This window comes from Longicatena sp. 210702-DFI.1.196 (assembly GCF_020563125.1).
Taxonomy (GTDB): domain Bacteria; phylum Bacillota_I; class Bacilli_A; order Erysipelotrichales; family Erysipelotrichaceae; genus Longicatena; species Longicatena caecimuris.
In genome coordinates this window covers 57,672-115,342 of the sequence record NZ_JAJCPX010000005.1, presented here as the reverse complement: position 1 = coordinate 115,342, position 57,671 = coordinate 57,672, and the positions used below count along the sequence as shown (strand labels likewise).

The window sequence follows — 57,671 nt, the reverse complement described above, 5'->3', positions numbered from 1 at the left end:
AAGCTGAAACAACAACAATATGAAAAAGAGAAGCAACAAGAAGGGCAAATGAAGCAACAAAAAGAGCAGGTACTGCGTTGGAAGCAGATGCAGCAACTGCGGCATATGTATCAGGAAATGCAGCGCTTGCAAAAAGCGAAGGAATTACGTGAAGCACAATATATACAGGCAAAGGACAGAAAACAGAAAGCTAGCCAGCAATATGCTTGTTTGGATGAGCAAAATAAAAGCATTCAGGGCTATGAAGAGCAAATACAGACTGCAAGAGAACAATTGCTACAGTGCGAAGAGCAACTGCGGTTGTTAAAAACCTTTGATAAGCAAAAACAACAAAGTGAACAGCTGGCAACAGCATACCAGGCAATACATAAACAGAATATCGAATGGAAGCAAAAGAATATGGCATTACAAAAGACACAGCAGTTGTTGCAGCAAGAAATACAAGCGTTTGAACAAGAAGCAAAGCAACATGAACAACTCAAAGCAGATTGGCAGTATTACGTGCTAGCAGAAAAACGTTATCAAAAACAAACAGCGTTACAAGAACAGATGAACAAGCAGAAACAGGCATGGATGAATGCGCAATCTGCGTATCAGCAACAACAGGAAACTTTAAAAAAACGGCAGCAGCAACATGATGCATTGTATCAGCAGTTTTTAGAACACAGTGCTTTACAGTTGGCAGAAAGTTTGCAGGAAGGAAAGCCATGTCCTGTCTGTGGTTCTTTTCATCATCCAAAACCATATGTAGCACAAAAAGCCGCCGTTGATTTGCTTACGCTTCGCTCTTTGAAACAACAGTTGGAAGAAGGAAAGCAAAAGGAAGAACAACTGTATCGTTTAGAAGAAAAGCAACAAGCTGCCTATGCCTTGTTAAAGAAACAGCTTAAGGATATTCAAACGCAAATACAGGAATTATTACAAAAACCGTTCCTTTTGGAAGAATATCACCAGATCAAAAAGCAGTATAAAGAGCTAATTAAAGCAGAAGAAAGGCAGAGCCAAAGGCGGCAAAAGTTACAAGTATTACAATCCAGTGCTTTGCAAAGACAAGAACAATTGGAAGCTTCCCTTTTACAAGAGCAGACAAAGCAACAAAACTATCTAATGGCCAAAGCAGAAGTAGCTGCCTTACAAAAGCGACTTCCACAACAAGATTTAAAGCAGTTACAGACGCAATATGAACAACAGCAAAAGAGTCTGAAATACTTACAAGAGCAAAAGAATCTACAGCTTCAGCAAAGGGAAGCAAGCATCATTGAATACAATAAGGCTATTGAACATTATCAGACCAGCGAACAGGAATATAGACAGGCGCAGCAACAGTTACAGCAACAACAAGAACAACTGGAAGAAGAAGTTGTCAAACAACAGGTCAAGATAGTGGAACTGGAAACAATGCCATCTGATACGGATATTGAAAACAGTGCAAGTGAGGTTGAACGTTACTTTTTGAACCTTGCTCATTTAGAAGAAGAAATACGAAAACAAGAAGAATACTTGGCCAAGATCGTATGGCTTGATCTAGATAAACTTGTTGCACAAGATGCTAAACTTAAGGAAGAACTGTTGCAAATACAGGAATGCTTAGCGCAAAGACAAAGTGAACAAAAGATCTATGCGCGCACTTTGTCTGCATTACAAAATCAAATGAAAGAATTAGCAATTGTTGAACCAGATTATCTTCGCATGCAGCACTTTGTAAAAGCAATGCGCGGAGATCAAGGCATTGGCATAGAACGCTATGTCTTAGGGGTATTATTAGATAACATCACCACCCAAGCCAATAAGCTGTTAGCCCATATCCATGAAGGTCGCTATCAGATTTTTCGCAATGATGATACAACTGGAAGAAGTCGCAAATATGGCTTAGAGCTATCTATTTTTGACACCTATTCCATGGAACCACGAAATGTGGTATCCTTAAGTGGAGGAGAAAAATTCTTAGTATCCTTAGCCATGTCCTTAGCACTATCCATGGTCGTACAAGCAAGGAATGGCGGAATCCGTTTTGATTGTATGTTTATTGATGAAGGTTTCGGTACTCTGGATGAGCATAGCATAGCGGACGCATTGGCTATCTTGCAGACAATGACACAAGGCAAAGGCATGATTGGTATCATTTCCCATGTGGAAATTTTAAAGGAAAATATTCAGGCAGGTATCGCTGTTGTTAAAACCAGAGAAGGCAGTTATATCCAAATACGAAAGGGAGCATAAATATGTATGATAAATTAAAAAGGGTTATAGAAGAAAATAAACATATCGTCTTTTTTGGTGGAGCTGGTGTATCCACAGAAAGTAATATCCCCGATTTCCGTTCACAAAGTGGTATATATAGCAAAAAAACATATCCTTATCCTGCGGAAACAATGATATCTCATGATTTCTTTTATGAGCATACAGAAGCTTTTTATGATTTTTACTTTCATGAGATGGTCTATCCGAATGCGCAGCCAAATCCAGCACATCTCGCTTTAGCAAAATTAGAAGCATTGGGGAAATTAGATGCTGTGATTACCCAAAATATTGATGGACTTCATCAAAAAGCAGGCAGTAAAAAAGTGTTAGAACTTCATGGCAGCATACATCGTAATCGCTGTCAGAGTTGTCATAGTTTTTTTACATTGGAGGATATGCTGAAGCAAAAAGATGGCATTCCTAAATGCCCGAACTGTCATCATACCATCAAACCAGAAGTAGTGTTGTATGGTGAATCACTAGATATGCAAGTAATGGAGGAAGCTGTGACAGCGATTGCCAATGCAGATGTGATGATTATCGGTGGTACCTCTTTAGTTGTCTATCCGGCTGCGGGGTTATTGCGTTATTTTCGAGGTAAGACCTTGGTGCTGTTAAATAAAGCGGTAACAGCAATGGATGATCAAGCAGATATCGTAATTCATGATCCAATTGGCGAGGTGTTGCAGGAAGTAGTGCTCCATAATACGAAGCTTGTTGATTGATGCAAATGGATCGAAGAGAAAAGAAAAACCTCTTTATGGTAGAATCAAATAGGAAGCATTTCACAATAGGACATGACATTGCGCTTGTCCTTTTTTCTTAAACGCATCGATTTCCTTGTACAAATTGTAAAAGTATACAACAGTATCCGCAATTTTCAGAATTATTAATAGCTTTCTTGCAATCAGCTATTGAGAAACGTTTGTACATCCTTTATAATAAATAAGATTCCTGTCTTATTCAAAAGAATTATCTATATGAGACAAACAGGATACTGGAAGATAACGCATGAAATAGCGTAAAGAGGTGTTAACAATGTGTGGATTTACGGGTTATTACGGTTTTGGTAATTACGATCGAAAACAGATATTAGATGCGATGGGTGAATGTATTGCTCATCGTGGCCCTGATAGTGATGGAACATTTTTAGATGATCATGTAGCATTGGGATTTCGTCGTTTAAGTATTATCGATTTAGAAGGAGGCTCTCAGCCTATTCACAGTGAGGATGGCAGACATGTCATCGTATTCAATGGAGAAATTTACAATTATCAGGATATTCGCAAAGAACTGATTGAAAAACATGGCTGTACATTCGCGACACATAGCGATACAGAGGTTATCTTACAGGCATATAAAACCTATGGTGAAGATGCCGTAAAGATGTTAAGAGGTATGTTCGCCTTTGTGATTTATGATAAGGAAACACATACGATGTTTGGCGCACGCGATCAATTTGGCATTAAACCATTTTACTATGCTAAGATGAACGACACCTTATTATTTGGTTCAGAAATTAAATCTTTCTTACCTCATCCAGCTTTTCACAAAGCGGTGAATAAAGATGCTTTAAAAATGTATTTGATTTTTCAATACAATCCATTAGAAGAAACAATGTTCAAAGATGTCTATAAATTAGAACCAGGTACATGTTTTACCTATGATGGCAGTGACTTTAAGGTGAAACGCTATTTTACCTTTGCCTTTGAGGAAACGTCAAGATCATTAGAAGAAACGGTAGAGTGCATTCATCAAAGTGTCAAGGATTCTGTTGCTTATCATAAGATAGCTGATGTTGAGGTAGGTTCTTTCTTATCCGGCGGTGTAGATTCTAGCTATATTGCATCTGTTTTACGTCCGGATAAAACATATTCTGTTGGTTTTGAAGTACAAGGGTTTGATGAAACGACCCATGCTAGAGATTTATGTGAGACACTACATCTGAAAAACAAGAAAAAAACATTAACTTCAAAAGATTTCTTCGATGCTTTACCAAAGGTGCAATATTATTCAGATGAACCTCATGCCAATTTATCGGCTGTACCTTTATTCTATTTATCTGAAATGGCTGTGGAGGATCTGAAAGTTGTACAAAGTGGTGAAGGTGCCGATGAGTTGTTTGGCGGATATGATGCTTATAAAGAAAACAAAAATGATGAACTTTATAAAAAAATCGTACCTGCTGCATTACGCAAAAAGTTAGGGCATTGGGCAAAAGGCAGAGCTGAAAAACGAGGTATGGGCTTTTTACAACGCAATGCTACTTCTTTGGAGGATTCTTATATCGGGCAGGCATTTATTATGGATAATGAAGATGCGGATGAGGTCATGGCAGATGGTTATAAAACAGCTTTATGCTATCAGGATGTTACACGACCTTACTTTGAACGTGTAAAAGAACAAGATGACCTACATAAGAAAATGTATTTAGATATGCACTTATGGTTGCCTCATGACATCTTATTAAAAGCCGATAAGATGACGATGGCACATTCCTTGGAACTGCGTGTTCCTTTCTTAGATAAAGAAGTTTGGAACTTAGCAAAATCGCTGGAAAGTGAATATTGTATAAAAGGCGAAGAAAGCAAACGTGCGTTCCGTATGGCGGCTATGAAAAATATACCAAGTGATTGGGGCAAACGTAAAAAGATGGGCTTTCCTGTTCCATTGCGTGTATGGCTGCGAGAAGAAGCGTATTATGCAAAAGTGAAAACGATGTTTGAAAAACCATATGCGGCAGAGTTCTTCAACCAGAAGTTAATCTTACAATGGCTTGAAGATCATAAAAATAATTTAGGAAATTATCAGCGTAAGATTTATACAGTCTATTCTTTCTTATTATGGTATGAGCAGTATTTTGTTTTACATTAAGGCGCAGTGAAGACCGGTTTAACCGGTCTTTTGTGATGCAACTCAAGGTTGATAACTTGGATGAAAAAGTAAGGTGTAAGCGAAGATCCCAACCGTTTTAAAGAAAACACCAGGAATGGACTTTACGATTCCATTCCTGTCTTTATAAAAAAATTAAAAAAACTATTTACAAATAAAAAGGGATAAGATATAATATAACTCGCCTGATGAAAGAAATCATGGCGGATGTGGTGAAGTGGTTAACACAGCGGGTTGTGGTCCCGTCATGCGTGGGTTCGATCCCCATCGTCCGCCCCATATAAGAACAGGTAACCGGCATCGCCGGTTTTTTTATGCGCGGACGATGGGGATAAACGGTACGTGTCGTAAAAATAAGAAAGAAGAAATGACGTAGCTCAAAGAGGCTGCCCTTGAAAACATTGTAATTCTTAATTCTGTATTGTGATTTTAAAGTAAAATTGCTATAATTGCACGTAAGGAGTGATTCCATGAAAAAGATAGCATTAATGTGTGATTCCAGCGCAGATATCACCAAAGAACAAGCAAAAGAGCTGGATATTCATGTCATCCGCATGCCGATCAGCATGAACGGAAAAGAATTTATTGAAGAAGAGACAATATTTGACAAAGATATCATTCAGGCATTAAAGAATGGTGATCAGGTAAAAACAGCACAGCCCATCATCGGAGATCTTACGCGGATGTGGGATGACTTATTGCAAACATACGATGAAGTATTTTATTTACCTTTATCAAAAGCACTAAGCGGAACTTGCCATGTTGCTATCGGACTGGCTGATGCATATGAAGGAAGAGTCATAGTAGTAGATAGTGAATATGTTTGTTATCCTGTTGTCAAAATGTTGCAAACGGCCCGTAAGATGTTTGAAAAGGGATATACAAGCTTACAAGTAAAAGAAAAACTGGAGAAGGAAGGCAGCCTATTTGCCGTTTTGATCCCAGAAAATTTGACGACATTAAAGAATGGCGGCCGAATTTCGCCAGCTGCTGCAGCGTTAGCAGGTTTATTAAAAATTCAACCATTGCTAAAGGTTGAACATGGGGCAATTGATTTAGTAGATAAAGTACGTACCTTGAAAAAAGCATACAAAGAGGGAATTGCTTATGTTATAAAGGACATTGATCCGGCAGAATATGATTGGATGATCATTGATGCTGATAATCGTGAGGTAAGCAATGAATTAAAGCTTCAATTGGAAGAGGTAATTCATCAACCGGTAGAACAGCAAGTGTTTAAAGCGGTTATTATGTCTCATGCCGGACCTGGCACGATTGGTTTTGGACGCATTAAAAAGATACGGTATTAGCATATGATAGATGCACATGTATCTTTACAGGGATCCTACAGCAAAGCGTTGTTGATGGAATATAGCAAGGTAGCACAAAAGAAACACATTGATGAGCTTTATGTGTTAGAGCCAACCTATAAGTTTCAAGAATGTGAATTGTTGTATCAGGAAATACGGGCAACTTATCCATGTCAGAATCAATGGTATAATAATATAACCAAATGCTCTATTTGTGAATATCAAAATTTTATTGATGAAATGAAGCAAGAGGAGTTCCCAATAGCAATAAAATTCGGTCTATGTGTCAGTTATCTGCCGCAACACGAACGTTTTCTTGAGCAGTTGAAGCAAGCGTATCCATATGATGTTTTTGTCGGCAATATTGAATTTATTGATAATGTTGCTTTTTCATGGAATGAATCTTATGAGATGATGTGGAATAAGTATAATGCTAATTTCTTATATCGTCGCTATTATGAAACTATGAACGCCTTGTTAACAAGTCAATTATTTGATGGGGTTGCAGGGTTTGATGCGATTAAGATTTGTCAGATAAAACCAAGTTTTTCTATGGATCATACATTTCATAAATTAGCGAAAATATTAAAAGAGAAAGCTATTTATGTTGAACATGATACAATCATGGCTTATCGGTATCAACATGGGGATGATGGCTTGCAAGCGGACTTTTTACAAGTGTGCAAGGCGCTGGGAGTTAGAGTTTTACGGGCAAGTAATGCCAGCGTTCCTGAAGAGGTAGGAATGGGATTTTAAGATAATATGAAGGCTGTGATAACGGATGTTCTCCGCTGTCACAGCCTTTTGTTTTATTGAATCAATTGAATCAGTTCTTCACCGTTAGCTAATAATGCTTTTTCCAACTCTTGATTTTCCTTTTTCACGATCCATACACCATCATTTTGTTGTAAGGAAATAGTAACAGTTTGCTCTTTTTCTTCTTTACTATCACGAATATAAGTATATAACGTGGTAAGTATTTCTTGTTGGGCTTTTTGATCAGAAAAGTTCTTATCTTTACTGAGCTTTTCCACTTTCTTCTCTGCTTCTTTCATCCCTTTTTTTACAGCATTACGAATATCTTTTGTTTTTAAGATTATAGCGACTTGTGCATTTTTATCCTTTATGGTTTCCTTTTTTATCGTGAATTGAAATCCATACATCGTATCATGTGCAGCTTTTTGCAATTCGTGATCAATGCCATCTATATAATCCTCATCTTGCATCTGTAAAGATTTCATGCTTGCCAGATTCCATTGAGAAGATGTTTTTAAAGCTGTTTCATCCTGCTTTTGGATTGCTGTCAGAAATTGTTTGGTTACATCAGTTGGTGTCGGTTGTTTTTCTTTTTCACTGCAGCCTGCGCATACCATAAGCATAGCTACGATGATTGCCATCCATCGAAATCGTTTCAAATTATCGCCTCCAATGCAGCTTATTTTAACATTGAATGAAAGAAAAGACAAATTATGTTAATTTGCTTGTCACATTTTTGAGATCTTCTTCCAATTTTTCATACTCACCCGCATAATTATGCCCAATCAAAAATAATTTATAATATGCTTTATATTGCTCGAAATAACGTTTTAGATAAGATGGCTGTTTCACGATGCGTACCTCGTTATAAGCAATATGTGCATGATCAAGAAATTTTATGAAAGAAACATATTTCCTCATGTTCATCACCAGTTTCATTTTAACGAAAAGATAGGGAAAAGTCTACTATTTCTAAGGCTTTGTTGAAAAGATGGAACATATCATACGGAAAGCAGATCATTCAGAAGGAAAAAAGTATTTCCTTTGTGCCGAAGCATAGAAAACGTGGTAAAATAAAAGTAATAAAAAATATCCAAAGGAGATGTATTACTATGTTGAATTTTAGTGATGATGTAAAGAAAGTATTTCTTGCCGGAATCGGTGCAGCTGCTACAACAGCAGAAAAAGCAAAAGAATTAGTAGATCAGCTAGTTAAAAAAGGTGAATTGACTGTAGAGCAGGGAAAAGTGTTAAATGAAGAACTAAAACATGCGGTCAAAGAAAAGCTAAGTACTCCTGTAGATGCAGAAGGTATTAAGAAAGATCTGGAAAAGGTGAGCAAGGAAGAACTTGCGGCAATTAAAGAAAAGATTGAAGAATTGCAAGCAAAGAGTGATGAAGAAGACAAATAATAAGAGTCTAAGCAGTAAACGCCGACTTGCTCAAATCATTAGTATCCTAAAAAAGCATCAGATTACGAAAGGTGTCGATCCAATAAAATTTCGTGAAATTTTAGAAGATCTAGGCCCTACCTTTGTCAAAATCGGACAGATCATGTCAGCAAGGCAGGATATGTTTTCAGAGCGATATTGCGTAGAACTTATCAAACTACGAGATAATGTTGCTCCCATGGATATGGAAACGGTACGTAATGTCATCGAAGAAGAATATGGGATGGATCTAGAAGATGTTTTTATAGACTTTGATGTACAGCCTTTAGGTAGTGCTTCAATCGCTCAGGTTCATAAAGCCAAACTGAAGGATGGACGAGACATTGTTGCTAAGATACAGCGCCCCAACATCTATGCGACCATGGAACGTGATATTTCATTAGTGCGAAGAGCTAGTAAACTTTTACATCTCAATGAAATATTAGGCAGTGTAGTAGACATTAATATCGTTTTAGATGAATTTTGGCATACTGCCAAAGAGGAGATGGATTTTCTTAACGAAGCTAAATTTGCCAAACGTTTTACTGCCCTTAATGAGGACATTCAATATATTGGTGCTCCTAAGATAGAAGAGGAATACAGCACGAGCCGTGTTTTAGTCATGGAATATATTAATGGCTTACAAATCGATGAATTTGAGGTTTTGGAAAAAGAAGGCTATGACCGTAAAGAAATCGCGATTAAGTTAGCAGAAAACTATATCAAACAGATTGTAGATGATGGATTTTTTCATGCTGATCCACATCCGGGCAATTTGCGTATTCGGGATGGTAAGATTGTCTGGATTGATTTTGGCATGATGGGCATGCTTAGCAAGCAAGATAAAGATTTAATGAAAAACGCCGTCATGGCGATTGGCAATAATGATACCCAGAAACTAGTGGATGTCGTTTTGGCTTTAGGTATCCATGATGCTAAAATTGATCATGCCTTGTTTTATGATGATATGGAAAGCTTTATGCGCCGTTATCTACAAATGGAATTGGCAGAAATCAATCTTGGTGTAGCGATACAGGAAATCTTTACGATTGCACATAAGCATAAAATATCGATGCCAAAAGGTATTAGCATGCTCGCAAGAGGGCTAGTCACGATAGAAAGCACTATGGTAATCGTAGATCCAAGTATTAACATTATTTCTATAGCGGCAAATCATGTGGCAGGAAAGATGGTAAAAAAGTGGGACCTAAAAAAAGAACTGACCAAAAATGGCAAACAATTGTATGATGCAACTACTTATGGCATGCGATTGCCGATTCAGTTATATGAAGTCATGCAAATGGTTATGAAAGGACGTTTAAAAATTAATCTAGATGTCATGGGCAGTGATGTACCAATGACTGCTATTAATCATATGGTGAATAAGCTGACTGTTGGTATTGTCAGTGCTGGGTTGTTAATGGCTAGTTCATTACTGTGTACTACACAGATGACCCCAAAAGTATTTGGCATTCCGGCATTAGGTTTCATCGGATATATTACAGCTATTGGTTTAGGCTGTTGGCTGTTATTTGCGGTGATGAAAGAGCATCGTAAACGAAAACGCTGAAGTAAAAAAAGCCCCTATTACCTTACGGTAGTAGGGGCTGATAATTTCCATGGCGGAGCGCATGAGATTCGAACTCACGGTAGCTTTCACTACGCCACCTTTCCAAGATGGTGCCTTAAACCACTCGGCCAACGCTCCAAGGTTACTTTTATTATTTTACTTATTTTCAAATAAATGTCAATAAGAATTTACTACTTTCTACGATATGTCTTGTAAGGAATAACCTTTATAAAAAATTGTTGGTGAAATATGTGCGCAATTTTTACGTTTTTTGCATGATTGCGTCGTATATGTATACGGAAGGGATTCTTTGTCTGTTTCTGTCGTATCGGCATTTTCTCATGCACAAAACACATATACAAGGGTAGGAGGGTAAGGCATATGGAGAATAAACGATTAATTGTGTTTTTTGCAGTATTGTTTTCAATAGTATTTTCCATCGTATACTATGCACTGTTTACAACACTGTCCGATGCAGAAGCACAAAAACGGACATTATATATGGTGCAGGTGGGGTTATACAAACAGCAAGACAGTATTGACGATATGCAACAAAAGCTGAAAAAGGAAGGCATATCATCTTATGTTTGGAAACAAGGAAAGACAACGGCGGTTGTTTGTGGTGTTGATGTTGATGAGAAACAAACAAAGAAGGTAGAGTCTGTGTTGAAAAAGAAGAAGTACAACTATATTCAAAAAAGTGTAACCATTACGGATGCGAAGTTGGCTACCCTAATTGATAAAAAAGAATATGGTGAAGTACTGGAAAGGATCAAAGATGAAAGTTAAAGAATTAAAAGAAGAAGAGCGGCCACGTGAAAAGGCGATTCAGTATGGAGTAAACGCTTTGAGTAACCGAGAATTAATAGCATTATTGCTCAGAAGCGGTACGCAATCGCTAAGTGCTTTAGAATTGGCAGATAAGGTGTTAGCATTAAAAGCAACACTTGGAGAACTGGGAAATGCCAGTATACAAGAGCTTATGTGTATCAAAGGCATTAAAAAAGCAAAAGCCATTGAATTGAATGCCGCTTTTGAATTGTGCCGACGCATTGCTTTTGATAAAGTGATGCATAAGGAACAAATTGAAGAACCACAGGATATTTTGGAATGGTTGAATCAGGAAATCGGCTATGCTAAACAAGAACATTTTTTAGTGTTGTTTCTTGATCAGAGAAATCATGTCTTATGTTATCGTACTATGTTTATGGGCACATTAACTTCTGCAAGTGTCCATCCACGAGAAATCTTTAAAGAGGCGATGCAACAAGGCTGTGCAAAGATTATTTGCGTTCACAATCATCCATCTGGCGATGCAACACCAAGTGATGCTGATATCACATTAACAAAGGCTATTCAAGAGGCTGGGAAAATGGTAGCGATTCCATTGATTGATCATATTATCGTTGCACGGAATACGTACATAAGTTTTCGACAAAAACGACTTATGGATTGAACTATTTCATTTTACCCTTTATAATGGAGAGGTACGAAATAGGTGATAAGATGTCAAAATTTAATCGACTTCAGAAAATAGTAATCGGAATCATCCTGGCCTTTGTGGCATTGGGTGTTCTTTTGAAAAGCATGAGTGGTACGCTAACAAGCAATTTAGGCTATGATGGCATCAGTATGCTGAAATATGCGCTGATCGATCATCCGGTAATGACCGCAAAAGATTGGCTGCAAGATTTGGCAAATTTGTGGAGCGTGAAGGAAGAAAATGATTTACTACGCTATGAACTTAGCCAAAATCCTTCTTACAAGGCAAAATATGATGACGAACGCCGTAAGAACACAGAACTAGAAGCGGCTTTGAAACTGCAAAAGAGCGAAGATAAATATACCATGACATGGGCACATGTGATTTCCCGTGATCAGGCAAGTTGGAATAATCTTATTACCATCGATATTGGAAAAAGAGATGGTGTTAAGGAAGGCATGGCAGTCGAATCGGTAAATGGTATGATCGGCAAGGTTGCCAGTGTGTCAAATCATACCAGTGTCGTGAAGTTGTTAACGAGTGAAGACAAGACGACGACAGCTTCCATTAAGATCAATATTGATAAGAAGACAAGTGTTGATGGCGTATTGCAAAGTTATGATATCAAGCGTGGCATGTATGTCATATATTTATATGATGATACGGATAAAGTGAAGGAAGGCATGCAGGTCATTACAAGTGGCATGGGTGGAGGATATCCTAGCGGCTTGTTGATTGGTAATGTCGATTCTATTCAAGCTTTAAGTAATCAAAGTGGACAGACTATTTATGTACGTCCGGTTGATGATTTTCAAGAATTCACGTTGGTGCGTGTAATTACAGGCGCAAAGGGGGAGAAGTGATATGACACATCTTCTCTTTGTTGTTTTCTGTTTTCTAATCGATGAAGTTTTGATGATTTTATTTCCCAACTCTTATTTGGTAGATACATTGATGTTTATTCCAAACTTGGGTTTTTGTGCAATGATTCTCACTGTTCGCAAGTTTAATCTGATAGACACCTGTTTGTTTGCCTTTGGCTGTGGAATGATCTATGATTTCTGTTTTGCGAATACATTTCTGATTTATGCAATTGTTTATACTCTGGTTGCCTGCCTGCTACATCTTTGGAGCAAGCATATGACCGATACCTTAATAGAATCGTTAATTCTAGCAATTGTGACAATTTTCGTCAAAGACCTTTTGATATACTTCTACATGAGCTTTCAGCGAATGACAGAAATGTCTTTGACACTTTGGGCAGAACGCTATGAATTATTGACCCTACTTGCGAATGCTATCTTAGCGATGGTCATTGTTTATTTGATCAAAATCAAAGACGATTATCTGGAAATGAAAGCCCGTCGGATACGAAAAGGGGAAAAGGTCGAATGGTTCAGATTAAAATCAAAGGAATAAATAAGGATTATCATGTGTTTGTCGAATTTGACGATTTTGATGCATGCTTACAAGAATTACATCATAGACTGCTGCAATGTAGTATTTTCCATACATCTGCGCTTGCAGTCTTTTTTCATTTGCCAAAGATCAATGATGCGCAATTTCTTGCTATTTTGCAAGTTTGTGAACAATGTCATATCATCATGAAAGGCTGCAATGTAGAAACAGAAAAACCGCGAATCAAGATTTTGCAGAAAACGTTAGGGAATGGAGAGCATTATCACTTTCATGAGCCAATCCTTTTATTAGGCACCATTGAACAGCAGGCTTATGTTGTGAGCGAAGCTTCTTTGTATGTGTTAGGAAATATGTATGGGAGTGTGGACCTTTTGCATGCCCATTGTCAATTATACGTTTCAGCTATGCAAGGGAATGTGCGCATCTGTGACAGTCGCTTTCAAAATCTGACATCTTTTTCACCAGCAGAGGTTTATTATGAGCATTGCACAGTGAAACTGAAACAACTAAAGGAGGAGAGAATGTGGGAGAGGCAATTGCAATAACTTCCGGAAAAGGCGGTGTAGGGAAAAGTAGTACCGTCATAAACATCGCAACATTATTAGCTCAAAGAGGCTTTACGGTTTGTATGATTGATATGGATCTGGGATTGAAAAATCTAGATATCATGCTTGGTTTAGAACATCGGGTCATTTTTGATTTAAAGGATGTGTTAGATGGGCGCTGTACGTTGGCAAAAGCCATCATCAAGGATAAACGGGAAGAGAATTTATATTTGTTGCCTGCCTGTAAGACTATCCATATTGATCAATTTCCAAAACATGAGTTGCCTCATATCGTTGAGGCGTTGAAGCAGAAATTTGATTTTGTGCTCTTAGATGCTCCGGCTGGAATTGAAAGTGGCTTTTTACAGGCCATTGCCTGTGTCAAAAAGACAATTGTTGTCACAACATTAGATGTCACAGCATTGCAGGATGCTGATCGTGTCATTGGTATTCTAATGAAAGAAGGAATGGAAGAAATTTCTTTTATCGTGAATCGCATGCAGCCAAGACTTATTGAAAAAGGCATCTGTATAACATTAGAAGAAGCAAAGTCATGGCTAGCAGTGGATTTTTTAGGATATGTGTTTGAAGATGAGGAAATGATACGTGCAAACAATCATGGAACACCTTTAACAAGACGAAAGGATAGCCAATTATACAGTTGTTTTCACTGTATCGTAAAGCGTTTGTTAGGCGAAACCAGCGCTTTGCCAAAATATCGTTCCAAAACAATATTGGCAAAACTGTTTGGATAATGGCGAACTTCCTAGTTTTTTTACGATGTTCATGATAAAATAACAAATAGAAAGCTAGGTGTTCAAATGCTGAAAAAAATATTAAGGAAAATAGATGAGCGGTTCTCTTTATATGCGATGGCGAAGATCATCGGAGTCTTGATCATTTTGTTTCTGCTCATGCAGACACAGCGCATTTGGGGAAATTGGATGAGTATTGCTTATAGTGTTTTACAGCCATTCTTATATGGCTTTGCTTTGGCGTACATCATGAATCCGCTTGTTTTATATATGAAGGCAAAAGGGTTAAATAAAAATTTCAGTATCTTACTGCTATGGATCATCATTTTGGTGATTTTGGTGATATTGATTGTCTTATTGCTGCCTATGCTATATGCGAAAATCAATGAATTCATTTCTTCCTTGATTCAAGGTGTGCAATGGATCAGCTTTAAGATTAAAGAAATTGGTAATCTAAAAGATTTCTCACTTGTGAATAGTCTAACCGACAATATCATTAAATTGCTGGAAGCTTATGATGATTGGATGCCGGGACTTGTATCAAGCCTGCCATCTTGGATGAGTACGATTTTGGATTATGTGACAAATATTTTATTTACGATCATCATTGCCATTTATATGCTGTTTGATTTTGACCGTATGAAAGGTTATGTGAAAAAAGCTTTTCATTTGTTTATTCCAAACAGTGATATTTATTTACATGAGATTGATGAAAATGTTACGGTTTATTTAAAAAGCATGGCCTTATTGATTTTGATTCGTTTTGTTGAATATTGTGCCTTTTATTACTGTGTCGGTCATCATGACTGGCTGATTATTGGAATCATTTCAGCACTTGGCGCGGTAATCCCTTATATTGGCGGTACTGTGGCAAATGCTATCGGTATTTTGACCGGGCTGACACTTCCATCAAGCAATTTGGCAGCCTTGATCATTGGTATTATCGTATTAAGCAACGTGGATAACTATGTCATTTCGCCAATTGTTCATGAGAAACGAAGTGCATTAGGACCGTTAATTACGTTATTTGCGGTATTTGCCGGAGGAGTTATTGGCAATGTCGTCGGCATCATGGTATCTGTACCACTTGTGATTGCTATTAAAACAACGAGTGAATTGTATCAACAACGTCATGAACATAGCACCTTTAATCAGGCGATGAAAACAGAAATAGACGATACACCATCTACATAACACCAAGAAGAGGATGCATTTCCTCTTTTTTTTATCCTGTTACCCTGTTCTAGTTGGTTATGTTTTTGCATATGCTGTATTGTAGGAGGGATGATATGAGCGATCTGAATGATGTAAGAAAACGTATACGTAAACGAAGAGGAACACAAGCAACAGAAAAGGAACACTCATTCTCCCTATTTCGCCTGTTTTATCATACGGTGATGCTGGCAATGGGGATTTGTGTGGTCGTGTTGGCGTTAATGTTAAATGCCAAGCTGAAGCTGATCGAGATGCCGGCATATATTCAAAATTTCAAATTGGATTCACTGACACAATGGATACCTTTTGATAATTGGTTTTCTTTAAAAGAAGAAGCTGTCAGTGCTGCACCTGCCTATACGCCAATCAAGGATAATCAATATCAAAATGGCACAAATAGTGCATATGCGGTTTTTAATGGTGTAGTACTTCATGTACAACGGAGTGATTCTGGAGAATGCAGTGTATCTTTAAAACAGGATAATGGTGTTGTGACAACCTATGGACATTTAAAAGAAGTCAATGTAAAGGCTGATGAACGTATTCTGAAAGGGAAGATGCTAGGCACGTATGAAAATCATATAACGATTGATTTTCTAAAAGATAATAAGGAGATTTCCTATGAAAAAGGTCTTGCGGAAAATTCCGTTTAGTATATCCATTTTATGGTTGCCATATCTGTTCCTATTACGGATCGTACCTATGCAAAAAATCGTTCTGTATATTTTTATGATGTTGACCATTCATGAGCTGGCGCATATTTTGATTGCCCGGCTTTTTCATTATCCAATTCGAAAAATTATCATATATCCTTTTGGTTTGGCCGCTCAGATATCTTATATTGGCTATGGCAGCTTAATCAAGGAAACACTTATATTAGCAGCCGGTCCATTCACTCATATGCTACAGCCATTGCTTCTTTCCTTTCTGTATCAACAAGGTGTTTTATCACTGGCATTTTATACGTATCTGTTACAGATCAATGCCGCATTGCTTGTATTTAATTTATTGCCGATTTATCCTTTGGACGGAGCACGTCTGTTACAAAATTTTTTGCATTGCTTTTTTCCATTTCAAACTGCGAATCGTATTTGTTATTTCGGCAGCTTTTTGCTGTTGCTTTTCTTTATGTGTTCTTCTTTTTGTAAGGGTATTTCGATGTGGTTATTGTGCATCTGTTTACTATGTGAACAATATGTCGCTTGGAAAAATTTGCCTTGTGATACTCTGCGTTTCTATCATTATCGTTTGCTGCACCCAATCCCTTATCCGCCTCTTTTCCATGAGCATCATGACTTATATCGGGGACGCTATAATATCTTAAAATGTTCGCGCGGATGGATGAAAGAGGAAGAGTGGCTGAAGTCGTATTTCTTTGAAAACAGGAGTAGGCGATAGTTGCGAATTATGTTATAATTTGAGGCAAGGAGGCATAGACCTTATGAAAAAGAAATTACTATTTGTTTCCTTGCTGAGCATTCTTTTAGTAAGCGGTTGTGAAGAAAAAACGCCAAGTGTTGCAACCACTGTATATCCAGTACAGTATTTAGTAGAACGCATTGGCGCTGATAATGTAAAAAGTCAGGATATAAGCGAAAATACAATGATCCAACGAGCACAGATCAAAGCGAATTATAAGGATATTCTAGCATCTGCAGATGCATTGTTTTACATTGGCTCCTTAGAGCCTTATATGCAGATGTATGCGGATGATATTCGTAAAGAGACGGATATGGTAGATTTGGCTACTAAAAGTGCCATCTATAAATTTCAACGATATACAACGACCTATGTAAATGATGTCAGTGCTATCGTAGAGTCGCCTTATTATGAAGGAGAAAGTTTTGACAGTGTAGAAACTTATGATAATGACCCTATGTTGTGGATGGATCCGGTTGCCATGACCAGCATGGCGAGTGATATACGCGATTATCTGGTTGATAAATATCCGGTATATCAGAAGATCTTTGATGAAAATTATGATCAATTGGAAATGGATCTTGCTCGTTTAGATGCCGATTTTCAAAGTATTCACGATCAGCATAAAAATATTGCTTTTGTATCCATGACGCCAAGTTTTGGAAATTGGCAGAAGTCTTATGGTATAGAAGTATATCCGGTCATTTTATCAAAATATGGTGCCTTGCCAACCAAGGATCAGTTAGAAATCATAAAAAAGCGTATTCGAAATGATCATGTGCGTTATATGGCAATGGAATCTAATTTGCCAGAAGATATGGTAAGGCTCAGAGAAAAATTAATCCAGGAGCTTGGTTTAATTCCCGTTGAGTTAAATAATGTATCCAGTTTAAAAGAAAGTGATCAAAAGGCTGGAAAAGACTATATGTCGATCATGTATAAAAATTTGGAAACCTTAGAATCCATTGCATCGTAAAAGGTCAACACGACCTTTTTCTTGCGTTTGCTGTAATACTATGCAAATTAAGCATGTTCCATTCGCTCTCATGGATAAGGATATAAAGAAGAAGATGTAAAGGCATTGCAACATGTTTTGTTTAGAAATGCATCATGAAATCATAAAAGAAAGATTCATTAAGAAGCAAAGATGTAGTGGATTGTCATATAAAAAAGAGCAATCAGCAGTGTTATAGCAGGATAAAGTTTTCTTACTTTCCAAGTAGAAAGCGTGCTAGAAGTGCTATGACGTGGTAAAATAATCAAGAAAAGATAAAAATGCATGCTATCGAAAGCAATGTAAATAAATATGGAGGAGCTTATGAAAAAACTATTATTAATTGATGGAAATTCCATGCTGTTTCGTGCCTATTATGCAACCGTATATGGACGCATGATGAAAACCAGCAATGGAATACCGACAAATGCAGTATATGGCTTTATCACAATGATTAATAAAGCCTTTGATATGATACATCCGGATATGGTGTTAGTGGCTTGGGATAGTGGAAAACCAACCTTTCGCCATGAAACTTATACGGAGTATAAAGGGACACGTAAAGAATTAGATCAAGAATTGATCGTGCAGTTTCCAATTGCTCGTGAATATTTGGATGCGTATGGTTTACAGCGTTATGAATGCGATGGTATTGAGGCAGATGATATCATAGGCTGCATGGCACGACAGCATCCTGAATTAGAGATTCATATTTTATCAAGTGATCGAGATTTATTACAATTGATTGATCCTACGACCGATGTCTATCTAATGAAAAAAGGTATCAGTGAAATTGAGGTCATGAATGAAGAAAAATTGATGGAGACAATGGGGATTAAGCCTTCACAGATTATCGATTTGAAAGCATTGATGGGAGATAGTGCAGACAATATCCCAGGGGTAAAAGGTATTGGCGAAAAGACAGCATTAAAACTGTTAAAGGAATATGATACCGTTGATAATGTTTATGCTCACATTGAGGAAATCAAAGGAAAACTGAAAGAAAAATTGGAAACAGATAGGGAAAAAGCCTTTTTATCAAAATATCTGGCAACAATTAAAACCGATGAAACCTTGCCTATTGATATTACAGCGTTGATGCTGCAGCCTCCCAAAGAAGAACTGCATGATTTTTATATAAAATATGAAATGAATAGTTTTGCAAAAAATACACGTAAAAAAGAAGAGGTAACGCGTGATGGAACCTATGCAGTAGTGCAAAAGATATCAGAAGCATTTTATGATGGACATAGTGTTGTTTATGCAGATATCGATAATGAAAATTATTATGATGCTACATTATATGGTTTTGCATTAAGCAAAGAAAATAAAAATGAATACATCACTTTAGAAGATGCAAGAAAAGATCCGGCGTTTTTACAGTATCTAGCTACAAAAAATGACAAGGCGGTTTATGATGCGAAAAACTTCTATCATGCTTGTCATAAAAATAACCTAATCGCAGCAGATGTGAACTTTGATATTATGCTGGCAGCCTTTTTAGTTGATCAAACCATTTCTGATTATGAGAAGTTGGCAGAAAAATATCACTTTGATCAAAGTATTCATAAAGAGGATATCTATGGCAAAAAAGGGAAGCCAAAACTCATCGATTTTGCGCAACAAAGCAAATATGCTATGTTGCAGGCAGAAAATTTATATAGTATTGTAGCTTTATTAGATGAAACCTTGCAAGAAATGGAAATGAAGGATTTGTTTGATACAATTGAGATGCCATTAACGCGCGTATTGTATGCCATGGAAAAAGAAGGCGTATATTGTGATAAGGCAGTTTTACAAAAAATTGCCGATGAAACAGAAGCTAAGATCAACGCGTTAAGTTTGCAGATTTATGAAATAGCAGGGATGGAGTTCAATATCAATTCACCTAAGCAGTTGGCATCTGTATTGTATGATGAATTAGGTTTAAAGGCAGGCAAGAAACGTAGTACAGCAGCCGATGTCTTAGAAAAACTTGTGCATGTACATCCAATCATTCCTCTGTTGTTGGAGCATCGCAAATATCAGAAGATTTATAGTACATATGCAATCGGTTTGGCAAAACATATTTTGGCAGATGGGAAAATACATACGCTTTTCAATCAGATTCAGACACAGACGGGACGATTATCGTCTTCAGAACCTAATTTACAAAATATATCCGTACGTAATGAAGAAGGAAAAGGTATCCGCAAAGCCTTTGTGGCAAGTGAGGGACATGTTCTGTTATCTGCTGATTATTCACAGATTGAATTGCGGATGTTGGCACATATGGCAGATGAGGAACAGATGATCGATGCGTTTAACCATGATATCGATATTCATACCAAAACAGCCATGCAAATATTTGATGTTTCACATGATGAAGTAGATGCCAATATGCGTCGCAGTGCGAAAACCGTGAATTTTGGTATTGTCTATGGACAAAGTGATTTCGGTCTAAGTGAGCAATTGGGCATTTCACGGAAAGAAGCTCATACCTTTATTGAAAAATACTTTGCTTCCTATCCGAAGATCAAAACCTTTATGGATGCGACTATTGCTTACTGTGAAGAACATGGCTATGTGAAAACATTATATAATCGACGTCGTTACATAAAAGAGATAGCAGATAAAAATTATATGATGCGTGAATTTGGAAAACGGGCGGCTATGAATGCACCAATACAAGGAAGCGCTGCAGATCTGATTAAAATGGCGATGATACACATCTATCAAAAAATGCAGGAAGAAAAGGTGAAATCGCGTATGATTTTACAGATTCATGATGAGCTTATCTTTGATGTATGTGAAGATGAAATTGATAAGATGACACAAATTGTAGAAGAAGGCATGCAAAATGTTATGAAATTAAAAGTACCGCTCATTGCACAAGCAAATATCGGCAAGAGTTGGTATGATGCAAAGTAGGTGAAGATATGCCAGAATTACCTGAGGTAGAAACTGTAGTCAGGACCTTAGAACATCAACTGGGCAATGTGACGATCAAGGATTGTCATGTATTATGGGATAACATTATTGCTTATCCTACACCCCAAACGTTCTGTGCACAGATCAAAGGCAAAACGATTCAGCATTATGAACGTTATGGTAAGTATTTATTATTTGATTTAGGTTCCATGATGTGGATTGCCCATATGCGCATGGAAGGGAAGTTTTATATTCAAAAAAGTGATGAGCCTTATGATAAGCATGTGCATGTGCTGTTTGATTTACAGGATGGCAGACAATTGCGCTATCATGATACTCGCAAATTCGGCAAAATGTATTTATATGAGAAACGTAAGGATATCCATCAGTATCCATGCTTTCAAAATATTGGCTTAGATGCCTTTGATGAACGTTTAACACCCACTTATTTATATCATGCATTACATAAACGAAAGATCGTATTAAAAGCTGCTCTACTGGATCAAAGCGTAATTGCAGGAATTGGTAATATTTATGCTGATGAAATTTGCTTTGCACTAGGTATGCATCCAGAAACTAAGATTTATCATTTACGAAAAAAAGATTTTGAACGGCTGTTGCAGGAAACGAGAAGAATCTTACAGGGGGCTATTCGTTATGGAGGTACGACAATACGTTCTTACACCTCAAGTCTTGGCGTGGATGGAAGGTTTCAATTGAAATTAAAAGTACATGCGAAAAAAGGAGAGAAATGCCCGGTATGTCAAGGAGAAATCAAAAAAATAACAGTAGCGACCAGAGGTACCTGTTATTGTCCGACATGCCAGCGAAAACGATGAAAAAAATAGGTTTGACCGGAGTGATGGGAGCTGGTAAATCCAGTGTGATCGCAATATTAAAAGAAAAAGGTATTACCGTTTTAGATTGTGATGCTATCAATGCGAAGCTCCTTGAAAAAGGAGAAGAAGGTTATCTTAAGCTAATAGCGACTTTTGGTAATCAATTGCTAGATGAGCATGAAGAGCTTGATAAACAGCTCATGAGTGATTTAATTTTTAAAGATCCTTTACATAAACAACAGGCTGAAGCCATCTTGCATCCCTTGATCAAAGCCAAAATTGAGCAGGAACTCTTATTACATGCGGATGAGAAAATCGTTGTTGTTGAAGTACCATTGCTATTTGAAGTAGGTTGGGAAGCCTTTTTTGATGCTGTATGGGTCGTGGCTTGTGAAAACTCGCTTTTATTAGAACGTTTGATGAAGTATCGTCATATATCACAAGCAGAGGCGAAGCGACGCTTAGCACATCAAATGTCGCAAGAAGCTAAGATAGCGAAAGCGGATGTTGTTTTGTATAATAATTCGAATAAAGAAAATCTGGAAAGGCAGATTTGTGATATACTGAAAGTAATTAGGAGGTGATGCTGTGGGGGCTATGACGAAATGCCGCATTGAAGTCATCGGCGAAATGACACAGGAACGCCATGCTGCGTTTGTCATGCTGTATTATCCTTTGATTGGTCAAGATGCAGCGATACTTTATAGCACCATGGTTGCCATTGGCACAAGAAACCAAAAAATACGCAATCATCTCTTGATAGAAAAAATCAGTGGTCTCAGCAAAGAGGTCATTGAGAAAAATCGCCATATTTTGGAACAATATCTGTTAGTAAAAACGTATTATCGTGCTGTTGATGATCAATATGTTTATCAGGTATTCATGCCAAAAGAAGGTAATACATTCTTACGACATGAGGTGTTTGGCCGTTTATATCTTAAACAAATGGGAAAACAGGTATATGAATTCAATAAACTGTGCTTTGCTCATGATTTGGAAGATAAGGAAGAATATCAGGAAATCACCATGCCTTTTGAAAATATCATTAAAGATCAGTGGAAAGACAGTGAAGAAGAGAATTTTCAGAAATTAAAGCCAGATGAGGATGATATGCAGCGGATGAGCGATATTCCATTAAGTTTCAATTATGATCGCTTTTTAACAGGATATTCAAAAACACTGTTTCCGCTTACCTGTCGCAATCAAAAAAATCTTCGCTTAATTGGAGAATTGGCCACTATTCATGGTATTTCAGAAATGGATATGCGAAAATATGTATCGCAAAGTATGAATTTAAAAGATAATACATTAAATGCCGAACTATTGAAACGTAAGGTGCGCAATGCCAAACGCAGTGTTATGGTTGATCTTGATGTGAAAAATCCATATGCTTTACCACCGGTGCGCTTTTTACAAAGTAAGCAGCATGGGATTGAAGTTAGCCGCAGTGATGCCTATTTGATAGAAACGCTAATCACTGATTTTAAGATGAAACCAGAAGTTGTAAATGTATTGATTGAATATGTATTGGAAAAAACAAATCAGCGTTTCAGTAAGTCATATGTTGAAAAAATCGCTAGTGTTTGGGTACGTTTAAACATTGATACGAGTGAAAAAGCATTAGCACATATTAAGGAAGAAGAACAAAAACCAATTAAAACAAAGAAGAAGGAACTGCCGGAATGGTTTCAACAAGAGGATGAAGGCAGTGAAAAGGCTAACAAGACGGTAGATGATAAAGAATTAGAAGAGATGATGGAGCGACTGCGAGGTGAATAATGATGGAACCTGTGGAGTTTTCCTTCACATTAAGTGAAGAACAAAAAAAAGCAAAACAAAAGCGTGTGGCTGCTCTTATAAAGCAACCACAGATTAAACAATGGCTGAAACAGTATGATCAAACTGCTGCTTTTGTCGAAGCACATAGTGGAAGATTTCAAGATTATTGCGATGTAATGAAGAAATGTGAGCATTGCCAGGGCATAAGCTTTTGTCGTCAACCGATGACAGGAACACGTATGGAGTTACGCTATGATGGTATCTTACAAAATGTACTGGTGCCTTGTCATTATCAAATCGAACAACAAAAGTTATATGCGCATGAAAAACAATATCGCCAATGTGATATGCCACAATCCTATTTATGTGTGGATCTGGCAAAACTGGATCTAAAAGAAGAAAGCGGTGAATATAAAGGCGTTGTCATGCAGGTATTGCAGACCATCATGGATGAAGATAGCTCAAAAGGGTTATACTTATGGGGGAAACCGGGAGCAGGGAAAAGCTATTTAGCCGCCGGTATGTGTAATTATTTTGCGAAAAAAAAGCGTAGTGTATCTTTTGTCAATGTACCAAAGCTCATATCTGATTTAAAAATGATGTTTCAAGAACCGCTAGCTATGGAAGCAAAACTGGCTAGTATACGGCATGTAGATGTTTTAGTTTTGGATGATATTGGTGGAGAAAGTGTTACCTCATGGAGTCGTGATGATATCCTATTGCCTATCTTAGATGGGCGTATGGAAGGTAAGAAATTAACAATTTTTACAAGTAATTATCGGATGCAGGAATTAAAGGAAAAATGGGCACTGGGTAATGGAAAACAGATGGAGCCAATGGCTGCAGAACGGCTTTTAGAGCGAATTTCTACATTATCAACTGAAATTTTTGTAAAAGGTAATTCAAGAAGGAAATAAATGCTAGTAAAAATTGTAAGAAAATGGTATCATAATAACCGTGAATGGAGGAATTTTTATGGTAAAACGCATAGGTGTTTTAACTTCTGGTGGAGATGCACCGGGAATGAACGCAGCAATTCGCGCCGTCACAAGAGTTGCACTGAACAGTGGAATCGAAGTCTTTGGTATCTATGATGGATACAAGGGTATGGTAGAGGGATATATTGAACCTTTAACAAAAGCCAGTGTCGGTGAGATCATCGATCGCGGCGGAACGATTCTAGGCTCTGCTAGATTGCCGGAATTTAAAGATCCGGATGTACGCGAAAAAGCAGTGCAGCAGCTGAAAAAACGTGGAATAGAAGCAATCGTTGTTATCGGTGGTGATGGTTCCTATCGTGGTGCTTTAGCACTGACTGAAATGGGTATTAATTGTATCGGTTTACCTGGCACAATTGATAATGACATCACTTGTACGGACTTTACGATTGGTTTTGATACAGCCTTAACGACAATAGTTGAAGCAGTCGATAAATTGCGAGACACATCAAGCTCTCATCATCGATGCTCCATTGTTGAAGTCATGGGAAACCGCTGTGGTGATTTGGCCATTTGGTCAGGCATTGCGTGCGGTGCTGAAATCGTTATTACATCTTCAACCGGCTTTGAGGAAGGCGAAGTGCTGGAGAGATTGCGTGATTTAGATTTGATCAAAAAGAAACGTCATGCAATTGTTGTGATTTCAGAAAAAATTACCGATGTTCACCAATTTGCCAAGAAGGTAAGTTTAAATACCGGGTTTTCCGGCAGAGCCACCGTGTTAGGCCACGTACAGCGTGGAGGATCACCAACACCGACGGATCGTGTGTTAGCGAGCCGTATGGGTGAAAAAGCAGTTGATTTGCTGATGCAGGGTATTGGAGGACAATGTGTCAGCATTAAAGACAATCAGATTATTGCAGTTCCTATTGAAGAGGCATTGAATACGCCAAGAGAATCACGTAAGAAGTTGCAGAATCTGTTTGAGCGTCTGGTATAGCATATAAAAGGTAAATAGGTTATTAGGAAAGGAAACAGTTTATGATTGAAAACAGAAAAACTAAAATTATTTGTACGATCGGGCCAGCATCCGAAAGCAAAGAAATGATGACGAAGCTGGTTGAAAACGGTATGAATATCATCCGTTTGAACTTCTCTCACGGGGATTATGAAGAACATGGTAACCGTATCAAAAACATTCGCGAAGTTGTTAAAGAAACAGGAAAGAATGTTGCAATCTTATTAGATACAAAAGGACCAGAGGTTCGTTTAGGTGACTTTGAAAATGGATCTGAAACGTATGAAACAGGAGAAATTATTACCATCGTACGTGAAAAAATGTTGGGAACACATGAAAAATTCCACATTCAATGTCCAGAAGTATTTAACGATGTAGAAGTGAATGGAACGATTTTAATTGATGATGGTAAATGCCGTCTGACAATTCTTGAAAAAAGAGAAGGCGAATTAAAATGCCGTATCGAGAATCCACATACATTGAAAAGCAGAAAAGGCTGTAACTTGCCAGGAGTGCGTTTAAGCATGCCGTTTATTTCTGCAAAAGATGATGCTGATATCCGTTTCGGATGTAAAATGGGTGTTGACTATATCGCTGCATCTTTTACTAGACGTAAAGAAGATGTGTTGGCAATCCGTAAAATTCTTCGTGAAGAAGGAAAACCAGATATTCAGATTATTCCAAAAATCGAGAATCAAGAAGGTTTCGATAATTTAAGAGAAATCTTAGATGTTGCGGATGGTGTTATGGTTGCCAGAGGTGACTTAGGTGTTGATGTTTCATTGGAATTAGTACCAATTTATCAGAAACAGATTATTAAAACGGCAAATGAAATGGGAAAACCAGTTGTTACAGCAACACATATGTTAGAAAGTATGCAAGGAAATCCACGCCCTACACGTGCAGAAGCAAGTGATGTTGCCAATGCTGTGTTAGATGGAACAGATGCAATTATGCTGAGTGGTGAATCAGCTGCCGGCGCTTATCCAATTGAAGCTGTACAGACGATGGATCGCATTGCTAAGGTGATGGAACCAACGTTACCATATCGTGAACGTTTAAAAGCAAGTATTAAAACTTCACAGCGTACAAAAAATGATGCAATCGCTATTTCTGTAGCAGATACAGCTATGGCATTGGATGTTGCTGCGGTAATTGCTTTTACACAGAGTGGTACAACGGCACGCCGTATTTCTAAATTCCGTCCGGAGGCACCAGTAATTGCTGTTACTTTCGATGAAAAGACACAACGTTCATTAGCTATGAACTGGGGTGTTACAACTGTTCTTTCTGAAATTGCAAATAATCAGAACAATGAATGTGAACTGGCACGTGCAATTGCTAAAGAACATGGAATCAAAGTTGGCGAAACAATTATTATAGTTGCGGGATATCCTGTTGGAAATGGTGCAACAAATACCATGAAGATTATTGAAGTAAAATAAATTGACTTCTAGACATGCATAATTCGTGTGTGTCTTTTTTTTGCGAGTTTTTTGCCAGTGAATTGCAAGTTTTCTGCACATCTTTCCATGTTACAATGATAATGTCAAAAAGTGTTCAGGCTGAGTCATGAAGATTTTATAAGAATTTTATTATGGAAATTATATTATAGAAAAGTAAGGAAATATGATATAGTGATGGTATAGGAGGGAGAATATGAAAAAGTTGAGATATCTTTTCATTTTATGTGTGTTCTGTATTGGCTGTACACCAGAGCTTGATGTAACGATAAATGACAACATCGTTATTGAGTATGGTCATGCGATTCATAAGAATGTTTTGATTGATGCTAAGAAATCGAACAAGAATGTGAGCGTTTCTAAGATTGAGGATCTAGATATTAATAAAATAGGACGACAAGAAGTGAAAGTTACATTTACAGATGGAAGCAGAACTCTTGAAAAACAAATGGTGATAGATGTTGAGGATACCGCATATCCAATCATAAAGTTTAAGAAAAAAGTTGTTACTCTAAATGCAGGCGAGAAATACGATGTTAGAAATAATATAAAAACTGTAAAAGATCCTGTAGATGGTGATTTAGCATATAGTGATAAGAAAACTGAAAAGAATGGTTATTATATAGATAGCGGCAAACTGAACACAAAAAAAGCAGGAACCTATGAAGTGATGGTATTTGCAAAAGATGTAAATGGTAATGAAGCAAAAGAAAGCTTCAAAGTTGTGGTAAAGAAAAAGAAGGTTGTGAGACCTGTAAGTGAACCTACAAATAATGGAGTTAGCAATTCTAATACATCGAATGTTTCGGGACAGTCTAATAACAACAACACCAATATTACAAACAATACGAATAAATCTAATGAATCAAATAGCACAAATAAGGCACCTGCTAAGAATGATACGTCTTCTTCAGGAAATAAAACGGATAAACCTTCCGGTAATAAGAAAGATGATGGGAAATTATGTCCGTTAGGAAAAGATCCTTACAAACCTTGTAATGCGATTTTGAATTATAAAGGAGGTTATGGTGTTTATCCAACGATAGAAGCTGCAATGGATGATGGCGAAAGACTGGCATTAGATAGGAAAAGTCCATACTGGATGAAGGGTTTTACTGCCGGTCCTTTATTTAATAATATAAATCATGTCCAAGCTTATACAATCTTTTGGGATATGGAACATTAAACTTAGAAAAATAAATTAAAATATTATGTATATGTAAAGAGAGCAATCGCTCTCTTTTTCTATTGCTGCAAGGAGGAAAATAAATAACATGTACTATTTTAGGATGAAACCACCATAGCCCGGCATTGCTGGGCTTTTTGAATGAAAGAGGGTTACAGAGATAAGCAATAAAGGAGGAAATGTGAAATGGGCTTATTAGACAAATTAAAAAAATTGCCAAAACTAGCCTTGGCAGGAACGGTGTGTTTGACAACGATGTTAAATAATAGTGCCCCTATACATGCTGCAGGAAATACATCATTAAAGTATATGGATGGTTGGAGTATGGCTGGTGAAGCGTATGGACAAGGTGCTATGCTATATCGTGATGGTGAACATGTGTACTGTATTGAACCAGGGGTAGGATATCCAGAAGGAGTATCTTATGGGATACACGATATAGATAAAACTTTATCTCAAACATTAATTAAAAAGCTATCCCATATCTCTTATTATGGTTATGGCTATAGTGGTAGAACCGATAAGAAGTGGGCAGCCGCTACACAGAATTTGATTTGGGAAAAGGTCTTAGGTTATCGCCGTGACTATATTCAGGTTAGTGGTGAGAGTATGACTTCTCTTGAAAATCAGATCATGGATGATGTTAATGATTATTACACAAAACCATCATTTGATAGTAATTCTTATACTTTAGATATTGGTGAATCAATTACCTTGACTGATACAAAAGGAATTTTATCTAAATATAACGTAAAATCAAGTGATGGATTGAGCGTGACTAAGAGTGGCAACAAATTAACCATTACTGCAACTGCATCTGCGAAAGATAATTCAGAAATTATCTTATCAAATGTACCATCATCAAAACAAGGAGATTCCATTATGTATTGGGATGGTGTTGCAGGTCATCAAAAGACGGCAGTATTTTTGGTGAATGACCCTACTTTTGCATATATTGATGTAAAGGTGAATAAATATGGCTCTCTTAAACTTGCTAAAATAGATGAAGATGGGAATAAAGTAGCAGGTACCAGTTTTAAGGTATCTAAAAATGAAGATATGAGTTCTTCTGTAGGTACTTATACAACCGGAGAAGATGGAACAGTTACTGCTAATGAATTACTTCCAGGCAAATACTACATTCAAGAAACAAAAGTTCCTAATCATCTGATTTTAGATAATACAATCCATTCAGTTACTATTGAAGCTAATAAAACAGCTACTTATACAGCTACAAACAAATGGAAACAAGGCAAATTAAAATTACGGAAATTTGATAGTAAGAATGGAAAACAAATCGAAGGTGCTACTTACGGTATCTATAATGAACAAAACCAAGAATTACAGCGTTTAGTTACCAGAGCTACAGGATATGCAGAATCTGGCTATCTACGCTTTGGTAATTATTATGTGAAAGAGATTGCTTCTCCTGAAGGATATGTCTTAAATTCAACAAAATATCCTGTGACGGTTTCAGAAAATGAAGAAGTTATCACCATTAATGCAGAAGATAAACCAATTGAAGGCTATATCGAAATTAAGAAGAAAGATAGCTTGAATGGTGCATCTATCGGTGGAGCAATCTATGGCATTTATGATGCTGACGGAAAAGAAGTGCAACAATTAACGACAAAAGCTGGTACTTATGTAAGATCTAAAGCATTAACTTATGGAAGTTATACCATAAAAGAAATCGTAGCTCCAGAAGGATATGTATTGAGTACACGTATTTATAATGCCACAATCAAAACTGAAGATCAAAATAGCCAAGTCACAGTTGAAGATAAGCCGATTGAAGGATATATTCAGGTAGTGAAGAAAGATAGTAAGTCAGGTAAGACAATCGTAAAAGCACATACCGTGTTTGAAGTATATAGGGCATCTGATGACTCTTTCATTGATACCATCACTACAAATAGCGCTGGTAAGGCTAAAACGGATCTATTGCGTTATGGTGATTATTATTTGAAAGAAAAAACAGCACCTTATGGTTATGCGTACTCAGAAACCAAAATTAAGTATCAGATACGTGAAGAAGGAAAAACTTATACAGCGGAATTTGCTAATGTACGAACACCTGGAAAGATAATGATAAGTAAGGAAGATAGTAAGACAGGGAAGCAGCCATTGGGTGATGCTACTCTTGCGAATGCGATTTATGGTATCTATGCAAAAGACAATATCTTGGATCCAGCAGATGGTGAGATTCTTTATAAGCCAGATGATAAAGTGGCTACTATGACGACGGATGCAGATGGTAATGCATCAAAAGATGGTTTATATCTAGGTGCTTATTACATTAAAGAAATTACTCCAAGTAAAGGCTATACTTTAGATACTACAACATACAATGTTATTCTTGACTATGTAAATCAAAGTGAAGCAATCATTACCAAGAAACAGACTGTTTTAGAAAGAGTGAAAGCACAAGCATTTGAACTTATTAAAATATCAGATCATGGGTCTGGGGAGACTGATCTATTAGAATGTGCGGAATTTACAATCAAATTAAAAGCAGATGTAAATAAAGCTGGTTCATGGGATAAAGCACCAATTGCGAAAAATGCAGAAGGTAAAACCGTAGCTATCATGAAAACTGATCAGAAAGGCTATGCATTAAGTGATGAATTACCTTATGGAGAATATATCGTAAGAGAAACAAAGGTACCTGATGAGCATTACAGGATTGACGACTTTACGGTTATCATAAAAGAAGATAAGCGAGAACCACAAACGTGGCGTATTTTCAATGATAAGAAATTCCATGCTGTGATATCTATCATCAAACAAGATGCGCAGACACAAAAAACCATTGCTGTTTCTGGCGCAACCTTTAAGATAAAAAACTTGGATACTAATTCATATTTTGGTTATTGGGAATGGAACCCTTTCCCTCATTATGTTGATAGTTGGACAAGTGATGAAAGTGGTACGGTAATGACTGGAGATGTTTTAGAACCAGGGAATTATCAATTAGAAGAAACTAATGCTCCAAAACCTTATTTGGTAAACACGACACCCGTAAAATTTAAAGTCAGTTCCAATGTGGCGTATGAAACATTGCCAGATGGTACAACTCCTGTTATTTGCATCATCATGAAAGATATCTCGGTTAAAGGGAAAATAAGCGTAGAAAAACAAGGAGAAGTTTTGACTGATGTAAAAAAAGATGGTAAAGGAAATGTACAATTTGTATATGAAACTAGAAAGTTGCCAAATGCTCAATTTGCAATATTTGCTAAAGAAGATATTTTTGCTCCAGATAACAGCGGGACACTTTTGTATAAGAAAAACCAATTAGTGGAAAGCATTAAAACCGATAAAAACGGTATGGCGCATTCTAACTTGTTACCACTTGGAAACTACATGGTGAAAGAACAGCAGGCGCCAGAAGGATTCATACAAACCAATGAAGTACATGATGTTTCTCTACAATATGAAACCCAAGAGGTGCCTATTGTGTTTGCTTTGGCGGGTATGTTTGAGAATAAACGGCAGAAAGTTCATCTTGATGTACAAAAACTTGATAAAGATACGAAACAACCTTTAGCAAATGCAGAATTTAAACTGTATGCCATGCAAGATATCGTATCGGTAGATGGCAAAATGTTAATTCGCAAGGATGAATGTATTGAAACTGCGACGTCATCAAAAGATGGAAAAGTACCAATAATAAGTGATTTGCCGCTTTCAATGTATAAATTGAAAGAAACAAAAGCACCAATAGGGTATGTTTCTACAAATTTTGAAGAACAGATTGATGCGCATTACCAAGGACAGGATATTCCTTCGATAACATATAAAGCATTTATAGAAAATGAAATCACGGAAGTAGAAGTTGCCAAAAAAGATATTACCAATGACGAAGAAATCGAAGGTGCACAAATGATGATTTACCCAAAAGATGAACCTGGGGCAGTTTTTGCAACATGGATTTCTGGACAAGATGGTAAGGATGATAAAGGCAAGATCAAGCCACATATCGTAAAAGGATTACAACCAAATACCACCTATATTCACCATGAAATTTCTAGTCCACATGGGTATGCTTTAGCACAAGATGTTGAATTCGAAATAAAAGATAGTGGAGATTTGCAATTCGTAGAAATGAAAGATGAACTTGTCTTAGGACAATTGGTCTGGGAAAAAACGGGTGAAATCTTTATGTCAACTGTAACTGGCCAGTGTGAATTTGGTAAGACGGAAAGTCCGGTATGGGAAACATCAAACCTATTGCATGCAGAAATTACGATATATGCTGCAGAAGACATTAAAATTGGAAATACTTTGTATTACCATAAAGATGAAAAAGTTGAAAGCTTAGAATCAGATTGGGACGAAGTTGCTAGTAAGCATTTGGTGTGTGGAGCATATTATTACATGGAAACGAAAACACCACATGGTTATGTAAAAGATGTTAGAAAGCATTATTTCATGATTGAAGACGCACAAACAACAAAGCTTCAGATTCATACATCTTCCCTATATAACGAACGTCCGCATTTTACCTTAAATATGACGAAACTTTTGGAACAACAGGAAGTTTTTAAGAATGAAGATGCTTATCTAGATGTTCTTTATGGTATATATGCTAGAGAAGATATTTATGATTACATGGGAAAGGTTGCGATACCTAATGGGACGTTATTACATACAAGTGGCATTGATAAAACAGGAAAATTAGAAAACATGATCGATTTACCTAACGGTGTTTATTATGTAAAGGAACTTAAGACCAATGCCCAATATGTACTGGATGAAAAAGAATATGATTTTGAAATCGGCTGGCATGGTGAAGATGTGGTGAATTATGTTGTACATCTGCAAGCAGAAAGCACATTAGAAAATAAACTTGCCAGAGGCAGTCTTTTGATCCATAAAGTAGATAGTGAAAATAAAAACCAAAGGATGAAAAATGTGACGTTTAGGTTATCGGATAAAAAAGATATGTCACATATCTTGAAAGAACAGGAAACAGATGAAAACGGTTATGCACATTTTGCTAATTTAGAATTAGGTATGTATTATGTACAGGAAAAAGAGCAAGTCGCCGGTTATACTTTAAACGATCATATTTATCAGGCAAAGGTTGCGAAACATGGGGATGTTTTAGAAATCCGTATTGAAAATGTACCAGTAAAGATGCGCTTTGATAAGATTGATGAGAAAGATAAAAAGCACTTAAAAGGCGCTATTTTACAAATACTAGATAAGCAAAATGGGCAAGTGATAGCGGAATGGACAAGTGATGGAACCCCTTATACTGTCATGTATCTGGAAGAAGGCAAAAACTATGTATTTCATGAGGTATATGCGCCAAAGAATTATCAAAAAGCAGACGATATCACATTTACGGCTAAACATAATAAAACAATCGTGATGAAAGATGAAAAGATAAAAGTAAAGCATAATGTTGTTACCATGGATGCTAGTTTGCGCAGGGATTTCTTGATGCTTTGCTCTATTACATCTTTATGCGTGCTCTGTATGTTGAGAAAGCGTAAGAGAAATTTAGATTAATTAGAGAAAAACCCTTTCATTTATGCTAAAATAGAACTAGCAAATGTGAAGGAGGAGTTTTATGAAAACTTATATTGGTGTCGATTTAGGAGGCACAAATGTACGAGTTGCCAAAGTCGATGAAGAAGGTAATGTTTTACAAATCGTAAAAGATTCTACAGAAATTGGTAAAGGCACAGAACATGTAATCGCGAAAATTATTTCTTTGATTGAAAGCATTGATGGTTATGATGATTGTGTCGGTATCGGTATGGGAGTGCCTGGCCCTGTAGATACAGTGAACGGTAAAATGGTATTGGCTACAAATTTGCCTGGCTTTGAAGGCTATCCAATTGCTAAACGTATTGAAGATCATTTCCATAAGCCAACCTTTGTTGATAATGATGTTAATGTTGCCGGTATGGGTGAAGCGGTTTTAGGTGCTGGTAAGGGCAAAGGAATTGTATATTATGTTACTATTTCGACAGGTATAGGTGGAGCCTTGGTTGTCGATCAGCATGTAGTTGCTGGCAAGAATGGGCATGCTGGTGAAATTGCAAATATCATCATAGATCGCAATCGTGAAAAAGTGAATTATTTGAATGTTGGTGCTGTAGAAAACGAAGCGAGCGGTACAGCGATGACAAGAAAAGGAAAAGCTGTATTCGGAATAGATGCGATTGCACATGCTGGGGATGTTTTTGATCTGGCAAGAAAAGGCAATGCAGAGGCATTAAAGTTGTGTGATGACATGGCATATGATTTAGCTATCATGTTCTCCGTGATTGCACATGTTGTGGATCCAGAAGTATTTGTTGTTGGTGGTGGCGTAATGAAAGGGAAAGATGTTTTCTTTGAAAAAATGGAAAACTATTTCCGTAATATGATCCACAAAGGGATGCAGATTGTAGAATTTAAAGAAGCCGAGTTAGAAGAGCCAGGTATCATAGGTGCTGCGATGTTGCCAAAAGCCTATGTAAAGGATTAAATATATGAACAAAGCAATCATTAAAAAATATGCAAATCTTGCAATTCGCAAAGGAGTTAATTTACAAAAAGGACAAACATTGCTTATTCAAGCAGATGTGGATGCAGTAGAAATGACACGAGCTTGTGTTGAAGAAGCATATGCAGCTGGAGCCAAAGAAGTTGTTGTATTTTATCAGGATGATATGAATCGTCGTCAGACTTATTTGCATGCTGATGAAGAAACTTTGTGCAATGTTCGAGAATGGCAAGTACATTCAAAACTGGATTATTTAAAAGAGGGTGCTTGCATCCTTCATATCATAAGTGAACTTCCTGGAGTCTTTAAGGATGTGGACGCTGCCAAAGTTGCGAAAGCACGTTTAGCTGGTGCAAAAGCTAATAAAGAAGCGCAGGCTTATACGATGATGAATAAAACGCAATGGAGTATTATCGCAGTGCCAAATAAAGCGTGGGCTATGGAAGTATTCCCGGAATTTGAAGATGCTGAAAATGAGGCAGTTGAAGAGTTATGGGAGCGTATTCTCCATGCCGTACACGTACGAGAAGATAATGATCCAATTGCAGAATGGGATGAGATGCAAAACAATTTCGTACGACGTATACAAGCACTTAATGAACATAAGTTTAAAGCGTTACATTTCACCAATTGTTTAGGAACGGACTTGACAGTTGAACTTGTGGATCATCATATTTGGGCAGGGGGAAGTGAAAAGACAGTTGCTGGTGTGATTTTTAATCCGAATATGCCTACAGAAGAAATTTTTACAATGCCCAAAAAGACAGGAGTACAGGGTAAGGTCGTAGCTAGCAAACCATTAAACTATAATGGTAATATGATTAACGGCTTCTGGATGGAATTTAAAGATGGCAAAGTAGTTGATTTTGATGCTGAAGAAGGGAAAGATACACTATCTGAGCTGATTCATTTTGATGAAGGCAGCTGTTATTTAGGTGAAGTGGCTCTCGTTCCAGATGCGTCGCCAATCTCACAAAGCGGTATATTATTCTTTAATACCTTATTTGATGAGAATGCATCGTGCCATCTCGCTCTTGGCGATGCCTATCCTATGAATGTTGAGGGAGGCATTGATATGAATGAAGAAGAATTGAATAAAGCAGGTGCGAATCATTCTATGACACATGTAGACTTCATGTTTGGTAATGATGATATGAGCATTGATGGTATAAAAGATGATGGATCTTGTGTACCAGTATTTCGCAAAGGAAACTTTGTGTTCTAAATATTTATCAAAAAAACGACAGATATGCACGCTAGCTATCTGTCGTTTTCTTTCATCCTTCTGTTTTCCTCATATTCTCTGGCTTTTTTATAAAAGGTTGAGTATTTTAAACCGGATTCTTTAATAGCATCCTTACTCATCAATTCGCCTTTTTTCCAGCGTACCATGATTTTTTCAAAATCTTTCGGTAAATCAATCTCCGGACGACCAAAACGTACCCCTCTCATTTTGGCGGCACGAATACCCTCAGCTTGACGCTGGTGAATGTTATTACGTTCATTTTCCGCAACAAAAGATAATAACTGTAATACGATATCACCAATTAAGGTGCCAATCAAATCTTTGTTTTGATCAGTGTCTAGTAACGGCATATCGAGAATTTTGATATCGACACTTTTGGTTTTGGTTATGTACTTCCATCCATTTAGGATTTCATTGTAATTTCTTCCCAGTCGGTCAATACTTTTGATTACGAGCAAATCACCAGGTTTCAGTTTTTTATAAACAAGTCTGTGATAAGCTGGACGATTAAAGTCCTTTCCACTTAACTTATCCATATAGATATATTTTTTATCAATCCCATAATCCAGCATCTCCAGGTATTGCCTTGCCTCATTTTGATCTTGGCTTGATACCCGGACATATCCATATGTTCTTCTCATAATGCACTCCTTTCTCTATTGTGAATTATACTAAATTTTGGTATTTATTGAGAATTCCAAAATTTACCATTCACATAGATGGTATTTTACCATAGTTCTATAAGTGCCACCAGTCAATCCCATAATTGGTAGGTTAGAGAAACAGTTTTCATCAAATTATGCTAACCGTTATATGTTTAGGATGTTATATCCAAAAAGGGGATATAAAATAGGAAAAACAGTTTCTGTAATTCTTACAATCTATCCATAAAATAACTAAAGGCAGTATCCTCTAACTGCGATAATTAGCAAATGGTAGAATACATATGGCTATCGCTTCAACATCTTTTTCACTAGGGAAAATGTAAGGAAAGCTTGTGTTAACATTGACAATCAGAAACTTATGGTGTATAAAAATAAGGTAGACAAACGAAGAAGAGGACATGAAGATATGTGCTTTGAAAGCAGAGAGAAAAGCGGATGGTGAAAGCTTTTACGAAGAGCCTTGTCTTTACTACCTTGGAGTTGCCCCTGAAAGGGTGTGCCGCATACCTTGCGTTATCAGGTTTGAGAGCTTCGCTTATGCGAAGAATAAAGGTGGTACCGCGTATAAGACTGACGTCCTTTGAGATGCAGTCTTTTTTCTTTTAACTGGAGGTGATGATGCATGATACTTTGTTTGGCAAACAGCACTTATGCGACAGCATTAAAACGTTATGTGGATAAGTTCCCGAAAGACAGCGTGATTTGCGGTTTGGCTTTCTTAGATACTTGCGAAGATACAAAAGCCTATTTACAAATGATGATGGACTGGCATGAAGAACGTAATCTTCCAAATGGTATCGTTGGCAGTTCTTTATATCTAGCTATGGAAGATGAAGAAATTGTTGGAGTTATCATGTTACGTCATGAACTAAATGCTTATTTAGAACGTATTGGCGGACATATCGGCTATAGTGTAGCACCAGATAAAAGAAGAAAAGGAATCGCTAAATGGATGCTTGAAGAAGTACTTGCAATAGCGAAAGCAAACTTCCACATGAATGCTTGTCTAGTGAGTTGTGAGGAAACAAACGTGGCAAGCCGTCAAACAATCTTAGCCTGTAAGGGTCATTTCATGAGAAAAGAAGTAAACGATGGAATCACATACGAGATGTATAAAATAGGAGGTTAAACGTATGATTGATATTAGAGAAAATGAACAATTAAGCATGTTGAATCATTCCTGTGCTCATATGATGGCACAGGCTGTAAAGCGTCTGTATCCACAGGCAAAATTTTGGGTAGGACCAGTTATATCAGATGGTTTTTATTATGATATTGATCTTGGTGATGATGTAATCAAAGATGAAGACCTGCCAAAAATCGAAAAGGAAATGAAGAAGATCGCCAAAGATGGAAAGCGTATTGTCCGTAAAGAAATTAGTAAAGAAGAAGCCTTAGAAATGTTTGCGGACGATCCTTATAAGATTGATCTGATTCAAGATTTGGAAGATGGAACAATTACCTGTTATCAACAAGGAGAGTTTATCGATTTATGTCGCGGGCCGCATGTAGAAACGGTTAAGCTGTTGAAAAACTTCAAACTTTTAAAACACTCCGGAGCTTATTGGAAAGGTGATGCAGAAAATAAAATGCTGCAACGTATTTATGGTGTCTGCTATCCAACAAAAGAAGAATTAGAAGAACATTTGCATATGCTGGAAGAGGCCAAAAAACGTGACCATAAAAAATTAGGACGTGAAATGGGTCTATTCATGATGAGTGAATATGCACCAGGTATGCCATTCTTTTTGCCAAATGGAATGATTATTCGTAATCTGTTAGAAAACTTCTGGTATGAAGAACATACAAAAGAAAATTATAAATTTATCAAAACACCAATCATGATGAGCAAGGAATTATGGGAAGTAAGTGGACATTGGGCAAACTATAAAGAAAATATGTATACGACAATGGTGGATGATCGCGAATTTGCAATCAAGCCAATGAATTGTCCAGGGTCCTTATTAGTGTTTAAAAATGGTCTACATTCCTATAAAGATTTGCCACTGCGCATGGGAGAATTAGGGCAGGTACATCGCCATGAAGCCAGTGGAGCTTTAAATGGGCTATTCCGTGTTCGTACTTTTACGCAAGATGATGCTCACATTTTCATGCGCCCAGATCAAATTGAAAGTGAAGTAAAGGAATTGATCAACTTCATTGATCGCGTATACTCTATCTTTGGCTTATCCTATCGTATTGAATTATCGACACGTCCGGAAAAGAAATACATTGGAGATCTGGCAATTTGGGAAAAGAGTGAAAAAGCTCTTGCTGATGCATGTGTCAGTGCCGGTAAGGATTATAAAGTCAATCCAGGAGATGGTGCTTTCTATGGGCCAAAACTTGACTTCCATATCAAAGACTCCTTAGGAAGAGAATGGCAATGTGGAACGATTCAATTGGATATGAATCTACCTGAACGCTTTGATTTAACATATGTAGAAAAGGATGGCACGAAAGTGCGACCTGTTATGCTGCATCGTGTTATATTTGGATCAATTGAACGTTTTATTGGTATTTTGATCGAGCATTATGCAGGACATTTCCCTACATGGTTGGCACCAACTCAAGTCATGGTCGTTCCGGTACATTATGAACGTCATGCGCAAGCTGCAAATGCTATAAATGAAAAATTGTTAGCGATGGGATTTAGGAGCAAATCAGATGCACGAAATGAGAAATTGGGGTATCGTATAAGAGAAGCACAGCTTGCTAAAATTCCTTATCAGCTTGTTATTGGTGATGGAGAAGTAGAAGCTAATACAGTTACGGTACGTCGTGCACAAAGTAAGGAATCTGTGACAATGCCGGTAGAAGAATTTATCGCTAAGCTGAGTGCTGAAGTGAAGGAGAAACGTTTATGAAATTATTGAAGGGATTACTGGCAGGTGTCATGGCTTTGTCTTTAAGTGCCTGTGCAAGTAATGATGACACAAAAAAAGAGGAAGCAAAAACAGAACCGATTAAGGTACTGGCGCCTTTAGGGGCAACTAGTTTATCATTGTTAGGATTATACGGTGATAAAAATGTGAGTGTTGACACCGTTGACGGTACAAGTGTCATCAGTGCAGAAATTGCTAAGGAAGATGGAGAATATGATGCTATCATCGCACCTATTAATTTAGGAGCTGCATTATTATCAAAAGGAAAAAGTCAATATAGGTTAGACAGTGTCGTAACCTGGGGTAATTTATATGTTGTTGGAACTGATGAAAAAGCTTTAACAGAAACAGGAATGTTTGCGGCTTTTGGAGAAAAAGCGGTGCCACAGAAAGTTTTTATGGCTAGCTTGGATGTGAAAAGCATAAAACCTGAAATCACTTATTTTGCTTCTGTGAATGAAGTACAACAACAATTATTAAGTAAGAAAGCAAATGTCGGGTTGATGGCTGAACCTGCTGCTACAGCAACCATTGCTAAAGCAAAAGAAAAAGGAATAACTTTAAAGGTTTTAAAAGATTTACAAAAAGAGTACCAAAATAAAAATAATACAAAGAGTGCGGGATATCCACAAGCAGCGTTATTTGTAAAAAAAGGTTCAGAGGATAAAGTAAAGAAATATATTGAAACAGCTACAACGTTTGCTAATGAAACAAGTAAAAAGGATGAAACGGCGATTAGCAAAGCAGTAGAAACGGCAACTCCAGAGAAATTAGGTATTCCAAATGCACAGATTGCGGTTAAGACATGGCCTCGTCTGAATATTAACTATGTTAAAGCGGCAACTGTAAAAGAAGATATTGCTACATTCTTAAAGCAATTTAATATTTCTATCAATGATGATGCATATACGAAATAATTTGAGGTGATGAAGATGAAATATGCAATAACTTATGAAAATCATATGGTATTCCAACACTTTGGGAAATGCCCTGCTTTTCTACTTGTTGATATAGAAGATGGCATAATTGTAAGAAAAGAACTTCTTAGCGCTAATGGGAGCGGTCATGGTGCGCTAGTTACACTGATTCAAGAAGCTGGTGTTGATGTATTAGTATGTGGTGGTATCGGTCAAGGCGCACGTGATGCGTTAGCTAAAGCTCATATAGCTTTAATTGGTGGTGCCAGTGGAAATGTTGATGAAATTGTAGAACAGTTAAAGAAGGGAACACTACAGGATGATCCCAATGGTAAATGTAACCATCATCATGAGGAAGGTAATCACGATTGTGGTAATCATGATTGTGGATCTCATACGCACTAAGCTCGCTTATATGCGAGCTTTTTTCAATTACTAGTTATCATAGCTTTGTTTTAACTTGTCGTAAAATGAAATTGATAAAGGAAGCACTCTTATCACAGCATATAAATAAAGCTTTTTACGTATAATGTGACTGTCGTTTGCAAAGCTGCTTAATGTTTATAAATCACCAGCTAAAAAAATATGAACTTTTTTTAGCATTCCTATTGCCAAAGTGCTAAAAGTGAGTATAATATAGGGTGTTAGCAGTTATGAACTGCGAGTGCTAAAACTTAAAGGAGGAATCTTAGATGTTAAAGCCATTACACAAAAACGTGATTTTAAAGAAGGAAAAAGCCGAAAAGGAAACAAAAACGGCAAGTGGAATTATCCTGACAGATAACAGTAAAAACAAACCAAGTTATGCTACTGTAGTAGCGATTGGACCAGAAAGTGAAGCAGAAATTAAAGTTGATGATAAGGTTGTATACAAAGAATATTCTGGTACAGATGTGAAATTAGATGAAGAAGAATTCATCATCGTAGAAGATGAAGATATTTTAGCAGTCATTGCGTAAGATAAAAACAAACAGGAGGTAATGAACATGGCAAAAGAAGTACGTTTTTCAAAAGATGCAAGAAATGCAATGTTAGCAGGTGTGAATACACTGGCTGATGCAGTACGTGTAACTTTAGGTCCTAAAGGACGTAATGTCGTTTTAGAAAAAGAATTTGGATCACCATTAATCACAAATGACGGTGTTTCTATTGCAAAAGAAATTGAATTAGAAGATAAGTTTGAAAATATGGGTGCGAAATTAGTTTATGAAGTAGCCAATAAAACAAACGATACTGCTGGTGATGGTACAACAACAGCAACCATCTTAGCACAAAGCATGATTAGCAACGGTTTGCGTCAGGTAGAAAAAGGTGCAAATCCTGTATTAATGCGTGAAGGTATTGAATATGCTAGCAAGGAAGTGGCAAATCATATTCTAGATAAGAGTCGTAAAATAGAAACAAACAGTGATATTGCCAGTGTTGCGGCTATTTCCAGCGGCAGTAAAGAAGTTGGTGAAATCATTGCTAAAGCAATGGATAAAGTTGGCCGTAATGGTGTTATCTCTGTTGATGAATCTAATGGATTTGATACAGAATTAGAAATCAGTGAAGGTATGCAGTACGATAAAGGATACGTTTCTCCATATATGGTAAGTGATCATGAGAAAATGGAAGCAGTCTTAGAAAATGCTTTTGTTATGGTAACTGACCAGAAAATCAATAATGTGCAAGAAGTGCTTCCAGTATTAGAACAGGTAGTGCAGTCCAATAAACCATTGTTGATCATTGCAGATGATGTTGAAAATGAAGTAACTTCTACTTTGGTTGTCAATAAACTGCGTGGTACATTTAATGTAGTTGCTACGAAAGCTCCTGGTTTTGGTGATAATCAGAAAGAAATTTTGAAAGATATTGCAGTGTTAACAGGTGCTACATTCTATTCAAAAGATTTGAACATGGAATTAAAAGACATGAAATTGGAAGAATTAGGTAGCGTGAAGAAAGCAGTTATTACAAAAGATAATACAACAATGATTGGCGGAAATGGCAATAAAGATGAAATTACAGCTCGTATTGCTGAAGTACGCGCACAGATGGAAAACTGTAAGAGCGATTATGATAAAAAACGCTATGCAGAACGTTTAGGTAAGTTAAGCGATGGCGTTGCTATCATTAAGGTTGGTGCAACTACAGAAAGTGAACTGAAAGAAAAGAAACTGCGTATTGAAGATGCATTGAACGCAACGCGTGCTGCTGTTGCAGAAGGTATCGTAATTGGCGGTGGTGCTGCTTTGGTTGAAGCTTATGTGGCTTTAAAAGATCAGTTGAAATCAGATATCGTCGATGTACAGAAAGGTATTAAGGTAGTCATGGATGCGTTATTAGCACCTATTGCACAGATTGCCGAAAATGCTGGTTATAACGCTGAAGAAATCGTCGAACACCAGAAAGGTGCTGAGGCGAATATGGGCTTTGATGCAAAATACGGCAAGTGGGTGAATATGTTTGAAGAAGGTATTATTGACCCAACAAAAGTAACAAGAAGTGCATTGTTGAATGCTGCAAGTATTTCTGCATTATTCTTAACAACAGAGGCAGGCGTTGCTGCTATCAAAGAAAAAGAAGCGCCTATGCCACCAATGCCACAAGGCGGAATGTATTAATATTAAAGAGCAGCTGCTATCCTGCAGCTGCTTTTCTTAAATACCCTAAGTTTATAGTAAGCTTTTTTAGGTGCTTTAAGTTCTGTCTGTAGAAATTTGTCAATGAATGACGAAAATGAGATTCCAATTATGAAGAATCACTTAAATTACACAAAAAACTTTTTCTTAATGCACATTTGTGCTAAAATATAAGTAATGTATAGGAGGTATGCTACATGAGCATCGGTCAGAAATTCAAAGAGTTTATTGCACCAATGGATGAAGATGATGTTTTGGAAGTGGAACAGGAAGAAGAAAGTCCTTCTCTTTCCGAATATGAACAGCCAAAATCCAAAGCTATAAATCGTTTGCCTGGCGACACAAAAATGGTATTGTTTGAACCTCGTTCATTTGATGAGGCAGAAGAAGTCGCTAAACGTTTAAAAGAGAATAAAGCAGCGGTCGTTAACTTACATAAACTGCAAAGAGATTATGCACAAAGAACCATCGATTTCTTAACAGGTGTTATTTTCGCACTGGATGGAACCATTCAAAAGATTGGACATAATGTTATTCTGTGTGCTCCAAGAAATGTTGCTGTTCACGGAGAAATTAATCTGGATGCCAGTGAAGAGGACTAGCATTGCCAATTCATTTTGAACATTATAGGGGTAATGAAAAATTCGTAAAGCGTATTTATGATCTGATAGATCTGATGGAACGCCGCCGTCGAATTGTCGTTACTCCATTTTTTGCGCCTGATGAATGTAACATCTGCGATGCTATTTTAGGGCATCAGATACCGTATGGAAAATCCGGAGGTTATCAAGGTGCAGAACGTTGTCGCTATGCACTTTTACCTTATGAAGATGAACTGGCTGATTTAAAAATAACGATTCTCAAGGCGACTTATTCACCGCAATTTGGTAAGCTTGCACATCCAGATGTTTTAGGGGCAATTCTCAATCTTGGTATTGAACGGGAAAAAATCGGTGACTTAATTGTAAAAGATAATGAACTTATCATTTTTGTAGATGAAGAAATCGAAAATTATATCGTGTGTAATTTGACACGCATTAAACGAAGCAATGTGCATTTTAAACGTTATGAAGGTGAAGTCACTTATGAGCCAAAAATACGGTATGAGCATAAAATCGTATCGAGCCTACGTTTAGATGTACTTGTATCAAGCTTTGCAAATATTTCAAGGAAGAAAGCGCAGGAGCTGATACGTGCAGGACTTGTAAAAGTTAATCATGTAATACTTGAAGAAACTTCCTATTTATGCAATAATAATAGTGCTATTTCCATTCGTGGACATGGACGTTTTTACTTCAAGGAAATTGTGAAAACGACCAAAAAGGATCATTTGGTGATTCTGGCGGGCAAGTATCAGTAGATAGGGTGATGGTATGGACAAACGTATATTTGATACGATGAAAAACGGCTACAACCGTTATCAGGTCGATGATTACATGCAGACGCAAAAGCTCCAAATGGATGCCTTGCAGAAAAAACTGGAAAGTGTAAATCGTGAGCTTGAAATGTTGCGTCAGGAAAAAAAGGTGCTTGAGAATGAGTATCGGAAATTGAATGACAATCTGCATATCAAGGAAAGTGCTGCCAGTGAAATGGCACGTATGGCAATGAAAGAGGCGAATATGATCGTCGACACGGCGAATCAGAATGCAGATACGATTATCAAAGAAGCATTGATGATGGCACGAGGTATTCTGATGGAAATTGCCCGTTTGGGTGATGAGGCTAATGATATGAAAAGCAGTATGAAAGAAGAGCTGCACAAGATTGAGGAAGCGTTGGACGATTTTGAAACACCGGCGATTCCAAAGATGGATTTATTAAAAAAAGAATTATAAAAGCGAAGAAAAAGACATGTTTCTTATCGGTGGATGCAAAGAGAACAGGCGGTTGGTGGAAGTCCTGTGTGAAGCGAAAAGAAAAATCACTTTGGAGCTTATCATCTGAAAACAGTAAGATGATACGGTTACAGCCGTTATCTGTTTGAGTGCTATTTTGATAAGAAATAGAACTAAGGTGGTACCACGTTCACGCGTCCTTAGACAAGGAAGCGTGTTTTTTTTGTTTATGTTAGGAGGAAAATGATATGGAATACAAAGAAACATTATTGATGCCAAAAACAAAGTTTGAAATGCGTGGAAAACTTCCAAGCAAAGAACCAGGATTTCAAAAACGCTGGAAGGAACAAAACATTTATGAAAAGATGTTAAAGAAACGGGAAGGCTGTGAACCATTTGTTTTACACGATGGTCCTCCATATGCCAACGGAGACATCCATCTGGGTCATGCCTTAAATAAAATTTTAAAGGATGTTATCATCCGTTCAAAATTTATGGATGGCTATAAAGTGCCTTATATTCCAGGATGGGATACGCATGGTCTTCCTATTGAAACGGCTATCCAGAAATTAGGACACAATCGTAAAGAAATGGAATTGGCGGATTTCCGTAAACTTTGCTATAACTATGCAATGGAACAAGTAGAAAAACAAAAAGCCGGCTTTTTATCTTTGGGGGTTGTTGGTGATTATGATCATCCTTATATCACTTTAACAAAAGAATTTGAAGCCCATCAAATTGAAATTTTTGGTAAGATGGCAATGAATGGCTTGATTTATAAAGGGTTAAAACCGGTTTACTGGAGCCCATCCAGTGAAACGGCATTGGCAGAAGCTGAAATAGAATATAAAGATGTTAAATCTCCTACGATCTTTGTGAAATTTCCAGTAAAAGATGGTAAAGGAATTTTAGACACTGATACTAGTTTTGTCATCTGGACAACAACGCCTTGGACTATTCCAGCAAACCTTGCAATTTGCTTGAATAAAGATTATACTTATGCGCTTGTGAATAGTGAAAAAGGTAAGCTGATCGTATTAGAAGAATTAGTAGATGCACTATGGGAAAAGTTCGGTTTACAAGAAAAGCAATTGTTGAAGACATTTAAGGGTAGTGAATTAGAAATGATCACTTGCCAACATCCTTTATATGATCGTGAATCATTAATTATTTTAGGTGATCATGTTACTGCTGATGCAGGTACCGGTTGTGTACACACAGCTCCAGGCTTTGGTGCAGATGACTTCTTTGTTGGCCAGAAATATGGGTTACCAGCCTATTGCAATGTTGATGAGCATGGCTGCATGATGAGTGATGCCGGGGAATGGTTAGCTGGACAATACGTAGATGATGCTAATAAGACAGTAACACAAAAGCTTGATGAAATCGGGGCTTTATTGAAGTTAGAATTCATTACTCATTCATATCCACACGATTGGAGAACCAAAAAACCAATCATTTTCCGTGCTACTACGCAGTGGTTCGCTTCTATTGATAAAATTCGTGATCAGTTGCTTGAAGAAATTGACAATGTAGATTGGATTCCTAAGTGGGGTCAGCAACGTATGCATAATATGATTGCAGATCGTGGTGACTGGTGTATATCACGTCAACGTGCATGGGGTGTTCCAATTCCAATTTTCTATGCGGAAGATGATACACCTATTATGGATCAGACAGTATTTGACCATGTGGCGGGTTTATTCAAGGAATTTGGCTCTAATATCTGGTTTGAAAAAGAGGCAAAAGATTTATTGCCAGAAGGTTATACACATCCTGGTTCTCCAAATGGTGTTTTCCGTAAAGAAACGGATACCATGGATGTTTGGTTTGATTCCGGAAGCTCGCATACCGGCGCCATGGTGGAACGCGGTTTAGGTTATCCCGCTGATCTATATTTTGAAGGCAGCGATCAGTATCGTGGTTGGTTCAACTCTTCTTTGATCATTGGTACGGCAGTTCATGGACATTCTCCATATAAACAAGTATTAAGCCATGGATTCGTCATGGATGGTAAAGGTGTGAAAATGAGCAAATCACAATGGAATGCCGTAGCACCTGGAGAAATTACAAAGAAATATGGAGCTGATATTTTACGTTTATGGGCGGCAAGTGTAGATTATCAGGCAGATTGTAGTATGTCTGATGAGATATTAAAACAAATCAGTGAAAATTATCGTAAGGTACGTAATACTTTCCGTTTCTTGTTGGCTAATATTGATGGCGAAAACGACTTTACTAAGGCTGATCTGGTAGATGTTAATACATTGCCTGCTTTGGATAAGTATATGTTAATCATGTTGGCAGATGTCTGTGAAAAGGTTAAAAAAGCATATGGAGAATATCGTTTTGCTGATGTGACAAGTATGCTGACCAATTTGATGACAAATGAATTCTCTGCTTACTATCTGGATTATACAAAAGATATCTTGTATATTGAAAAGAAAGATTCCAACAGAAGACGTCAGGTACAGACAGTTCTATATTATGCGGTAGATACGTTAGTGCGCTTATGGGCACCAATTTTGACACATACGGCAGAAGAAGTTAATGATTTCTTCCATACGGAAGAGGAAAGCATTCATTTGGGTGCGTTCCCGGTAGTACCGATTTTTGAAAATGCTGATGAAATTAAAGAAAAAGTAGCACGTTTAATGCTGATTCGTGCAGATGTCTTTAAAGCATTGGAAGAAGCACGTGCAGAAAAGATCATTGGTAAATCTTTGGAAGCACATGTAATGATCAATGTAAATGATGAAGACCGCGCTTTGATTGAAGAATATTGCGGTAATAAATTTAATCAATGGTTAATTGTTTCAAGAGTAAGCTTTTCCGTAGATGAGTTAAAAGCATATGAGGTTTGTCAAATTGCTGTTGAAAAATGTGAAGGGAAAGTATGCCCAAGATGCTGGAATATCACGGAATCAAATGCTGAAGATGGTTTATGTGAACGCTGTGCTGCGGTTTTAGAATAATCGATAAGGTTGTTTGTCAATTATGATAAACAGCCTTTTTTTACAGTTCTTTGGGTTGTTCTAGAGGAATCATTATTTTTATACGATTTTGACATTTTTATGTTAAAATAGATAAAAAGTATTCATGGCAATAAACATCCGAAACATGATGTTTATCTGAATGATTTAAGCCTTTATGAAAAGGCACAAGTTATTCAGAGGCTTAACAGATTTTAGATATTAAAAACTAGCAAATGAAATTAGAAGAATGAGGACAGAAAACTATGGAAATAACATCATTGACAAATACGAAAATCAAACAGTGGGCAAAATACAAAGAAAAAAAGTATCGAGATGCAGATCAAAAGTTTTTGATTGAGGGTGAGCATTTACTGCAAGAAGCGCATACGGCTGGCCTTATTGAATGTATTCTTGTTGAACAAGGGAAAAACATACCTTATGAACAATATCCCGTATACTATGTTACAAGAGAAATTTTAAAAAAATTAACTGATAGTGTATCAGGAAGTTGGGTAATGGCGGTTTGTCATTTTCCTGAGCAGCAAGCACTCACATCAGATAAGATCATCATTCTGGATGGTGTTCAAGATCCCGGAAATCTTGGTACGATTTTACGCACTGCCTTATCTTTTTCCTATCAAACAATATTGCTATCTAAAAACTCAGTAGATGTATATAATGAAAAGGTTATTCGATCTACACAAGGAGCACTTTTTCATCTAAATATTATTCGTACAGAATTACTTACTGCGATAGAAGAGCTTAAAGAAAAGGGATATAAAATTTATGGAACTTCATTACATGAAGCAATTCCTTTATCACAAGTTCATCCAAAAAAACGTCATGCACTTATCATGGGGAATGAAGGAAAAGGCGTCCGGGAAGAAATATTATGCCAAACAGATCAAAATGTATATATCGAAATGGATACTTTTGAATCACTGAATGTAGCTGTAGCAGCAGCTATCTGCATGTATACCTTTAAAAATAAATAAATGATAACTTTTTGTTATTTTAGTATAAATCAATCTTATACAAACTGCATAAATTAACATGCTATTCTTACAAAACAAATGGAATTATTAAGGAAATTATCCTTTTCCGTTGATAAAAAGAAAAAGTTAGAAAAAAATTTCCAATTTCTATTCTCTTATGATAAGATAGTAAAGAAGATGTATGTCACATTGACATCATAAATAAAGGAGATGTTTAAAATGTAGAGTTTAAAAAGAAACAAGAAAGGTTTTACGCTGATTGAAATCATTGTAGTATTGGTAATTATGGGAATTCTGATTGCTATTGCAGTACCTAGTGTATTGGGATATGTCAATAAGGCAAAAGAGCAGAGGTATTTATCTGACGCTAGAGCATATTATATTGGTGCTCAAGGCATTGTGACCAATAAAAACGGAAAAGATGAACCAGTTGGAGATTATGATTTGACAGCTGCAAAAATTCAAGCAGATGCGGGAATTTTAGCTTCCGAATCTGATATCAATGTCTCAAAATGTACTTTGAGTGGAACAAAAGGCAATGTGAAAATTGAGAAATGTGATTTTGCCGTAAAAGATATCACTAGTAAATACATTTCTATCACTGCAAACAAACAAGCTGAATTTGTTCCGGTTGATGACACTCATCCAATGCCTACAGAATAAAAAATGCTTTTTCAAAGCCTCTATGGTAAATAGAGGCTTTCACTTTATAGAAAGGAAGGGATAAAGTTGGAAAAGATACTTATCATATTTTACGTATATGCATTCTTAATCGGTATATGTATTGCCAGCTTTATCAACGTCGTGATTTGGCGCGTACCTCAAGGTTTGTCTGTGGCAAAGGGTAGATCATATTGCCCCAATTGTCATCATACATTAGCGTGGTATGATTTATTTCCTATTTTCAGTTATCTCCTTTTGAAAGGGAAATGTCGTTATTGTGGTGTTAAAATTCCCATGCGAGATACGATCATAGAATTTCTTGGTGGTGGTGTTGCAATCTTTTGCTTTCATCGTTATCAATTCACATGGGATACCCTTATCATCTTCTCTGTTATCATGATTTTTTTGGCAATAACAATGATTGATTTTGATACGATGACTATTCCAAACGGTCTTATTATCGCATTGGTAGTACCGGCTGTTCTGATGACTATTTTACATCCTGAAATCACGTTGCTTGAAAGAGGTATTGGCTTTTTTATCGTATCCTTACCAATGTATCTTTTAACTTTAATGATTCCTGATTGCTTTGGCGGTGGGGATATTAAATTATTGGCTGTTTCAGGTTTTATGATTGGATGGAAAGGCATACTTTTAGGAGCATTTATTGGTGTTTTAACTTGTGGCTGTTATGCAAGTTGGTTATTGATAACTAAAAAAACACAAAAAGGCGCACATATTGCGTTTGGTCCTTATTTATGCTTTGGAATTGTGGTATCATTAATGTATAGTGAATTTATCATACATACGTATTTATCTATGTTTGGTTTAAAATAAACGAGGTGACGATCATGGCTACGTTTAAATATACTGCAAAAGATATGGATGCAAAAAAAATAACCGGCAAGATGGAGGCAAATGATCGTAAAGAGCTTGCCGCTTTTCTGCGTAGTGACGGCAAATTTTTAATAGAATGTAAAGATGTTACGAATATTGAAAAAAACACTTATATACTAAAATTGAAGGAATTATCAGATTTCTCACGTCAATTAGGAACGATGATAGGCTCTGGAGTAAGTTTAATACGTGCGATTTCAATCTTAGTGCAGAGACAAAAAAATCCTAAAATCAAAGCTATTTATACAGATATCTATCGAAAGCTGCAACAGGGTATGACATTATCATATGCTATGGAAGAGCAAGGAAAAGCTTTTCCAGAATTAATGATTAATATGTATCGAACTGGTGAAACCAGCGGTCAAATGGAACGTGTTGCGATGACGATGGCTTTACAATATGAAAAAGATAATCGAATAAAAGGTAAAGTACGTAATGCGATGATTTATCCTATTATTCTGATATGTGTTACCATTTTTGTTGTAATTGGAGTATTCACCTTTATCATTCCAAGTTTCTCTAAGGTCTTTAATGGTATGGAACTTCCTATGATCACCAAAATTGTAAATGCAATCAGTGAAGCAATGCTTGCTTATTGGTATTGGATGCTTATTGGTGTGTTGTGTATGGTGGCCTTGATTGCAGGTATGTTGCGTGTTGAAAAAATACGATACAAAGTGGATCAAATGAAATTGAAATTTCCTAAATTAGGTAAATTATTAGGAACGATTTATACATCAAGATTTGCCAGAAATATGTGTTCCTTATATACAAGTGGGATATCTATTATTAATGGCTTAATGATCGTAAAAGATAATATTGGAAATAAATATATAGAATCACAATTTGATCAAGTTATTCGCATGGTACGTAATGGTACTTCTTTATCTCAAAGTATTCAAAAAATTGATGGTTTTGATGCAAAATTAGCAAGTTCCATCTATATTGGCGAAGAGAGCGGTAAGCTAGAGGATATGCTATCATCATTAGCAGATGATTTTGACTATGAGGCAGAAATGGCAACACAAAAAATGGTTGCTATGCTAGAACCAATTATGATTATCTTTTTAGCACTTATCGTATTATGTGTTATGTTATCAGTATTATTACCAATCTATCAAATGTATCAGAATCCAACAATTGGATAAAGATGGGAGGAAGTAGCATGGGAAAGGAAAATGTTATTTATATATCTTCACATGGAGTACAGCTAATCAGCGGCTCTAATGATAAAGAAGATATGATCAAAGTGGATGCTTTCCGCGAATATCCGTTAGCAGAAGGTGCTATGATTAATGGTGTTATTACGGATGATACCCCTATTTTGGAAATCTTAAAGGAAATGAGAAGTAATGGGATAACGACTGCCAGATTGTTGATAGACAGCGGACAGATTCTTACCAAAAATGTAGATGTACCTATTTTAAAAAAGAAAGAATTGCTGCAAATCACAAGAGATGAATTATCAGATATTGAAGGCAGTTATGAAGATTTGGTATATGATTACTGTGTGTTACGTCCCAAATATGAAGATGGCAGAAAAGGTGGAGAAATTTTATGTTGCGCGATTGAGCGAAAACTGTTAGTTTCTTATATAGAACTGTTTGAAAATGCAGAAATCACTTTAAAAGGGATTGATATTTCTGTAAACGCATTGCAAAAGTTAACAAATGAATTAGTTGATATGGCGGATAAAACCTATGTGATATCTGTTATTGATGGAAATAATGTATCCAGTTATTTATTTGAGAATAACCATTATACCTTTTCAAATCGTACACGTTTATTTTCTGATCGAGGAACTTATGAATTTATTATGGAAATGAATAGTAATATCTCACAATTGATACAATTCAGCAAATCGAAACGGAGTCAGTATACTATTGAAACGGCTTATTTTTGTGGCTTAGATGACGAAGAAGAACAAAAGGTATTTAAGAATATAAGGGAAAATCTTGATATTGAAGCAAAAGAATTTCCCAATTCAAAAATTATATACATAACAGATAAAAGTAGAGAAAAGGCATTTCAGTTACACGATTATGTATTTACTGTCGGATGTCTGATTAGAAAGTGAGGTGTACCTGAAATGGCAAGTAAGCTTAGTAAGAAAGATATTGATTTGCTTTCTGCTTATAAGCAGAAAAAAGAAACACCTAAATATACAGGAGCTTTAAAGTATGCGGCATTACCATCAGGTATGCTGATCGTAGTTTTAGCTTTATTTATTTACTTTACGTTATCAAATCATCAATTAGAAAATGAAACAGAAGATTTAAAGCAACAAACTACAAAAATACAAGAACAAATTGCGAATGATCCTAACCTAGAACGCTATAATTCCTTACAAACAGTAAAAAGAGATATTGCTGCTTATAAAAAATTTAAAAAAGATATTCAATCCTATCCGGAACTTAGTCAGGATACTTTTGATAAAATTTTATTGGCAAGTGATGTAGATATTACTGTTACTAGCTTTAATTATACAAGAGAATCGCAAATTGTTACCCTGCAAATCGAAGGCACGAATGTAAACTCCACGGAACAATTTGTGAGAAGGTTAAAAAATACCGATTTATTTGCGGCGGTTAATTATTCTGGATATGTACAGAATGAAAAAATACTTGCAAACAATGATACTGTAAGTAAAAAGCAAGACGCTACAGATAATAAACAGACGAATAAGAATGTAAGCGATGCTCAGGCATTGATGGAACTTTTAGAAAATTTGAATAAGACACAACAACAAGAAACTATTAAACAACAACCAGAAACACAGAAAGTTTATACTGCGACTATTCTGTGCACATTGAAGTAGGTGATGAAACATGAAACAGACATTAACAAAACGTGAAAAAGTATTGTTGTATATATTATTATGTATCATCATCGTTGTAGGTGGATTCTTTTATTTAATTATGCCAGCGATGGAAAAACATACGGATTTGCAAGCAAAAAAAGATACTGCAGAAATGGAATTGATTAGTACAAAAGCATCTATTCCACGATATGATGATCTTGATAAAGAAATAAAAGAGGCTAGCAAAGAGTTAAAAGCGATAAAGGCAAAATTTTATGACAATCTGAAAAAAGAAGATGTTGATAAAATAATCACGAAATTAGCTATAGATCATTATTTAGAACCAACAAGCTTGAGTATTACAGATGTTAGTGAAGAAGAAATTCTTAATTATAAGGAAAGTTTAAAAGCCATTGAGAAAAAAGATGAAAATAAAAATGAGGACGGTACAAAAGAAAAAAAGAAAAACATCCTCAAAGTGTATAACATTTCATTAAGCGTAGATGGAACTGTCTTAAATTTGCAGAATATGATAAATGATGCGAATAAAATGAAATCTTTAAAAGTGGCAAGCGTGAATTACAATAGTGTCGTTTCAAAAGATGAAAAATCAAATAGCATGATGGTAACTTTTAAATTATTTATGCTGTCATAAAGCAGGAGGTGAGAATATGAAAGACAATAAAAAAGGCTCAGCTTTATTATGGGCAATTGTTGTCGTTATGGTTCTTGAGATTGTTATTGCAGCCTCAATGACGATTGCATATTCTTACTATAATCGCTCAGTTGAAAAGAATATAGAAAGGCAGGCCTATCTTTCTGCTAAGAGTGTTGTGACAAATGTTACAGAAAATATTCTGAATAAAAATTCAGATTATATAAAGTTAATTCCAGATGGTACAAATAGTGTGACTACGACGATCAATGACGTGGTGAATGGAAAACATACATTCCCAGAAGCATTAGGTAAATTAAAATCATTGACATTGAGTGTTTCTACTAAAACGGTAGATGATGTTGAATATGTCTTTTTAACGATTAGTGGAACTGTAACTTATGCTAGTAAGACATGTACCATAAGTGCGGATTTAAAAAGACTTGTAACTGAATCAAATAAAAATTGGACATTGATTAAATATTATGAAGGCAGTAAAGAAGTTCAATTACCATATAATATTCAAACAGGTAAGGATACATATGATTCTATTGATACAATTTTCACTTATTTTAAGAATGGTGATAAAGCGGCAATGCAAGAAGAGTATAAGAAACATGGTATAAGTGTAACAGATGGATTAACATTTAATAACGATAAATTACGAATTTATATTTATCAAGTGCTTATGAATGGTTCTTCACCAAAGTTGAATATGGATGAGTTTAACTTGCCAAAATCATTAGCTGGTTCGCAATTATATGCTCATGTAATGTTTGGTGTAGTAGATGGCGAGCCTGTCTGTTTCATCTATGCAACGGCAACGGAAAGTGGTGCTGTTTCTGATTGGAAACCAATTTTAGTTTTTGATCCAATTACGCAACACTGGTATTTTAGAGTAAATCAATGGGGGAATAATGATTATCTTAGCATGGCACAATTGAATAGTGGGACTCCCGAAAATAGAAGAATTATATATGATAATTTAATAAGTAGCTTTGTAGAAGAAAATATAGCAGATAAATAGCTTAAAATGAGAAGGAGGTTATAGGTATGAACAATAAAGGTGTTACATTAATTGAAATGATTGTCGCTATCTTGATTCTGTCTATTTCCTCTATAACGATTGCGGCAGGGTTCAATGGTGTTATTCAACGAATGGGCAAAGCTGCTAAAGTTAAAACAGCTAGCAATGAGATGTTTTCCTTTATCGAAGGCAATCAAGAAGTTAAAGATAAAGTAAAGGTGAATAAAAAAGATCAAGATGCCTCTTATATATTGCATGCTGATAATGGTGTTGATGATATAGAAGTACAAGCTACCTATAATGAGTATACAGGTACAAACGGTGCAGATATCGTTTTAAAAGCAATCACTAAAATTAAACAGAGCACCACTCCGTTAAAGGATTTTGATGTATATAAAGATAGTGTAAATATAGGAAATGATCTATATGCTACATTAAATGATAGTGAAACAAAGAGTTGTGGATTAAATCAAAGTACTTGTAAAAGAGATGGCTATAATGATCATGTTTTTAAAAATTTAAAAGATACTTATCAAATTCAACCATTTCCAAATGAACTATTGCCTTCTGAATATAAAAGCCAACCATTTTATATAAATGCGTTTTATGCTTGGGAAAATAAGACGATATCAACAAATTGTAGTAATGAAAAGTTGATATATTTATCGACAACTAATAAATATTATGAATATTCTCCTTATGAATTAAACGTCGATAATATTTCAATTATTTATAATTATTTAGATAATAAATGGTATTGTAAGCCTTCCAATATTACAGTTGCGATTGTTTATGATGATAAGATGTTTAGTGGTGCTTATTATCATGACACTTATATATCTGTAAATGGGGCAACAGAACAAAGGTATGATGATTTTCAGGATTTTATACATAAAGAAGTGAAGAAACAAAATTCAGGTTGGTATGTCTTAGATCCTGATGAGAACTATGATGGTGAAAATATTGATGATTGTTGGATTTCAGTAAATTCGTGATGACGTTAGGAAGGAGAAATAACTATGAAGTCAAAAAAACTTAATAATAAAGGCTTTACTTTAATGGAAATCATTGTGACTTTGCTTATTTCTTCTTTAGTTATGATGATTGCTGGTTCTTTAATTTTGAACTCTCTAGGGTATTTTAATAAAGCTGCCACAACAGATGCGGATAAACAATCTTTAGATCTATTGGCGGATTTCGTAAGAGATCAGCTGTTATATGCAAGTGATGTAAAGGTTTTAAAAAGTAATGAAGAAAGACCTGAGGGAAATGATTGGAAATGGCTTTATGTCAAAGATGGTAGATTAATGCTCGGTCATGTTGACGCAACAGATAGTGAAGCATATAATGATGATTTTTATAATAGACGAATATTAGAAATAAGTGCTAAGGGTTTTAATGAAAATCGACTTGATTTGAAATTCATTTATTATAAGAATAACGATAGCGAGAAAAAAGAAGTATATAAAACTTCAACAACATTAGAACTTTTGAATATGGAACATAATAAAAATGCAAATCCTTTACAGGCGGAAACAAAAAATTTGACAGACCATATTATTTATTACCGCAATGGTGAATTTGAAAATAAAGAATCTAGTGGCGGTGGTGAAGAAGAACCGGATGATACAGATTATGATGGAACTGTTGGAGGGGAAATCGCTTGTAAAAATGACTCTAATACTGATACTTGGAGTAAAGGTAAGAATTTTAAAAAAGGTACTTTTGTTGAGTTTCCTCAGGGCTCTGGCAGTTGGTATAGGGCTATAGTAGATATAAATAACTCACAGAGTGATCCTAATCATAATGACGATGGGGCATGGAAAAGTATTATTTATGCTAGTATACCGAGCGTATGGCAAACTTTTAGTGCTTATGAAAAAGGTGATGTAGTGAAATACCCTGCGAATGGTGGTTATTATTATATCAAGATTAGAGATTATTCTCCAACTGAAAAAGGGACACCATATGCTCCGACAGGTGGACCCAATGATAATGCAACTTGGAAGTATATTAAATATGAAGATATTCCACGGAAAACATGTAAAATTGAAGAAGATACTCCTACAGATAACAGTAGTAAAACGGTAGCGGGTGAATATGAACGTTGCTCAAGTAAACTTCTAGAATGGGAAGGTGGACAATGGATTTATCCAGGTGAATATGTGTACTATGAGGGTCAAATATATCGTTTTATATATCATGTGGAATTAAATTGGGGTCATTTACAAAAAGATCCTCCTGGATCAAATGCAAATAGTCGTAATTACTGGAAAAAAATAAGTGAGGATTTTGATGAATATAGTTCTTATTTTGAGGGAGATATTGTTAAAGATGTTGATGGAAACTATTACCGTGTGAATATCGCCTGGGTAAGTACTGGAGAACATCCTAAAGATATGGTTGCAAAAGGACAAGCTGGATGGGAGTTAATTGACATAAATAATGATACTATCAGCGCTCCAGCATGTAGAACAACTTGGTGGTAATTCTTTTCAATTTCCTGTTCTTTACTTTTCTTCTAGTATAAGAAGATAACAATATCATAAATAATAAGGAGGACGCACTCTTATGAAAAATATACCAATAGGTGAAGTATTAAAAGAATATGGTTATATCTCTGAAGAACAACTTCAAACAGCACTTGCCGAGCAGAAGAAAGATCGATCAAAACGTTTAGGTCAGCATTTGATTGATTTAGGCTTTATCAGCGAAAAACAGATGTTAAAAGCATTGAGTGATAAGTTAAATGAACCATTGGTTGATATGAACAATGTAGAAATCGAAGTCGATGCCGTAGCAAAGATTCCAAAGACT

General features: G+C 36.3%; 52 protein-coding genes, 2 tRNA genes and 1 other annotated feature (2 of these 55 cut by a window edge). Of the genes, 50 read left to right on the top strand and 4 right to left on the bottom strand.

Annotated elements, in window-relative coordinates; translation table 11 throughout:
• The 6 genes from LI241_RS04085 to LI241_RS04060 form a co-directional block, all read left to right on the top strand.
• A protein-coding gene (locus tag LI241_RS04085; RefSeq protein WP_008687902.1) for an SbcC/MukB-like Walker B domain-containing protein crosses the window boundary here: on the top strand, nucleotides 1-2,220 show its 3' portion. The gene continues 810 nt to the left of window position 1, outside the view; the window shows 2,220 of its 3,030 coding nt (coding positions 811-3,030); its start codon lies beyond the left edge, outside the window; the stop codon is at nucleotides 2,218-2,220.
• A 2-nt stretch (nucleotides 2,221-2,222) separates the two neighbouring features.
• Entirely contained in the window at nucleotides 2,223-2,966 is a 744-nt protein-coding gene (locus LI241_RS04080; protein ID WP_008687904.1) for an NAD-dependent protein deacylase, read from the top strand.
• Nucleotides 2,967-3,279: 313 nt separating this feature from the next.
• The gene (gene asnB / locus LI241_RS04075) at nucleotides 3,280-5,115 is read left to right on the top strand and encodes an asparagine synthase (glutamine-hydrolyzing) (protein ID WP_008687905.1); all 1,836 of its coding nucleotides are present in this window, start codon (nucleotides 3,280-3,282) and stop codon (nucleotides 5,113-5,115) included.
• Between the two features lie 221 nt (nucleotides 5,116-5,336).
• Nucleotides 5,337-5,412 (top strand) — tRNA-His (locus LI241_RS04070).
• A 191-nt stretch (nucleotides 5,413-5,603) separates the two neighbouring features.
• Nucleotides 5,604-6,443, top strand: coding sequence for a DegV family protein (locus LI241_RS04065; RefSeq protein WP_008687907.1), 840 nt, complete (start codon nucleotides 5,604-5,606; stop codon nucleotides 6,441-6,443).
• A 3-nt stretch (nucleotides 6,444-6,446) separates the two neighbouring features.
• The gene (locus tag LI241_RS04060) at nucleotides 6,447-7,199 is read left to right on the top strand and encodes a histidinol-phosphatase (protein ID WP_008687909.1); all 753 of its coding nucleotides are present in this window, start codon (nucleotides 6,447-6,449) and stop codon (nucleotides 7,197-7,199) included.
• Nucleotides 7,200-7,252: 53 nt separating this feature from the next.
• On the opposite strand, the gene LI241_RS04055 is transcribed toward LI241_RS04060, so the two are convergent.
• Nucleotides 7,253-7,858, bottom strand: coding sequence for a hypothetical protein (locus tag LI241_RS04055; RefSeq protein ID WP_008687911.1), 606 nt, complete (start codon nucleotides 7,856-7,858; stop codon nucleotides 7,253-7,255).
• A 52-nt stretch (nucleotides 7,859-7,910) separates the two neighbouring features.
• Nucleotides 7,911-8,051 carry a hypothetical protein gene (locus tag LI241_RS04050; protein ID WP_226896977.1) on the bottom strand — a complete coding sequence of 47 codons (141 nt, stop codon included), beginning with the start codon at nucleotides 8,049-8,051 and terminating at the stop codon, nucleotides 7,911-7,913.
• A gap of 260 nt (nucleotides 8,052-8,311) precedes the next feature.
• Here LI241_RS04050 and LI241_RS04045 point away from each other — a divergent pair, with 260 nt between their 5' ends.
• Together LI241_RS04045 and LI241_RS04040 are read left to right on the top strand one after the other, a co-directional pair.
• Entirely contained in the window at nucleotides 8,312-8,611 is a 300-nt protein-coding gene (locus LI241_RS04045) for a phasin family protein (protein WP_008687914.1), read from the top strand.
• Nucleotides 8,595-10,199, top strand: a complete 1,605-nt coding sequence (locus tag LI241_RS04040; protein ID WP_008687916.1) for an AarF/ABC1/UbiB kinase family protein — start codon at nucleotides 8,595-8,597, stop codon at nucleotides 10,197-10,199. The genes LI241_RS04045 and LI241_RS04040 overlap by 17 nt, the downstream gene beginning before the upstream one ends.
• Before the next feature lie 50 nt (nucleotides 10,200-10,249).
• Here the strand turns inward: LI241_RS04040 and LI241_RS04035 are convergent.
• Nucleotides 10,250-10,337: transfer RNA gene (locus LI241_RS04035), tRNA-Ser, on the bottom strand.
• A 243-nt stretch (nucleotides 10,338-10,580) separates the two neighbouring features.
• On the opposite strand from LI241_RS04035, the gene LI241_RS04030 reads away from it, so the two are divergent.
• The 21 genes from LI241_RS04030 (at nucleotide 10,581) to LI241_RS03930 (ending at nucleotide 35,892) form a co-directional block, all read left to right on the top strand.
• Nucleotides 10,581-10,988, top strand: coding sequence for an SPOR domain-containing protein (locus LI241_RS04030; RefSeq protein ID WP_008687918.1), 408 nt, complete (start codon nucleotides 10,581-10,583; stop codon nucleotides 10,986-10,988).
• Entirely contained in the window at nucleotides 10,978-11,655 is a 678-nt protein-coding gene (gene radC, locus LI241_RS04025) for a DNA repair protein RadC (RefSeq protein WP_008687920.1), read from the top strand. Before LI241_RS04030 ends, radC begins: the two co-directional genes overlap by 11 nt.
• A 50-nt stretch (nucleotides 11,656-11,705) precedes the next feature.
• On the top strand, nucleotides 11,706-12,545 hold the full coding sequence (gene mreC / locus LI241_RS04020) for a rod shape-determining protein MreC (RefSeq protein WP_008687921.1): 840 nt from the start codon (nucleotides 11,706-11,708) through the stop codon (nucleotides 12,543-12,545).
• A 1-nt stretch (nucleotide 12,546) separates the two neighbouring features.
• Complete coding sequence (locus LI241_RS04015) at nucleotides 12,547-13,101, top strand: hypothetical protein (RefSeq protein WP_008687923.1); 555 nt, start codon at nucleotides 12,547-12,549, stop codon at nucleotides 13,099-13,101.
• A complete protein-coding gene (locus tag LI241_RS04010; RefSeq protein WP_008687924.1) occupies nucleotides 13,074-13,646 on the top strand; it encodes a hypothetical protein in 573 nt (190 codons plus the stop codon). Before LI241_RS04015 ends, LI241_RS04010 begins: the two co-directional genes overlap by 28 nt.
• Nucleotides 13,625-14,401 carry a septum site-determining protein MinD gene (minD, locus tag LI241_RS04005; RefSeq protein ID WP_008687926.1) on the top strand — a complete coding sequence of 259 codons (777 nt, stop codon included), beginning with the start codon at nucleotides 13,625-13,627 and terminating at the stop codon, nucleotides 14,399-14,401. The genes LI241_RS04010 and minD overlap by 22 nt, the downstream gene beginning before the upstream one ends.
• A gap of 66 nt (nucleotides 14,402-14,467) precedes the next feature.
• Nucleotides 14,468-15,595: an AI-2E family transporter gene (locus LI241_RS04000; protein ID WP_008687928.1), complete on the top strand. Its 1,128-nt coding sequence runs from the start codon at nucleotides 14,468-14,470 to the stop codon at nucleotides 15,593-15,595.
• 95 nt (nucleotides 15,596-15,690) lie between these two features.
• Complete coding sequence (locus tag LI241_RS03995) at nucleotides 15,691-16,269, top strand: M23 family metallopeptidase (RefSeq protein ID WP_008687931.1); 579 nt, start codon at nucleotides 15,691-15,693, stop codon at nucleotides 16,267-16,269.
• Complete coding sequence (locus tag LI241_RS03990; RefSeq protein WP_008687933.1) at nucleotides 16,238-17,014, top strand: site-2 protease family protein; 777 nt, start codon at nucleotides 16,238-16,240, stop codon at nucleotides 17,012-17,014. Before LI241_RS03995 ends, LI241_RS03990 begins: the two co-directional genes overlap by 32 nt.
• Nucleotides 17,015-17,057: 43 nt before the next feature.
• Nucleotides 17,058-18,011: a metal ABC transporter substrate-binding protein gene (locus LI241_RS03985; protein WP_008687935.1), complete on the top strand. Its 954-nt coding sequence runs from the start codon at nucleotides 17,058-17,060 to the stop codon at nucleotides 18,009-18,011.
• Nucleotides 18,012-18,353: 342 nt separating this feature from the next.
• Nucleotides 18,354-20,939: a DNA polymerase I gene (polA, locus tag LI241_RS03980; RefSeq protein WP_008687937.1), complete on the top strand. Its 2,586-nt coding sequence runs from the start codon at nucleotides 18,354-18,356 to the stop codon at nucleotides 20,937-20,939.
• 8 nt (nucleotides 20,940-20,947) lie between these two features.
• A complete protein-coding gene (mutM, locus tag LI241_RS03975) occupies nucleotides 20,948-21,778 on the top strand; it encodes a DNA-formamidopyrimidine glycosylase (protein WP_008687938.1) in 831 nt (276 codons plus the stop codon).
• Nucleotides 21,775-22,362: a dephospho-CoA kinase gene (gene coaE / locus LI241_RS03970; protein WP_008687939.1), complete on the top strand. Its 588-nt coding sequence runs from the start codon at nucleotides 21,775-21,777 to the stop codon at nucleotides 22,360-22,362. Before mutM ends, coaE begins: the two co-directional genes overlap by 4 nt.
• 13 nt (nucleotides 22,363-22,375) lie before the next feature.
• The gene (locus LI241_RS03965) at nucleotides 22,376-23,557 is read left to right on the top strand and encodes a DnaD domain protein (protein WP_008978542.1); all 1,182 of its coding nucleotides are present in this window, start codon (nucleotides 22,376-22,378) and stop codon (nucleotides 23,555-23,557) included.
• Nucleotides 23,557-24,474, top strand: coding sequence for an ATP-binding protein (locus tag LI241_RS03960; RefSeq protein ID WP_008687941.1), 918 nt, complete (start codon nucleotides 23,557-23,559; stop codon nucleotides 24,472-24,474). Before LI241_RS03965 ends, LI241_RS03960 begins: the two co-directional genes overlap by 1 nt.
• A 58-nt stretch (nucleotides 24,475-24,532) precedes the next feature.
• Entirely contained in the window at nucleotides 24,533-25,495 is a 963-nt protein-coding gene (pfkA, locus tag LI241_RS03955; protein WP_008687942.1) for a 6-phosphofructokinase, read from the top strand.
• A 41-nt stretch (nucleotides 25,496-25,536) separates the two neighbouring features.
• On the top strand, nucleotides 25,537-26,958 hold the full coding sequence (gene pyk, locus LI241_RS03950) for a pyruvate kinase (RefSeq protein ID WP_008687943.1): 1,422 nt from the start codon (nucleotides 25,537-25,539) through the stop codon (nucleotides 26,956-26,958).
• A 214-nt stretch (nucleotides 26,959-27,172) separates the two neighbouring features.
• Complete coding sequence (locus LI241_RS03945) at nucleotides 27,173-28,162, top strand: hypothetical protein (protein WP_008687947.1); 990 nt, start codon at nucleotides 27,173-27,175, stop codon at nucleotides 28,160-28,162.
• Nucleotides 28,163-28,348: 186 nt separating this feature from the next.
• Nucleotides 28,349-33,682 carry a SpaA isopeptide-forming pilin-related protein gene (locus LI241_RS03940; RefSeq protein WP_227151014.1) on the top strand — a complete coding sequence of 1,778 codons (5,334 nt, stop codon included), beginning with the start codon at nucleotides 28,349-28,351 and terminating at the stop codon, nucleotides 33,680-33,682.
• A gap of 61 nt (nucleotides 33,683-33,743) precedes the next feature.
• Entirely contained in the window at nucleotides 33,744-34,649 is a 906-nt protein-coding gene (locus LI241_RS03935) for an ROK family protein (protein WP_008687949.1), read from the top strand.
• A gap of 4 nt (nucleotides 34,650-34,653) precedes the next feature.
• Nucleotides 34,654-35,892, top strand: coding sequence for an aminopeptidase (locus tag LI241_RS03930; protein ID WP_008687950.1), 1,239 nt, complete (start codon nucleotides 34,654-34,656; stop codon nucleotides 35,890-35,892).
• 35 nt (nucleotides 35,893-35,927) lie between these two features.
• Here LI241_RS03930 and LI241_RS03925 read toward each other — a convergent pair whose 3' ends face one another.
• Entirely contained in the window at nucleotides 35,928-36,554 is a 627-nt protein-coding gene (locus LI241_RS03925; protein WP_227151012.1) for a recombinase family protein, read from the bottom strand.
• Nucleotides 36,555-37,200: 646 nt separating this feature from the next.
• Between LI241_RS03925 and LI241_RS03920 the strand changes: the two genes are divergently transcribed.
• The 21 genes from LI241_RS03920 to LI241_RS03820 all read left to right on the top strand — a co-directional run.
• Complete coding sequence (locus LI241_RS03920; RefSeq protein ID WP_008687952.1) at nucleotides 37,201-37,707, top strand: GNAT family N-acetyltransferase; 507 nt, start codon at nucleotides 37,201-37,203, stop codon at nucleotides 37,705-37,707.
• Nucleotides 37,708-37,711: 4 nt separating this feature from the next.
• Nucleotides 37,712-39,445: a threonine--tRNA ligase gene (thrS, locus tag LI241_RS03915; RefSeq protein WP_008687954.1), complete on the top strand. Its 1,734-nt coding sequence runs from the start codon at nucleotides 37,712-37,714 to the stop codon at nucleotides 39,443-39,445.
• Nucleotides 39,442-40,380, top strand: coding sequence for a hypothetical protein (locus tag LI241_RS03910; RefSeq protein ID WP_008687955.1), 939 nt, complete (start codon nucleotides 39,442-39,444; stop codon nucleotides 40,378-40,380). Before thrS ends, LI241_RS03910 begins: the two co-directional genes overlap by 4 nt.
• A 15-nt stretch (nucleotides 40,381-40,395) precedes the next feature.
• Nucleotides 40,396-40,785, top strand: a complete 390-nt coding sequence (locus tag LI241_RS03905; RefSeq protein WP_008687957.1) for a NifB/NifX family molybdenum-iron cluster-binding protein — start codon at nucleotides 40,396-40,398, stop codon at nucleotides 40,783-40,785.
• A gap of 287 nt (nucleotides 40,786-41,072) precedes the next feature.
• On the top strand, nucleotides 41,073-41,339 hold the full coding sequence (locus tag LI241_RS03900) for a molecular chaperone GroES (RefSeq protein ID WP_008687959.1): 267 nt from the start codon (nucleotides 41,073-41,075) through the stop codon (nucleotides 41,337-41,339).
• Nucleotides 41,340-41,366: 27 nt separating this feature from the next.
• Nucleotides 41,367-42,986, top strand: a complete 1,620-nt coding sequence (gene groL, locus LI241_RS03895) for a chaperonin GroEL (RefSeq protein ID WP_008687962.1) — start codon at nucleotides 41,367-41,369, stop codon at nucleotides 42,984-42,986.
• Between the two features lie 215 nt (nucleotides 42,987-43,201).
• A complete protein-coding gene (locus LI241_RS03890; RefSeq protein ID WP_008687963.1) occupies nucleotides 43,202-43,606 on the top strand; it encodes a cell division protein SepF in 405 nt (134 codons plus the stop codon).
• 2 nt (nucleotides 43,607-43,608) lie between these two features.
• Nucleotides 43,609-44,364, top strand: coding sequence for an RNA-binding protein (locus LI241_RS03885; protein ID WP_008687965.1), 756 nt, complete (start codon nucleotides 43,609-43,611; stop codon nucleotides 44,362-44,364).
• A 13-nt stretch (nucleotides 44,365-44,377) separates the two neighbouring features.
• Complete coding sequence (locus LI241_RS03880; protein WP_008687968.1) at nucleotides 44,378-44,842, top strand: DivIVA domain-containing protein; 465 nt, start codon at nucleotides 44,378-44,380, stop codon at nucleotides 44,840-44,842.
• Nucleotides 44,839-45,047, top strand: a binding site (T-box leader). (Overlaps the previous gene by 4 nt.)
• Before the next feature lie 43 nt (nucleotides 45,048-45,090).
• Nucleotides 45,091-47,817 (top strand): isoleucine--tRNA ligase, encoded by a 2,727-nt coding sequence (ileS, locus tag LI241_RS03875; RefSeq protein ID WP_008687970.1) that lies wholly within the window; start codon nucleotides 45,091-45,093, stop codon nucleotides 47,815-47,817.
• Between the two features lie 263 nt (nucleotides 47,818-48,080).
• Nucleotides 48,081-48,812 carry an RNA methyltransferase gene (locus tag LI241_RS03870; protein WP_008687973.1) on the top strand — a complete coding sequence of 244 codons (732 nt, stop codon included), beginning with the start codon at nucleotides 48,081-48,083 and terminating at the stop codon, nucleotides 48,810-48,812.
• Between the two features lie 255 nt (nucleotides 48,813-49,067).
• Entirely contained in the window at nucleotides 49,068-49,475 is a 408-nt protein-coding gene (locus LI241_RS03865) for a type II secretion system protein (RefSeq protein ID WP_081484681.1), read from the top strand.
• A 66-nt stretch (nucleotides 49,476-49,541) separates the two neighbouring features.
• Complete coding sequence (locus tag LI241_RS03860; RefSeq protein ID WP_008687975.1) at nucleotides 49,542-50,312, top strand: A24 family peptidase; 771 nt, start codon at nucleotides 49,542-49,544, stop codon at nucleotides 50,310-50,312.
• A 14-nt stretch (nucleotides 50,313-50,326) separates the two neighbouring features.
• On the top strand, nucleotides 50,327-51,520 hold the full coding sequence (locus tag LI241_RS03855) for a type II secretion system F family protein (RefSeq protein ID WP_008687976.1): 1,194 nt from the start codon (nucleotides 50,327-50,329) through the stop codon (nucleotides 51,518-51,520).
• A 17-nt stretch (nucleotides 51,521-51,537) separates the two neighbouring features.
• Complete coding sequence (gene pilM, locus LI241_RS03850) at nucleotides 51,538-52,449, top strand: type IV pilus biogenesis protein PilM (protein ID WP_008687977.1); 912 nt, start codon at nucleotides 51,538-51,540, stop codon at nucleotides 52,447-52,449.
• Between the two features lie 12 nt (nucleotides 52,450-52,461).
• Nucleotides 52,462-53,190 carry a GspL/Epsl periplasmic domain-containing protein gene (locus LI241_RS03845; protein ID WP_008687978.1) on the top strand — a complete coding sequence of 243 codons (729 nt, stop codon included), beginning with the start codon at nucleotides 52,462-52,464 and terminating at the stop codon, nucleotides 53,188-53,190.
• Nucleotides 53,191-53,200: 10 nt separating this feature from the next.
• Complete coding sequence (locus tag LI241_RS03840) at nucleotides 53,201-53,827, top strand: hypothetical protein (protein ID WP_008687979.1); 627 nt, start codon at nucleotides 53,201-53,203, stop codon at nucleotides 53,825-53,827.
• Nucleotides 53,828-53,843: 16 nt separating this feature from the next.
• A complete protein-coding gene (locus LI241_RS03835) occupies nucleotides 53,844-54,854 on the top strand; it encodes a hypothetical protein (RefSeq protein WP_008687980.1) in 1,011 nt (336 codons plus the stop codon).
• A gap of 26 nt (nucleotides 54,855-54,880) precedes the next feature.
• Entirely contained in the window at nucleotides 54,881-55,849 is a 969-nt protein-coding gene (locus LI241_RS03830; RefSeq protein ID WP_008687981.1) for a Tfp pilus assembly protein FimT/FimU, read from the top strand.
• 24 nt (nucleotides 55,850-55,873) lie between these two features.
• Nucleotides 55,874-57,343 (top strand): type II secretion system protein J, encoded by a 1,470-nt coding sequence (locus tag LI241_RS03825; RefSeq protein WP_008687983.1) that lies wholly within the window; start codon nucleotides 55,874-55,876, stop codon nucleotides 57,341-57,343.
• An 82-nt stretch (nucleotides 57,344-57,425) separates the two neighbouring features.
• Nucleotides 57,426-57,671, top strand: partial view of a GspE/PulE family protein gene (locus LI241_RS03820; protein ID WP_008687984.1) — the start only. The gene runs 1,428 nt beyond the window's last position; 246 of the gene's 1,674 nt are visible here — the first part of the coding sequence; the start codon lies at nucleotides 57,426-57,428; the stop codon falls past the right edge of the window.

Excerpts from the sequence above, each read along its gene's own strand:
- LI241_RS04000 (WP_008687928.1), top strand. The coding sequence starts at position 14,468 with ATGCTGAAAAAAATATTAAGGAAAATAGATGAGCGGTTCTCTTTATAT.
- LI241_RS03845 (WP_008687978.1), top strand. The coding sequence starts at position 52,462 with ATGGCAAGTAAGCTTAGTAAGAAAGATATTGATTTGCTTTCTGCTTAT.
- LI241_RS04080 (WP_008687904.1), top strand. The coding sequence starts at position 2,223 with ATGTATGATAAATTAAAAAGGGTTATAGAAGAAAATAAACATATCGTC.
- LI241_RS04040 (WP_008687916.1), top strand. The coding sequence starts at position 8,595 with ATGAAGAAGACAAATAATAAGAGTCTAAGCAGTAAACGCCGACTTGCT.
- LI241_RS04030 (WP_008687918.1), top strand. The coding sequence starts at position 10,581 with ATGGAGAATAAACGATTAATTGTGTTTTTTGCAGTATTGTTTTCAATA.
- LI241_RS03835 (WP_008687980.1), top strand. The coding sequence starts at position 53,844 with ATGAAAGACAATAAAAAAGGCTCAGCTTTATTATGGGCAATTGTTGTC.
- LI241_RS03945 (WP_008687947.1), top strand. The coding sequence starts at position 27,173 with ATGAAAAAGTTGAGATATCTTTTCATTTTATGTGTGTTCTGTATTGGC.
- LI241_RS03925 (WP_227151012.1), bottom strand. The coding sequence starts at position 36,554 with ATGAGAAGAACATATGGATATGTCCGGGTATCAAGCCAAGATCAAAAT.
- LI241_RS03825 (WP_008687983.1), top strand. The coding sequence starts at position 55,874 with ATGAAGTCAAAAAAACTTAATAATAAAGGCTTTACTTTAATGGAAATC.
- coaE (WP_008687939.1), top strand. The coding sequence starts at position 21,775 with ATGAAAAAAATAGGTTTGACCGGAGTGATGGGAGCTGGTAAATCCAGT.
- LI241_RS03960 (WP_008687941.1), top strand. The coding sequence starts at position 23,557 with ATGATGGAACCTGTGGAGTTTTCCTTCACATTAAGTGAAGAACAAAAA.
- LI241_RS03880 (WP_008687968.1), top strand. The coding sequence starts at position 44,378 with ATGGACAAACGTATATTTGATACGATGAAAAACGGCTACAACCGTTAT.
- LI241_RS03910 (WP_008687955.1), top strand. The coding sequence starts at position 39,442 with ATGAAATTATTGAAGGGATTACTGGCAGGTGTCATGGCTTTGTCTTTA.
- LI241_RS03990 (WP_008687933.1), top strand. The coding sequence starts at position 16,238 with ATGAAAAAGGTCTTGCGGAAAATTCCGTTTAGTATATCCATTTTATGG.
- LI241_RS03890 (WP_008687963.1), top strand. The coding sequence starts at position 43,202 with ATGAGCATCGGTCAGAAATTCAAAGAGTTTATTGCACCAATGGATGAA.
- LI241_RS03965 (WP_008978542.1), top strand. The coding sequence starts at position 22,376 with ATGACGAAATGCCGCATTGAAGTCATCGGCGAAATGACACAGGAACGC.
- pfkA (WP_008687942.1), top strand. The coding sequence starts at position 24,533 with ATGGTAAAACGCATAGGTGTTTTAACTTCTGGTGGAGATGCACCGGGA.
- LI241_RS03930 (WP_008687950.1), top strand. The coding sequence starts at position 34,654 with ATGAACAAAGCAATCATTAAAAAATATGCAAATCTTGCAATTCGCAAA.
- LI241_RS04065 (WP_008687907.1), top strand. The coding sequence starts at position 5,604 with ATGAAAAAGATAGCATTAATGTGTGATTCCAGCGCAGATATCACCAAA.
- radC (WP_008687920.1), top strand. The coding sequence starts at position 10,978 with ATGAAAGTTAAAGAATTAAAAGAAGAAGAGCGGCCACGTGAAAAGGCG.
- thrS (WP_008687954.1), top strand. The coding sequence starts at position 37,712 with ATGATTGATATTAGAGAAAATGAACAATTAAGCATGTTGAATCATTCC.
- LI241_RS03900 (WP_008687959.1), top strand. The coding sequence starts at position 41,073 with ATGTTAAAGCCATTACACAAAAACGTGATTTTAAAGAAGGAAAAAGCC.
- LI241_RS04045 (WP_008687914.1), top strand. The coding sequence starts at position 8,312 with ATGTTGAATTTTAGTGATGATGTAAAGAAAGTATTTCTTGCCGGAATC.
- LI241_RS03840 (WP_008687979.1), top strand. The coding sequence starts at position 53,201 with ATGAAACAGACATTAACAAAACGTGAAAAAGTATTGTTGTATATATTA.
- LI241_RS03920 (WP_008687952.1), top strand. The coding sequence starts at position 37,201 with ATGATACTTTGTTTGGCAAACAGCACTTATGCGACAGCATTAAAACGT.
- LI241_RS04015 (WP_008687923.1), top strand. The coding sequence starts at position 12,547 with ATGACACATCTTCTCTTTGTTGTTTTCTGTTTTCTAATCGATGAAGTT.
- LI241_RS03985 (WP_008687935.1), top strand. The coding sequence starts at position 17,058 with ATGAAAAAGAAATTACTATTTGTTTCCTTGCTGAGCATTCTTTTAGTA.
- ileS (WP_008687970.1), top strand. The coding sequence starts at position 45,091 with ATGGAATACAAAGAAACATTATTGATGCCAAAAACAAAGTTTGAAATG.
- pilM (WP_008687977.1), top strand. The coding sequence starts at position 51,538 with ATGGGAAAGGAAAATGTTATTTATATATCTTCACATGGAGTACAGCTA.
- LI241_RS04010 (WP_008687924.1), top strand. The coding sequence starts at position 13,074 with ATGGTTCAGATTAAAATCAAAGGAATAAATAAGGATTATCATGTGTTT.
- mutM (WP_008687938.1), top strand. The coding sequence starts at position 20,948 with ATGCCAGAATTACCTGAGGTAGAAACTGTAGTCAGGACCTTAGAACAT.
- LI241_RS03935 (WP_008687949.1), top strand. The coding sequence starts at position 33,744 with ATGAAAACTTATATTGGTGTCGATTTAGGAGGCACAAATGTACGAGTT.
- pyk (WP_008687943.1), top strand. The coding sequence starts at position 25,537 with ATGATTGAAAACAGAAAAACTAAAATTATTTGTACGATCGGGCCAGCA.
- LI241_RS04060 (WP_008687909.1), top strand. The coding sequence starts at position 6,447 with ATGATAGATGCACATGTATCTTTACAGGGATCCTACAGCAAAGCGTTG.
- LI241_RS03995 (WP_008687931.1), top strand. The coding sequence starts at position 15,691 with ATGAGCGATCTGAATGATGTAAGAAAACGTATACGTAAACGAAGAGGA.
- LI241_RS03830 (WP_008687981.1), top strand. The coding sequence starts at position 54,881 with ATGAACAATAAAGGTGTTACATTAATTGAAATGATTGTCGCTATCTTG.
- mreC (WP_008687921.1), top strand. The coding sequence starts at position 11,706 with ATGTCAAAATTTAATCGACTTCAGAAAATAGTAATCGGAATCATCCTG.
- LI241_RS03940 (WP_227151014.1), top strand. The coding sequence starts at position 28,349 with ATGGGCTTATTAGACAAATTAAAAAAATTGCCAAAACTAGCCTTGGCA.
- LI241_RS03855 (WP_008687976.1), top strand. The coding sequence starts at position 50,327 with ATGGCTACGTTTAAATATACTGCAAAAGATATGGATGCAAAAAAAATA.
- LI241_RS03870 (WP_008687973.1), top strand. The coding sequence starts at position 48,081 with ATGGAAATAACATCATTGACAAATACGAAAATCAAACAGTGGGCAAAA.
- asnB (WP_008687905.1), top strand. The coding sequence starts at position 3,280 with ATGTGTGGATTTACGGGTTATTACGGTTTTGGTAATTACGATCGAAAA.
- groL (WP_008687962.1), top strand. The coding sequence starts at position 41,367 with ATGGCAAAAGAAGTACGTTTTTCAAAAGATGCAAGAAATGCAATGTTA.
- polA (WP_008687937.1), top strand. The coding sequence starts at position 18,354 with ATGAAAAAACTATTATTAATTGATGGAAATTCCATGCTGTTTCGTGCC.
- LI241_RS03905 (WP_008687957.1), top strand. The coding sequence starts at position 40,396 with ATGAAATATGCAATAACTTATGAAAATCATATGGTATTCCAACACTTT.